Origin of the sequence: Pseudomonas sp. Z4-20 (assembly GCF_051131955.1) — a bacterium.
GTDB lineage: Bacteria > Pseudomonadota > Gammaproteobacteria > Pseudomonadales > Pseudomonadaceae > Aquipseudomonas > Aquipseudomonas marvdashtae.
On the sequence record NZ_CP071641.1, the window covers coordinates 5,605,972 to 5,663,642 of the forward strand.

45 protein-coding genes (2 of these 45 only partly in view) are annotated in these 57,671 nt (G+C 59.6%); 28 read left to right on the forward strand and 17 right to left on the reverse strand.

What is annotated here, in order from left to right; all coding sequences use genetic code 11:
- On the reverse strand, positions 1-751 hold the 5' portion of the coding sequence (locus J3P82_RS25485; protein WP_434559568.1) for a LysR substrate-binding domain-containing protein. 161 nt of this gene lie to the left of the window's left edge; only the first 751 of its 912 coding nucleotides appear in the window; its start codon is at positions 749-751; its stop codon lies off the left edge, out of view.
- 181 nt (positions 752-932) lie between these two features.
- Here J3P82_RS25485 and aspA point away from each other — a divergent pair, with 181 nt between their 5' ends.
- From aspA to J3P82_RS25535, 10 genes are all read left to right on the forward strand, one after another.
- Complete coding sequence (aspA, locus tag J3P82_RS25490; RefSeq protein WP_434559570.1) at positions 933-2,357, forward strand: aspartate ammonia-lyase; 1,425 nt, start codon at positions 933-935, stop codon at positions 2,355-2,357.
- Positions 2,358-2,845: 488 nt separating this feature from the next.
- Complete coding sequence (locus J3P82_RS25495; protein ID WP_434559572.1) at positions 2,846-4,297, forward strand: alanine/glycine:cation symporter family protein; 1,452 nt, start codon at positions 2,846-2,848, stop codon at positions 4,295-4,297.
- Between the two features lie 131 nt (positions 4,298-4,428).
- Positions 4,429-5,433, forward strand: coding sequence for an asparaginase (locus J3P82_RS25500; RefSeq protein WP_434559574.1), 1,005 nt, complete (start codon positions 4,429-4,431; stop codon positions 5,431-5,433).
- Between the two features lie 80 nt (positions 5,434-5,513).
- Entirely contained in the window at positions 5,514-6,506 is a 993-nt protein-coding gene (locus J3P82_RS25505; RefSeq protein WP_434559576.1) for an AraC family transcriptional regulator, read from the forward strand.
- A gap of 318 nt (positions 6,507-6,824) precedes the next feature.
- The gene (locus J3P82_RS25510) at positions 6,825-7,760 is read left to right on the forward strand and encodes an IS110 family transposase (protein ID WP_434557345.1); all 936 of its coding nucleotides are present in this window, start codon (positions 6,825-6,827) and stop codon (positions 7,758-7,760) included.
- A gap of 400 nt (positions 7,761-8,160) precedes the next feature.
- Positions 8,161-8,523, forward strand: a complete 363-nt coding sequence (locus J3P82_RS25515; RefSeq protein ID WP_434559578.1) for a DUF6124 family protein — start codon at positions 8,161-8,163, stop codon at positions 8,521-8,523.
- 311 nt (positions 8,524-8,834) lie between these two features.
- A complete protein-coding gene (locus J3P82_RS25520) occupies positions 8,835-9,866 on the forward strand; it encodes a histone deacetylase family protein (RefSeq protein ID WP_434559580.1) in 1,032 nt (343 codons plus the stop codon).
- An 11-nt stretch (positions 9,867-9,877) separates the two neighbouring features.
- The gene (locus tag J3P82_RS25525; protein ID WP_434559582.1) at positions 9,878-10,978 is read left to right on the forward strand and encodes a polyamine ABC transporter substrate-binding protein; all 1,101 of its coding nucleotides are present in this window, start codon (positions 9,878-9,880) and stop codon (positions 10,976-10,978) included.
- A 140-nt stretch (positions 10,979-11,118) separates the two neighbouring features.
- Positions 11,119-11,799, forward strand: coding sequence for a hypothetical protein (locus J3P82_RS25530; protein ID WP_434559584.1), 681 nt, complete (start codon positions 11,119-11,121; stop codon positions 11,797-11,799).
- Positions 11,793-15,728 carry a dermonecrotic toxin domain-containing protein gene (locus tag J3P82_RS25535; RefSeq protein WP_434559586.1) on the forward strand — a complete coding sequence of 1,312 codons (3,936 nt, stop codon included), beginning with the start codon at positions 11,793-11,795 and terminating at the stop codon, positions 15,726-15,728. The genes J3P82_RS25530 and J3P82_RS25535 overlap by 7 nt, the downstream gene beginning before the upstream one ends.
- A gap of 35 nt (positions 15,729-15,763) precedes the next feature.
- Here the strand turns inward: J3P82_RS25535 and J3P82_RS25540 are convergent, their stop codons facing one another.
- Positions 15,764-17,311, reverse strand: coding sequence for a PLP-dependent aminotransferase family protein (locus tag J3P82_RS25540; protein ID WP_434559588.1), 1,548 nt, complete (start codon positions 17,309-17,311; stop codon positions 15,764-15,766).
- A gap of 100 nt (positions 17,312-17,411) precedes the next feature.
- Between J3P82_RS25540 and J3P82_RS25545 the strand changes: the two genes are divergently transcribed.
- From J3P82_RS25545 to J3P82_RS25555, 3 genes are read left to right on the forward strand one after another with little or no spacing between them, the layout of a single operon-like run.
- Positions 17,412-18,053, forward strand: coding sequence for an FMN-binding negative transcriptional regulator (locus tag J3P82_RS25545; RefSeq protein ID WP_434559590.1), 642 nt, complete (start codon positions 17,412-17,414; stop codon positions 18,051-18,053).
- A 2-nt stretch (positions 18,054-18,055) separates the two neighbouring features.
- On the forward strand, positions 18,056-18,502 hold the full coding sequence (locus J3P82_RS25550; RefSeq protein ID WP_434559592.1) for a GNAT family N-acetyltransferase: 447 nt from the start codon (positions 18,056-18,058) through the stop codon (positions 18,500-18,502).
- A 10-nt stretch (positions 18,503-18,512) separates the two neighbouring features.
- Positions 18,513-19,184 carry a GNAT family N-acetyltransferase gene (locus J3P82_RS25555; RefSeq protein WP_434559594.1) on the forward strand — a complete coding sequence of 224 codons (672 nt, stop codon included), beginning with the start codon at positions 18,513-18,515 and terminating at the stop codon, positions 19,182-19,184.
- Positions 19,185-19,280: 96 nt separating this feature from the next.
- On the opposite strand, the gene J3P82_RS25560 is transcribed toward J3P82_RS25555, so the two are convergent.
- From J3P82_RS25560 to J3P82_RS25580, 5 genes are all read right to left on the reverse strand, one after another.
- Positions 19,281-19,661, reverse strand: a complete 381-nt coding sequence (locus J3P82_RS25560) for a hypothetical protein (RefSeq protein ID WP_434559596.1) — start codon at positions 19,659-19,661, stop codon at positions 19,281-19,283.
- Positions 19,628-22,678: an OTU domain-containing protein gene (locus J3P82_RS25565; protein ID WP_434559598.1), complete on the reverse strand. Its 3,051-nt coding sequence runs from the start codon at positions 22,676-22,678 to the stop codon at positions 19,628-19,630. Before J3P82_RS25565 ends, J3P82_RS25560 begins: the two co-directional genes overlap by 34 nt.
- Positions 22,564-24,249 (reverse strand): hypothetical protein, encoded by a 1,686-nt coding sequence (locus J3P82_RS25570; protein ID WP_434559600.1) that lies wholly within the window; start codon positions 24,247-24,249, stop codon positions 22,564-22,566. The genes J3P82_RS25565 and J3P82_RS25570 overlap by 115 nt, the downstream gene beginning before the upstream one ends.
- A gap of 183 nt (positions 24,250-24,432) precedes the next feature.
- Positions 24,433-29,385: a dermonecrotic toxin domain-containing protein gene (locus J3P82_RS25575; RefSeq protein WP_434559602.1), complete on the reverse strand. Its 4,953-nt coding sequence runs from the start codon at positions 29,383-29,385 to the stop codon at positions 24,433-24,435.
- A 150-nt stretch (positions 29,386-29,535) separates the two neighbouring features.
- The gene (locus J3P82_RS25580; protein WP_434559604.1) at positions 29,536-30,435 is read right to left on the reverse strand and encodes a homocysteine S-methyltransferase family protein; all 900 of its coding nucleotides are present in this window, start codon (positions 30,433-30,435) and stop codon (positions 29,536-29,538) included.
- Between the two features lie 114 nt (positions 30,436-30,549).
- Here J3P82_RS25580 and J3P82_RS25585 point away from each other — a divergent pair, with 114 nt between their 5' ends.
- The 3 genes from J3P82_RS25585 to J3P82_RS25595 all read left to right on the forward strand — a co-directional run bounded on the left by J3P82_RS25585 (position 30,550) and on the right by J3P82_RS25595 (position 34,433).
- On the forward strand, positions 30,550-31,371 hold the full coding sequence (locus tag J3P82_RS25585) for an ABC transporter substrate-binding protein (RefSeq protein WP_434559606.1): 822 nt from the start codon (positions 30,550-30,552) through the stop codon (positions 31,369-31,371).
- On the forward strand, positions 31,368-32,201 hold the full coding sequence (locus tag J3P82_RS25590) for an amino acid ABC transporter permease (protein WP_434559608.1): 834 nt from the start codon (positions 31,368-31,370) through the stop codon (positions 32,199-32,201). Before J3P82_RS25585 ends, J3P82_RS25590 begins: the two co-directional genes overlap by 4 nt.
- A gap of 207 nt (positions 32,202-32,408) precedes the next feature.
- Complete coding sequence (locus tag J3P82_RS25595) at positions 32,409-34,433, forward strand: autotransporter outer membrane beta-barrel domain-containing protein (RefSeq protein WP_434559610.1); 2,025 nt, start codon at positions 32,409-32,411, stop codon at positions 34,431-34,433.
- A 63-nt stretch (positions 34,434-34,496) separates the two neighbouring features.
- On the opposite strand, the gene oadA is transcribed toward J3P82_RS25595, so the two are convergent.
- Together oadA and J3P82_RS25605 are read right to left on the reverse strand one after the other, a co-directional pair.
- Complete coding sequence (gene oadA / locus J3P82_RS25600; protein ID WP_434559612.1) at positions 34,497-36,305, reverse strand: sodium-extruding oxaloacetate decarboxylase subunit alpha; 1,809 nt, start codon at positions 36,303-36,305, stop codon at positions 34,497-34,499.
- Positions 36,306-36,407: 102 nt separating this feature from the next.
- Positions 36,408-37,823 carry an acetyl-CoA carboxylase biotin carboxylase subunit gene (locus tag J3P82_RS25605; RefSeq protein ID WP_434559614.1) on the reverse strand — a complete coding sequence of 472 codons (1,416 nt, stop codon included), beginning with the start codon at positions 37,821-37,823 and terminating at the stop codon, positions 36,408-36,410.
- A 188-nt stretch (positions 37,824-38,011) separates the two neighbouring features.
- Between J3P82_RS25605 and J3P82_RS25610 the strand changes: the two genes are divergently transcribed.
- Positions 38,012-38,974 carry a LysR family transcriptional regulator gene (locus tag J3P82_RS25610; protein ID WP_434559616.1) on the forward strand — a complete coding sequence of 321 codons (963 nt, stop codon included), beginning with the start codon at positions 38,012-38,014 and terminating at the stop codon, positions 38,972-38,974.
- Here J3P82_RS25610 and J3P82_RS25615 read toward each other — a convergent pair.
- The 3 genes from J3P82_RS25615 to J3P82_RS25625 all read right to left on the reverse strand — a co-directional run bounded on the left by J3P82_RS25615 (position 38,916) and on the right by J3P82_RS25625 (position 43,228).
- Entirely contained in the window at positions 38,916-39,125 is a 210-nt protein-coding gene (locus J3P82_RS25615; RefSeq protein WP_434559618.1) for a PA3496 family putative envelope integrity protein, read from the reverse strand. The genes J3P82_RS25610 and J3P82_RS25615 overlap by 59 nt on opposite strands.
- A 123-nt stretch (positions 39,126-39,248) precedes the next feature.
- Positions 39,249-40,115: a transcriptional regulator HexR gene (gene hexR, locus J3P82_RS25620; protein ID WP_003187110.1), complete on the reverse strand. Its 867-nt coding sequence runs from the start codon at positions 40,113-40,115 to the stop codon at positions 39,249-39,251.
- A gap of 239 nt (positions 40,116-40,354) precedes the next feature.
- Positions 40,355-43,228: a putative bifunctional diguanylate cyclase/phosphodiesterase gene (locus J3P82_RS25625; protein ID WP_434559620.1), complete on the reverse strand. Its 2,874-nt coding sequence runs from the start codon at positions 43,226-43,228 to the stop codon at positions 40,355-40,357.
- Between the two features lie 260 nt (positions 43,229-43,488).
- Here J3P82_RS25625 and uvrD point away from each other — a divergent pair, with 260 nt between their 5' ends.
- The 3 genes from uvrD to J3P82_RS25640 all read left to right on the forward strand — a co-directional run bounded on the left by uvrD (position 43,489) and on the right by J3P82_RS25640 (position 47,336).
- Positions 43,489-45,672: a DNA helicase II gene (gene uvrD, locus J3P82_RS25630; protein WP_186633212.1), complete on the forward strand. Its 2,184-nt coding sequence runs from the start codon at positions 43,489-43,491 to the stop codon at positions 45,670-45,672.
- 240 nt (positions 45,673-45,912) lie between these two features.
- The gene (locus J3P82_RS25635; RefSeq protein ID WP_186633215.1) at positions 45,913-46,788 is read left to right on the forward strand and encodes a Tim44 domain-containing protein; all 876 of its coding nucleotides are present in this window, start codon (positions 45,913-45,915) and stop codon (positions 46,786-46,788) included.
- A 140-nt stretch (positions 46,789-46,928) separates the two neighbouring features.
- The gene (locus J3P82_RS25640) at positions 46,929-47,336 is read left to right on the forward strand and encodes an SMI1/KNR4 family protein (protein ID WP_003187120.1); all 408 of its coding nucleotides are present in this window, start codon (positions 46,929-46,931) and stop codon (positions 47,334-47,336) included.
- Between the two features lie 22 nt (positions 47,337-47,358).
- Here J3P82_RS25640 and J3P82_RS25645 read toward each other — a convergent pair whose 3' ends face one another.
- Positions 47,359-49,122, reverse strand: a complete 1,764-nt coding sequence (locus J3P82_RS25645) for a cation:proton antiporter (protein ID WP_434559622.1) — start codon at positions 49,120-49,122, stop codon at positions 47,359-47,361.
- 257 nt (positions 49,123-49,379) lie between these two features.
- Here J3P82_RS25645 and J3P82_RS25650 point away from each other — a divergent pair, with 257 nt between their 5' ends.
- Positions 49,380-49,865: an acyl-CoA thioesterase gene (locus J3P82_RS25650; RefSeq protein WP_186611335.1), complete on the forward strand. Its 486-nt coding sequence runs from the start codon at positions 49,380-49,382 to the stop codon at positions 49,863-49,865.
- A 57-nt stretch (positions 49,866-49,922) separates the two neighbouring features.
- Here J3P82_RS25650 and pdxY read toward each other — a convergent pair whose 3' ends face one another.
- Positions 49,923-50,795: a pyridoxal kinase PdxY gene (gene pdxY / locus J3P82_RS25655; protein WP_434559624.1), complete on the reverse strand. Its 873-nt coding sequence runs from the start codon at positions 50,793-50,795 to the stop codon at positions 49,923-49,925.
- 118 nt (positions 50,796-50,913) lie between these two features.
- On the opposite strand from pdxY, the gene J3P82_RS25660 reads away from it, so the two are divergent.
- Complete coding sequence (locus tag J3P82_RS25660; protein WP_186633224.1) at positions 50,914-51,336, forward strand: DUF3301 domain-containing protein; 423 nt, start codon at positions 50,914-50,916, stop codon at positions 51,334-51,336.
- 12 nt (positions 51,337-51,348) lie between these two features.
- On the opposite strand, the gene J3P82_RS25665 is transcribed toward J3P82_RS25660, so the two are convergent.
- On the reverse strand, positions 51,349-52,314 hold the full coding sequence (locus tag J3P82_RS25665; protein WP_434559626.1) for a CobW family GTP-binding protein: 966 nt from the start codon (positions 52,312-52,314) through the stop codon (positions 51,349-51,351).
- A gap of 29 nt (positions 52,315-52,343) precedes the next feature.
- Here J3P82_RS25665 and J3P82_RS25670 point away from each other — a divergent pair, with 29 nt between their 5' ends.
- Complete coding sequence (locus J3P82_RS25670; RefSeq protein ID WP_186611331.1) at positions 52,344-52,697, forward strand: NADH:ubiquinone oxidoreductase; 354 nt, start codon at positions 52,344-52,346, stop codon at positions 52,695-52,697.
- Here J3P82_RS25670 and J3P82_RS25675 read toward each other — a convergent pair.
- Together J3P82_RS25675 and zigA are read right to left on the reverse strand one after the other, a co-directional pair.
- Positions 52,694-53,335, reverse strand: a complete 642-nt coding sequence (locus J3P82_RS25675) for a DUF1826 domain-containing protein (RefSeq protein ID WP_434559628.1) — start codon at positions 53,333-53,335, stop codon at positions 52,694-52,696. The two genes, J3P82_RS25670 and J3P82_RS25675, sit on opposite strands and share 4 nt — an antisense overlap.
- On the reverse strand, positions 53,335-54,543 hold the full coding sequence (gene zigA, locus J3P82_RS25680) for a zinc metallochaperone GTPase ZigA (protein WP_434559630.1): 1,209 nt from the start codon (positions 54,541-54,543) through the stop codon (positions 53,335-53,337). Before zigA ends, J3P82_RS25675 begins: the two co-directional genes overlap by 1 nt.
- Positions 54,544-54,694: 151 nt before the next feature.
- Between zigA and J3P82_RS25685 the strand changes: the two genes are divergently transcribed.
- The 5 genes from J3P82_RS25685 to J3P82_RS25705 all read left to right on the forward strand — a co-directional run.
- On the forward strand, positions 54,695-55,090 hold the full coding sequence (locus J3P82_RS25685; RefSeq protein WP_434559632.1) for a glutamine synthetase: 396 nt from the start codon (positions 54,695-54,697) through the stop codon (positions 55,088-55,090).
- A gap of 115 nt (positions 55,091-55,205) precedes the next feature.
- The gene (gene folE2, locus J3P82_RS25690) at positions 55,206-56,102 is read left to right on the forward strand and encodes a GTP cyclohydrolase FolE2 (protein WP_434559634.1); all 897 of its coding nucleotides are present in this window, start codon (positions 55,206-55,208) and stop codon (positions 56,100-56,102) included.
- Entirely contained in the window at positions 56,099-56,767 is a 669-nt protein-coding gene (locus J3P82_RS25695; protein WP_434559636.1) for a metal ABC transporter ATP-binding protein, read from the forward strand. The genes folE2 and J3P82_RS25695 overlap by 4 nt, the downstream gene beginning before the upstream one ends.
- The gene (locus J3P82_RS25700; RefSeq protein WP_434559638.1) at positions 56,767-57,633 is read left to right on the forward strand and encodes a metal ABC transporter permease; all 867 of its coding nucleotides are present in this window, start codon (positions 56,767-56,769) and stop codon (positions 57,631-57,633) included. Before J3P82_RS25695 ends, J3P82_RS25700 begins: the two co-directional genes overlap by 1 nt.
- Before the next feature lie 11 nt (positions 57,634-57,644).
- Positions 57,645-57,671 carry the beginning of a metal ABC transporter substrate-binding protein gene (locus J3P82_RS25705; RefSeq protein WP_434559640.1) on the forward strand. Its footprint extends 849 nt past the window's final position, so only the first 27 of its 876 coding nucleotides appear in the window; its start codon is at positions 57,645-57,647; its stop codon lies beyond the right edge, outside the window.

The following is a 57,671-nucleotide window of genomic DNA, read 5'->3' on the forward strand; positions in this document are numbered from 1 at the left end:
CGCTGAGTCGAGGCACCCAGGCGATCCCCAGCCCTTCCAGGGCCATGCTTTTCAAGCTGTCGGCCATGGCCGTCTCATAGACCGTGGTGAAGCGCAGCGCACGCTGGCGCAACAACTGGTTCACCGAACGTCCCAGGAAAGCCCCGGCACTGTAGGCCAGCAAGGGCACGCTGGCCTCGCCCTCCAGATCGAACAACGGCTTGCGGTCGGCATCGGCCGCGCAGACCGGGAGCATCTCGGTCTGGCCCAGGTGCAAGGATGGAAAGATCTCCGGGTCCATTTGCATTGCCGAGTCCGGGTCATAGAAGGCCAACATCAGGTCGCAGCCACCTTCACGCAAGGCATGCACCGCATCACCCACGTTGGTCGCGACCAGTCGCGTGGCGATGTTCATGCCTTCGTTGCGCAGCTGGGCAATCCAGCGCGGGAAAAAACCCAGCGCCAGGGAATGGGCCGCCGCCACCTGGATGACCTCACCCTGCCCGCCCTCCAGATGATGCAGATGCCGCAACACTTCGCCCAATTGCTCGACCACCGTGCGCGCCGTCACCAGGAACAGCTGTCCCGCCGCGGTCAGTTCGATCGGCGTACGGGAGCGGTTGACCAGCGTCAACCCCAGCGCCGCCTCCAGGCTGCGGATCCGCCGACTGAAAGCCGGTTGCGTGACAAAGCGGCGCTCGGCCGCCTGGGAAAAACTGCGGGTCGCGGCCAGGGCACTGAAGTCCTCAAGCCATTTGCTTTCAAGATTCATCTTCGTCCTCCGAAGGACGCACCAAAACAGGTCACACGTTCGCCGAGTCGTCGGCGTCACACGCGCATTATGCCGAATATGCATAGGGCAGTGTTTAACAGCATTGGCCCAAATTTTCCTGAAAGCCTAGGATTCACAGCGTTCCGGCACAGACCGGGTCCTTATTGAGATGATTTCCATCATGTCCTCCGCTGCATCATTCCGCACAGAAAAAGACCTGCTTGGCGTACTCGAAGTACCGGCGCAAGCGTATTACGGCATCCAGACCCTGCGAGCGATCAACAACTTTCGTCTCTCCGGTGTCCCGATCTCGCATTACCCCAAGCTGGTGGTCGGTCTGGCGATGGTCAAGCAAGCCGCCGCTGACGCCAACCGTGAGCTGGGCCAACTCAGCGAAGCCAAGCACGCCGCGATCAGCGAAGCCTGCGCACGGTTGATCCGCGGGGATTTCCACGAAGAGTTCGTGGTGGACATGATTCAGGGCGGCGCTGGCACATCGACAAACATGAATGCCAACGAAGTCATCGCCAACATCGCGCTGGAGGCCATGGGTCACCAGAAAGGCCAGTACCAGTACCTGCATCCCAACAACGACGTGAACATGGCGCAGTCCACCAACGACGCCTACCCGACCGCGATCCGCCTGGGTCTGCTGCTGGGGCATGACGCGCTGCTGGCCAGCCTCGACAGCCTGATTCAGGCGTTCGCCGCCAAGGGCCAGGAATTCAGCCACGTCCTGAAAATGGGCCGCACACAATTGCAAGACGCCGTGCCGATGACCCTCGGCCAGGAATTCCGCGCCTTCGCCACGACCCTTGGCGAAGACCTGGCGCGCCTGAAAACCCTGGCGCCTGAACTGCTCACCGAAGTGAACCTGGGCGGCACCGCCATCGGCACCGGCATCAATGCCGACCCGCGTTATCAGGCCCTGGCCGTACAACGCCTGGCGACCATCAGCGGCCAGCCGCTCGTGCCGGCCGCGGACCTGATCGAAGCCACCTCTGACATGGGCGCCTTCGTGCTCTTCTCCGGCATGCTCAAGCGCACCGCAGTCAAGCTGTCGAAGATTTGCAACGACTTGCGCCTGCTGTCCAGCGGCCCGCGCACTGGCATCAATGAAATCAACCTGCCGGCCCGCCAGCCAGGCAGCTCGATCATGCCCGGCAAGGTCAACCCGGTGATCCCTGAAGCGGTCAATCAGGTCGCGTTTCAGATCATTGGCAACGACCTGGCGCTGACCATGGCGGCCGAAGGCGGCCAGCTGCAACTGAACGTGATGGAGCCGCTGATCGCTTTCAAGATCTTTGACTCGATCCGCTTGCTGCAACGGGCCATGGACATGCTGCGCGAGCACTGCATCGTCGGCATCACCGCCAACGAAGCGCGCTGCCGTGAACTGGTCGAGCACTCGATCGGCCTGGTCACCGCCCTGAATCCGTACATCGGCTATGAAAACGCCACTCGCATCGCCCGTGTCGCCCTGGAAAGCGGCCGCGGCGTGCTGGAACTAGTGCGCGAAGAAGGTTTGCTCGACGACGCCATGCTCGACGACATCCTGCGCCCGGAAAACATGATTGCTCCGCGTCTGGTCCCGCTGAAAGCTTGATCGACGCGACCACTGCTCACCAGGTCGAGGGACTAGACACCTCTCACCTTTTGAGGGCTTGGGGACTCGTTCCCCAAGCCCTTTTTTTTAACAAATGACTGCAAGCAAGACAGAACCTGTAGGACCGAGCCAGCTCGCGATAAACGACGACACGCTGCCGTTGTAACCCGCGTCGCCCGCCGTCGCGAGCTGGCTCGGTCCCGCAAGAACCTGACCGATAGGCCAGGAGCAACAAAGGTCCGTTTCGTCGTACGCACCACAACTGTGCAGACGGGCGTCGCACTGATAGGTATAGTGCCGCCCCTCTTCGCATGAGTGGTCGTCGTCAACGAGGCCTCAACAACATGCGAAAACCGAACTAATAACAAACCCGCGAAGTGGACCGGGACGAAACATCGCCTGACCTGTCGAGCCGCCTGCGGACCGATGTAACACGATGTTTCCAAATGGCCAGCATTTGCTTAAACAAAAAACAGCGAGGAATACTCATGCTCGAAGTCATCAACGACTTCCTCTCAGGGAAAGTGCTGATCGTGCTCATTGTCGGGCTCGGTGGCTACTTCACGATCCGCTCGCGTTTCGTCCAGTTCCGTCATTTCTTTCATATGTTCGCGGTGTTCCGTGACAGCCTGAAAAGCAGCACTGACCAGCTCAGCTCCTTCCAGGCCTTGATGCTCAGCCTGGCCGGCCGTGTCGGCGCGGGCAACATCGCCGGTGTCGGCATCGCCGTGACCCTCGGTGGTCCCGGTGCGGTGTTCTGGATGTGGGTGACCGCGCTGGTCGGCATGTCCAGCAGCTTCTTTGAATGCTCCCTCGGCCAGCTCTACAAGCGCTGCGACTCCGAAGGCCAGTTCCGTGGCGGCCCGTCCTATTACATCCAGCACGGCCTGCAGAAACGCTGGCTGGGCATGATCATGGCGTTCCTGCTGCTGATCACCTTCGGCTTCGCCTTCAACGGCCTGCAAGCCCACGCCGTCACGCACTCCCTGAACAACGCCTTCGGCTTCGATACCACCTATACCGGCCTGGGCCTGGCGGTGCTGTTGGGCCTGGTGTTCATCGGCGGAATCAAGCGCATCGCCAAGGTTGCCGACCTGCTGGTACCGGTCAAGACCCTGGCATACATCGCCGTGACGCTCTACGTGATAGTGCTGCAATTCGAACATGTACCAGGCATGCTGGCGACGATCGTCAGGAGCGCCTTCGGTCTGGACCAGGCCTTTGGCGGCCTGATCGGCAGCGCCATCGTCATGGGCGTCAAGCGTGGCGTGTTCGCCAACGAAGCCGGCCTGGGCAGCGCGCCTAACGTGGCGGCCGTGGCGTCGGTGGAGCACCCGGTCGCGCAAGGCGTGGTCCAGGCGTTCAGCGTTTTCCTGGACACGTTCGTGATCTGCACCTGCACCGCGCTGCTGATCCTGCTGTCGGGTTTCTACACCCCAGGCTTCGAAGGCGACGGCATTGCCCTGACCCAGAACTCCCTGGCGGCCGTGGTCGGCGACTGGGGCCGGATATTCATCTCCGTGGCCCTGTCGTTGTTCGTGTTCACCTCGATCCTCTACAACTATTACTTGGGCGAAAACAACCTGCGCTTCATGCTCGGTGAAAACCGCAAGGCGCTGATGGCCTATCGCGCCTTGGTCCTGGGGCTGATTTTCTGGGGCGCCATCGAGAACCTCGGCACCGTGTTCGCCTTCGCCGATATCACCATGACGCTGCTGGCGTTCGTGAACCTGATCGCGTTGTTCCTGCTGTTCAAGGTCGGCATGCGCATCCTGCGCGACTACGACGACCAGCGTTCGGCCGGCATCAAGGTTCCAGTTTTCGATTCCAGCAAGTTCCCGGACCTGGACCTGGACCGCAACGCCTGGCCAGCGACCCCGTCGGCACCGGTTGCCGAATCTGGAAACGCTCCGGCAAGCCTGGCTGCAGCGCAACGCTGATCAACAGTCTGTTTGAAAAAAACCGGGCGCATCCCCTGCGCCTGGCGTGACACAGCACAAGGTCGGCGTCATGCTCGGCCTTATGTTGCGGCAGCGAGTGAAGCTGCTGTTTTCGTCCTCGGAGAACACCCATGAATGCCTCGACCTATCCCGCCGCCCAGCACGTCATGGTGCTCTACACCGGCGGTACCATCGGCATGCAGGCCAGCGCCAACGGCCTGGCCCCGGCATCCGGTTTCGAAGCGCGGATGCGCGACTACCTGCACAGCCAGCCCGAACTGGTTATCCCGCAATGGCGCTTCCGGGAGATGTCGCCGCTGATCGACAGCGCCAACATGACCCCGGGCTACTGGCAGCAACTGCGCGAAGCGGTGGTCGATGCCGTCGACGTACAGGGCTGCGACAGTGTCCTGATCCTGCACGGCACCGACACCCTGGCCTACAGCGCCGCCGCCATGAGCTTCCAGTTGTTGGGCTTGCACGCGCGGGTTTGCTTCACCGGTTCGATGTTGCCCGCCGGCGTGAACGACAGCGACGCCTGGGAAAACCTCAGCGGTGCGCTGGTCGCCCTCGGCCAAGGCCTGGCGCCGGGCGTACACCTTTACTTCCACGGTGAACTGCTGGTGCCGACCCGCTGCGCCAAGGTGCGCAGCTTTGGTCGCCATCCGTTCAAGCGCCTGGAGCGCCAGGGTGGCGGCATCGAGGCCACGTCGCTGCCGGCGCAGTTGAATTACAACCAGCCGAAACAGTTGGCAAATGTCGTGGTGCTGCCATTGTTCCCTGGCATTGCCGCCGAGGTTATCGATGGCTTGCTGGGCAGCGGCATCCAGGGCCTGGTGTTGGAATGCTACGGCAGCGGCACCGGTCCGAGCGACAACCCGGCCTTCCTCGCCAGCCTGGAACGGGCGCGGGACAACGGCGTGGTGGTCGTGGCGGTCACTCAATGCCATGAAGGCGGCGTCGAGCTGGACGTGTACGAAGCCGGCAGCCGCTTGCGTGGCGTCGGCGTTCTGTCCGGCGGCGGCATGACCCGCGAGGCGGCGTTCGGCAAGTTGCACGCGTTGATCGGCGCGGGTTTGCCGGTGGATGAGGTTCGGCGGTTGGTTGAGCTGGATCTGTGTGGTGAGCTGGTCTGATTCAAATCTGCAACGCATGACAAAAACCGTTCGGCATACAACTTGCTCCGTTTCCAGTCCCCAAAGGCTGGAAACGGACCATGCTTCATTCCCACCTCACTACCCTCAACGCTGTCTCTTTGGTGCTCAACGCCTTCAAGAACGAAGGCTTGCCCAGTGACGCATTGTTGGCCGGCAGCGGCATCAGCGCGGCGGACCTGAGCCGGGCCGACACCCGCATCACTACCAACCAGGAGATGCAGGTCTGCGCCAGCGCCGTGGCCCTCAAGCGCGACATTGGCCTGGAACTGGGCCGCAACATGCACGTTTCGTCCTACGGCATGCTCGGATACGCCCTGCTCACCAGTGCCACCTTAGGTGACGCTTTGCGCCTGGCGCTGCGTTATCCGGCGCTATTGGGAACACTCTTCGAACTGGCCCTGGAAGACGACGGCCAGCACATCTGGCTCAGCGCCAGCGACTATCGAGAGAACCCGGCCCTGGCGGTGTTCAACGCCGAGTTCTGCATGGTCTCGCTGAAGGTGATCTGCAACGACCTGCTCGGCCACCCGCTGCCCTTGCGCGCGGCGCGGTTCCAGCATTCGGCACCGGATTATCAAGAACGCTACGGCGCGCTGTTCGAATGCCCGGTGCGCTTTGACTGCATCGACAACGCCTTCGCTTTCGACCGCCACTGGCTGGAACAGCCCCTGCCTTTGGCCGACCCGATCACCCATCACGCCATGGTCGAACGCTGTCGCCGGCAGAACACCGAATTCACCGGACGCCAGGCCTGGCTGGGCCGGATCCGCCAACTGCTTGCCGCGCAACTGGACGCCGCGCCGGGTCTCGAAGGCTTGGCCGAACACATGAACTGCTCGGCGCGCACGCTGCGCAGGCACCTCAAAGACCTGGGTTGTAGCTATCAGGAACTGCTCGATGAACTGCGTTTCGAGCGGGCCAAGCAGATGCTCTGCGAGGATCAACTGCCAATCTACCGGATCGCCGAACTGCTCGGCTTCAGCGAAACCGCCAGTTTTCGCCATGCGTTCGTGCGCTGGAGCGGCGTGGCGCCGAGTCAGTTTAGGCCGTGATCCGCGTTGGTTTCAACACGATCCCCGTGGCGAGGGAGCTTGCTCCCGCTCGGTTGCGCAGCGACCGCAAAGTTTTAGGGCCGCTTCGCAGCCCAGCGGGAGCAAGCTTGTGTCTTTAACTGAGGTAATGTCAGAGATGAGAGGGGTGAATGGCAGCTGATGAGCAGCGGTGCCTTTTGAGCACGTGAGGGAGCCAAGCTGCCATCCACTCTTTTCACTCTGGTTCCAAGCTCGAACAGTTGACTGAGTCCGACCTCGAACAACAAGCGTGAGCCAGACCAGAGTGACCTCTCGCCCCTAAGCCTAGAGGTTTTACTCATGACTGCCTACGCCGGAATTGATGTGTCCAAAGCCACTTTGCAAATCGCGCTATTTCCCCAGGCAGGCGAACTGAGTGTGCCTAACACCGCCGAAGGGCTCGCCAAACTGGCTGGCTGGCTTGCTGAGAGACAGGTTGTGCGTGTTCTAGTTGAAGCGACAGGCGGCTATGAAAAGCTGTCGGTGCGGCTGCTAGCCAAGACCGGTTTTAAGGTTCAGCGAATCAACCCGGTTCGCGCTCGCCAGTTTGCGCAGGCTATGGGCAAGCGCGCTAAAACCGATCCCATTGACGCGCGAATGCTGGCGACGTTTGCTTCGGCCTTGGAGGAAAAAAACTTCATTTTCCCCGATGAGGCCCGCGACAAGCTTACCGAGTTGGTTAATCAGCGTGATGTCTTCATCCAGCAACGGGACGATAACCGGCGCCGTATTCAACAAGCGCAAGAGGCAGACGTGTTGGATGCTTATAGGGAACTCAATGCCAAACTCAAAGAGATGATCGCCGCCGCGGATAAGCGTATAGCCGCGCAAAGCCGGCAAATCGATGCCGAACTAATGGAGCGTTTGCGCTCGATCAAAGGGGTTGGCCCGGTGACCATCAGCAGCTTGTTCTGCTACCTGCCAGAATTGGGAGACCTGAGCCGTGGACAGGTCGCAGCGTTGGCTGGTGTAGCCCCCTATAACAACGACAGCGGGGCCAAGCGAGGTGTTAGGCGCATCTATGGAGGGAGATCAAGGCTACGTCGAGCGGTGTACATGAGCACTTTGGTTATGGTCCGCCACAACGATGATTTCAAAAACCGTTATGCCCGCCTTCGGGCAGCGGGAAAATGCTCAAAGGTAGCGTTGGTTGCGTGTATGCGTGTGTTGTTGATCAGGCTGAATGCCATGGTTCGGGATGGAAAACCATGGCAAGACCAACCTGCCAGCCGTTAGTCGGAGGAGAAGTTAAAGACAGTTGGCTCCCTCGCCACGGGTTGAGAGGCGCGTCTGACAGATTCTTCAGCCCTCGAACGCCGAACCACGCATCCTTGCGCCTTTGCCTACAACTACGCCAGAATCCGCCGGCTTGTGCGCCTTGCCCCCGAGCCCCTATCGTCTCCTTGTCGCTGACATCAGCGAACGGGCTTGGCGGCCCGGTTGACGAAAGGCGCACCAAACCCTTCAGCAGTCATTGCGGTGCTTCTGGCATCGGCATTCTTTATGACGGGTTGCGCAAGGATCCCCTCGGGGATACCGGGTGCCTTTCGTTCCGGTCCGCCAACCTTGTGTAATCCGTCACCCCTTCTGCTTGGCGGCAGACGGTGACGGTTCCTCATACGAAAGGAGCTTCACCATGTTCAAAATCACCCCGAACCCACCGGAAGCTGATCCAAACTCTCCCTATCTGGACGGCCTCAACGCCAAGAGGCTCGACGAAGCCGCCAAGCGCGCGCTGGACTATTACCTGGCGCCCAAACCGGACAAGCCCGAAGAAACCCCACAACCCGGCCAGCTATTCACCGTTGTAAAAGACATGGACAACGAATGCCTGCTGGCCAACCTCAGCGAAACCCTGGCTTCAGCTGATGCGATGGTCAACAAACTTGCTTTCGACCTGGAAGGCTCACACCGGCACTTCCTTCTTGGCATCCAGCAACTGATCGAGCTGAGCTCGCTGCTGGCGAATCGAGTGTTGGATAACGTCGATCCACGATAGCCGCCACACCGCAACCCACTGTGGTGAGGGAGCTTGCTCCCGCTGGGCCGGGCTGGCGCTCCAGCGCGTAGCGGCTCCAAAAGCGACGACTGCTTCGCAGCCGAGCGGGAGCAAGCTCCCTCGCCACGGGTTCCAGGGTGGCCCTGAACCTCACTCATGCCCTAAACCCGCTCATACCCGCGCCAATAAGGGGCGATTTACGGTCAAATCTTTTGGCCATTTCGATCCCCTTTTGGCCTCTCCTGCCGTTCTCCGAAACGCCGCGCGCCGCAAGACTGTGTTTCAGCGAATCAGCCCTGCGGAGAACAAAAATGCTGACGATCTACTCGGACGATCACCACCTGCACCATGGACGCTGCGAGTTGATGGATGGGCAATTGATGCCCTGCTTCGAAATGCCCTCCCGGGCCGACCATGTGCTGGACCGGGTCAAGACCCAAGGCCTGGGTCCGGTCAGAGCACCTGAGGATTTTGGCCTGGGGCCAATCCAGCGCATCCACACCCCGGCGTATCTGGAATTCTTCAAAGGCGCCTGGGACCGCTGGACCGAATTCAAACGCGACGGTGATCTGCTGCCCTATACCTGGCCGGCCCGTACCCTGCGCCCCGTCATCCCGACCAGCCTGCACGGCCAGCTCGGTTATTACAGTTTCGACGGCGGTGCACCAATTACCGCCGGGACCTGGCAAGCCGCCTACAGCGCCGCGCAAGTTGCCCTCACCGCCCAGGCCGAGATCCAGCGGGGTGCGCGCAGCGCCTTTGCGTTGTGCCGCCCACCGGGGCATCACGCCGCCAGCGACTTGATGGGCGGTTATTGCTACCTCAACAACGCTGCCATCGCTGCCCAGGCATTCCTTGACCAAGGCCGCAAAAAAGTCGCGATCCTCGATGTCGACTACCACCACGGCAATGGCACGCAATCAATCTTCTACGAGCGCAGCGACGTACTGTTTGCCTCGATCCACGGCCACCCGGAAGCCGAATTTCCGTTCTTCCTCGGCTATGCCGATGAGCGCGGCGAAGCCGCCGGCGAGGGTTTCAACTTTAACTATCCTTTGCCCGCAGGCTCCGGCTGGGACACGTGGAGCAACGCCCTTGAGCAATCCTGCGGCGAACTCCAACGCTACGACGCGGATGTCATCGTCGTCTCCCTGGGCGTGGACACTTTCAAGGACGACCCGATTTCGCAATTCAAGCTCGACAGCCCGGACTACCTGGCGATGGGCAAGCGCATCGCAGCGCTAAGCAAGCCAACCCTGTTCGTGATGGAAGGCGGCTACGCGGTGGCAGAAATCGGCATCAACGCCGTGAACGTTCTCGAAGGTTTCCAAAGCGCCCAATGAGGAATAACAGTATGAACAGACTCAAGCGTTTGATGGCTCCAGCCCTGTGCGCCGCGCTGCTGAGCGGCGTGGCGCAGGCCGAGGAGCGCACCCTGCGTGTCTATAACTGGTTCGACTACATCACGCCCAAGGCGCTGGATGATTTCAAGGCGCAGAACCCCCAAGTAAAACTGGTCTATGACATCTTCGATACCAACGAGGCCTTGGAGGCCAAGCTGTTGACCGGTAACGCTGGCTACGACGTGGTGGTGCCGTCCAACGTGTTCCTGGCCAAGCAGATTGAAGCCGGGGTGTTCCAGCCGCTGGATCGCAGCAAGTTGCCGAACTGGCACCACCTCGATCCCAAGCTGATGAAACTGATCGAAGCCAACGACCCGGGAAACAAGTTCGCCGTGCCCTACATGTACGGCACCATCCTGATCGGTTTCAACCCGGACAAGATCAAGGCTGCCTTGGGCGACAACGCGCCGGTGGACAGTTGGGACCTGATCTTCAAGGAAGAGAACATCAGCAAGCTCAAGCAGTGCGGCGTGGCGCTGCTCGATTCGCCGTCGGAGATCCTGCCCCTGGCCTTGCAGCACCTGGGCCTGGACCCCAACAGCAAGCAGCCGGCGAACTACGCCAAGGCCGAAGCGCTGATGATGAAGGTGCGCCCATACATCACCTATTTCCACTCGTCCAAGTACATGGCCGACATCGCCAATGGCGACATCTGCGTGGCGGTGGGCTATTCCGGCAGCTTTTCCCAGGCCGCCAACCGCGCCAAGGAAGCCAAGAACGGCGTGACCGTGGACATGCGCCTGCCCAAGGAAGGCGCGCCGATCTGGTTCGACATGCTCGCCCTCCCCAAAGGCGCGAAAAACCCGGACGATGCCTACACCTTCATCAACTACTTGTTGCAACCGCAGGTGATCGCGCCGGTGAGCGATTTTGTCGGTTACCCGAACCCGAACAAGGACGCCACCGAGATGGTCGACCCGGCGATCCGCGGCAACCCCAACCTTTATCCGACCGAAGCGGCCATGGCCACGCTGTACACGCTGCAACCCCTGCCCAGGGACGCCGAACGGGCGCGGACCCGGGCCTGGACGCGGATCAAGTCCGGCCAGTGATCCCAGGCACAGTTTCATTGCGTGTCGCACGGCGGCCTATACATAGTTACCACCTAGCCTGTCCCGCCAATCCCTAGCATCGAGAAACCCGAAGCCTTTTGGCTTCGGGTTTCCATGGATTGCGAGACAGGACTATTGAGATGACAGAGCGCGCTACAACCCCGGATCCGTCACCCGACGCCCCTCTACGGGACGCCATATTCAATCAGTTGCTTACGGGCCCCTCGTACCCAGAAGTGGCCGCCGAGCTTCTTCGGGATGCGCTGGTGAAGCTTTATCCCACGCTGGACATCGATCCACACACGACCGTCGTCGCCGTGCCGACCTGGCAGATTGTCGGGGATGACATCGTCGAGCTGCCCATTCGCTATGAGACCCTGGCCGCCATCATCGCCGCGCGCGTGGTCAAGGACGATTCGTCGCTGTTTATCGAAGGGCTGCATTACCTGACCCGGCTGCCCATCACCTTCCCCGAAGTGCACCTGCCGGTACGCATCGACCAGATTGGTCGGGTGATCAACGAACTGGTCCCCACCATATTGCCGGCCTACCAGGAAAAACAACTGGCCTACTGGAATGCTTCGCAGGGCGCTTCCGGTCCGCGCTGGCATGAGCTTTCGCGATCGCTACGCAAGCTATGGGACGTCAGCCGGATCGACGGCTGGACCACGGAAGAATGCAAGATGGCCAGACAGCTTTACTTGCATCCTGACGTACTAACTCGCAAAGGCCCTTATGACAGCCACGCCTACCTGGTCGACATTGAGGATGTCGACGGCGAAACAGTGCGGCGGCTGGAGGACAACTCGATCGCGTGTTGATCGGCCTGATCGACAATGAGGAAGTGATCCTTGCTCACTCCTTGCTCAACGGTTACCAGAAGTTCGAGTCGAGGGAGGCGTTGGGTCAGTCACTGCCGCCATACTTGGGACCCATGTCCAGCGGTAAAAAAATCCGTTGGCGGCTCTATGAGCCCGACGGGGACATCTTTGACAACAAGGCCTGCGGCGTCATCGCCATGCAGGTGAAGATCCTGGGTTCCGCCCATCTCCAGGGCGTTACGCCAGCCGACGCGGAGCCGCAACCTGGCACCGAGCGCTTGCAAGCCAAAAAGAGTTTTGGCGAAGCCTGGTTCGAACGACAAGTGCCCCCCTGGCTACAGGCCGCCTCGATATCGGACCAGACGTTGTTCGCCCAGTGCCTGAGAAACCTGTCCGCCCTGAGCAACGCCCATGCCGGCAAGACCTACCTGGACGACATTCCGTCCATCAAGGACTATGCATCGAGCGCCCTGAAAAAGCTGATGCAAGCCGAGCATGACGACGCTTCCACGCTGGATCCGCACAAGATCCAGATCGAGATACGCAGCCCAGTGCTCTGGGGCAGTTTCGTCGTACCCGGGCAAATCGACACCACCACGTTCAGCCTCGTTGAGCTTGCCCTGCAAAACCTGATTGCCCTTCCCCTGGGCAATAAATCCATCCGCTCGACCGACGACTCTGCGTTGCCCAAATGGATGACGGTCGAATACGTCGAGGGGTTGATCAGCCAAATCGACGTGGGTCGTGTCTATCCTGAACTGGTCAAGCAAAAGCTCCTCGACGACCCTGCTGAATCGGCCCGCCGCGAGCAGTTGTACATCGCGCAATTGCGCATTCAGCTGCCGATGCTGGCGCTGGAAAACAAACTCCGGGGCCAGGGCAACCTGAATGAACTGGGTGTGCGTTATGTCATGGCGCTGATGGACGCCGAACAAACCGAGCCGAATGTCGACGGGCAACGGGTCGTGATGCGCAAGCTGGCTTTCGTGCCGGAACTGCAGCTGACCCGCTCAGAAGACGTCGTGACCAATATGTTCGTGATCGGCCCGAAAGATCCGAGCGCCGGCCCATGCCTGCTTTATCGGCCCCTGCTTGAGCCACAGCTGAGCCAATTCCCGTCGTTCAGCAACCTGCTGTATGCCATCCGGCAAACGCCCTCGCTGCGCCAATCGGTGCTGGCCTGGCTGCCCGACGGCGTGCGCGAAACCTATAGCCGATACGTTTTTTCCGGGCCACTGCCTTCGCCCTGGACTGTCGTGGAGTTTGCGGTGGACCCACTGACCTCTTTCGCCTACAGCGGCCCCGTCAGCCTGGTCGAAGATCCCTTGGATTCGGACTTCATGCCGCTGTTGTTCAAGGCCAACGCCAACGCCTTGGTCGAACTCGCCGACCGCCAATCGGTTTCCAACAGCGAAAGCCGCTGGGAGACGTTCAAGCAGACGGGTTGGTTGATTTTCAACCTGGCGCTGCCCTACCTGGGCTCCACGGTGGGGAACGCGGTCTGGCTCTGGCAGATCCTGGATGACGTTGAAAAGCTGACCGAACGTGACGAGGCGTCCGACAGCCAGGCCAAATGGCAGACCTTCGTCGATCTGCTGTTGAACATGGCGTTGGCCACCCTAAACGTCGCCATCGAGCAAACCCGCAAAACCGGACGCGGCCGCCGGACCGAGGCACCGGAGGAGGTGCTTGCCCAGCCCAGGCCGCCCAAACCTGAACTCATCATCGAGAAGCTCGCGTCCGTGACCCACGCGGCGCTGGCAGTTGAGCGCTATGAGACCGTCCATACCAGCGGCGCCTTGATGAGCAAGTCATGGGAAAGCGGGAAACTGCTGGAAACCTTCAGCATCGAGGCCCCCAAAAACCTGGGGCAACCCAAGCTCGACGGCCCAACCAGAGGCTTATATGAGCAAAATGGCACGTGGTACGCGAAGGTCGCGCAGACATGGTTCAACGTCAATGTGACAGGGGACCAGGCGGTCATCATCGACGCCAAGCAGCCCTCGCGCATGGGACCTGCGCTGTGGCTCGATACGGGCGGCCAATGGCACATCGAGACTCGCTTGCAGCTACGCGGCGCCGGCTCCAAAGGCGCCCGGCAACAAGTCGTCTCCCAGGCCAGACGTCGCAGCATCCAGCTGATGGCCGAGCTGAACCAGTTCGAAGAGCGAAAAACCCAGGATCAAAAACAGCTGACCATGGAGGCACAAGCATTCGATAAAGCAACGGGCACGGCGAGGGAGGCCCGGCGCGACGAATACGTCAATACGCTGAAGACCCAGCGAGAACGTTATGAAGAAGCGTTGAAAATACTCACTGAATGGCCGGTGTTCCAATCCCGGGCCGACAGCCCGCGAACCCGACTCGGCTACCTGAATGCCCAGGTCAATTTCACCTTCGTCGAAATGGAGGCGCTGGGAGAACGCTTCGCCCCGGCCATGATAGCCGCGATGGACATGATTACGTCCGGCGTGGAAGTGCTTGAACAGCAGCACGTCGATGCCGCCGAAAACATGATCAAGACCAGCGACGACATGATCGAACGGCTGGACTACATGGAGACGCGATTTGCCGAGCTCAAGCAACTGGGGCGCGAAGGTTTTGGCTTCGTCCGCCAGCATCGGCGCAAGATGCCGGTGTTCAACAGCAACGACCTACGGCTGATCCAACTGGACATGTACCGCCACCTTTGTCTTTCACTCGAAAGCGTCAGCACGATGCCCGAAGGCTGGGCGGAAATTAACCAAGTGGTCGACAATGCCACGGTTGCGTTCCAAAGCCTGATCGACGCCGTCGACGAGCGCAGCGTGATCCGGCTGGACGAACAGATCAACGCGTTCGGCAGCCTGACCGAGCAGTTCACCGCGATCGCCGAGCACTTGGACTACCTGGGCACCGAATACGCAGGCAGCGCCAGCCCCGGACAAATCAATCGCATGCGCGCCCGGATCATCGGGCTCAAGAAGCGAACACTGGGTCATTTGGCCCGCGCCCTCGATGAAAGAAGCAACCGGCGCACTATCGGCAGCCCTTATGAGGAGCGTCCAAGGCCCAGGAAACGCTTTATCAGGGCACGCTACTGGGGCCTGATCAGTGGCGAGCCTCGTCTATCGAACCTGAGGGAAGAAACCGATTGGGTCGACGTGAAAAACCCATTCTCGGATGCGACCATCGCCTCGTTCCACCGCAAGGAAACCGGCGAATGGGTGCCTCACGTAATGCCCAGCCGCCCCCTCACCGTCCCTGTCCTGGCCACCAGCATCAGCAAAGGCCAGGCGCTGATCGACGGACTGCCGGCGTTCAAGGCGCAGCTGGAAAAAGACCTGAAGCGCCCCCACCGAACGCCAGCCGGAATCGGCATGATCATCAATGCTCATGCAGGTCGAATGGAGAAAGTCGGCAATGCGATCGATAAGGCACTTGAACAGGCGGAAGGTGTTTCCACCAACGAAACGACTGAAACCCCGGCCGACGTGCGACGCGCGGCTGAATCGTTGCGCAAGCAACTCACGCTCGAATCCCAGGCCCTCTACGCGCTGGAGTTCCAGACCGTGCTGAACATCATCAAGCAAAGCCCGCCAACCATGGAAGGCATCATTTGGCTGAAGGACCGCAACCAGATCACCATCACCAAGCAGCTCAACCGGCAACGCAGGAAAACGCCGCCTTATGGCTACCTCGACCGGTACCAGATCAAGGATCGCAAGACCAATAAGACACTCTGGTTCGCGGACTTCCGCTATTCGACGGATTGGGTGCCTGCCCGCACCTTCCTTTCGGCGCGGTTGAAAACCTTGGAGCAAATCGACCAGGTGGTCACCGATGCCTCGACCCGGGAGTTGGATCAGCGTCAACTGATCGCGCTTTATCGCAGCGAAATCGCTGTGGACCAGGCCCAGCAGGTATTTTTTCCCAAGGAAAAAACCTAGGCATCGGACCGGGGCATCGATCAATGCCCCCCGCCTCAGCCTTTCCAGACTTTCGCCAGGCTCGCCAGGGCGATGGCGATCGCCGCTGGCGGGACGGCGGCAAAGCCCAGCACAAGCCCGGCACTGATCGTCGACGGTGCCGTGCCGGGCAGCCAATAACTGCTCAATCCGTTGATTTCCACGCCGACGCTGGTCGCTTGTGCGACCAGCTCACGCTCACGCTCGGGGCTGTCCACCGGCACCGTGACGTGCAACCCCGCCACGACCGAAGGCAGCGGGCCGACGCCCGGCACAGCCTTGGGCCATCCCGTCAACAGCGCATCACGCCGGGCCAGGGCAGCCCGTCGCATGCGCCGGATGTGCCGCTGGAAATGCCCGGCGGCCATGAATTCGGCCATCACCGCCTGGGTGCTGACTTCGGAATGACGCACGTCCACGGCCCGCCGTCGCGCAAAAGCATCCACCAGGCCGGGTGGCAGCACCAGGTAGCCCAGGCGCAACGCCGGGAACGCGACTTTGCCGAACGTCCCGACGTACAGCACACGGCCCTGGCGATCCAGCGCCGCCAATGGTGCCAGCGGCGCGCCGCTGTAGCGGTATTCGCCGTCGTAATCATCCTCGACGATCCAGCCGTCATTGCGTTCGGCCCAGGCCAGCAGCTCCAGTCGCCGCGCCAGGCTCATGACCACCCCCATCGGGTACTGATGGGACGGCGTGACGTAAGCGAGCCGACAACCCTCAAGTCTGCCGAGCGCGCTGCAGTCGAGGCCTTCGCTGTCGACGGGCACGCCACGCACATCGGCACCGGCGACGGCAAACGCGTGCCCGGCGGCGCGATAGCCCGGGTTTTCAATCGCCACCCTGTCGCCAGGGTCCACCAGCAGCTGTGCACAAAGGCTAATGCCCTGCTGCGCGCCGCTGGTGATCACAATTTGCTCAGCGGTGCACTGCAACCCACGGGAGCTGCGCAGGTAAGCGGCGATCAGACTGCGCAATCGTGCATCGCCCTGGGAATCGCCATAACACAGCTGCTGCAGATCCGGTTTGCGCCAGAAAGCCGCGTTCAGCTTGGCCCATACGTCGAATGGGAATAGATCGAACGCCGGAACGCCGACCCGAAACGCTTTGGGCGGCCCGCTGGGAGGCTGGGCCAAATGATGCTTTTCGAGCCGCTCCAGCGCACCGCTGTGGATAACTTTGCTGGATGGAATCACAGGTAAATCGAGCCATTCTGTGGATAACCCTGTGGGTAAGCCTGTTGAAAACCCTGTGGACAATTTTGTGGATATGTTTTTCAGCGGCAAGACCGAGGAAGAGAGTTTCGCCACATAAGTGCCGTCGCCAACCCGTCCCTCGATGAAACCCTCGGCATAGAGCTGGTCGTAGGCCCGCACGACGCTGTTACGGGAAATCGACAAGGCCGTTGCCAGGTCCCGGCTGGCCGGCAGCCGCGTACCGCTGGCCAGCCGCCCGTCCAACACGCGGGCGCGCAAGGCCTGGTAAAGCTGGCGGCTAAGCCCCTGGCCGCGATCGAGCTCGATGCCAGCGGGGTTGAAGGACAGTGGCGGCACGGCGTTGTGCATGACATCCCTCGTGAATGGACCTATCGAATTGGCCTGAAGTGGCTCTTACAACAGACCAATAGCCTGCCTAGGATGCTCGCATTCGCCAAGGAAAATCATCATGTACAATCCCAAAGCCTTTGCCGTCGAAGACCTGCCCCAACTGCACCAAATCATCGGCGATTGCCGCCTGGCCGTATTGGTCACCCACGGCGAACACGGCTTGCAGGCCAGCCATCTGCCGCTGTTGCTGGACACGCAGCAGGGGCCGAACGGCAGCCTTTACGGGCACATGGCCCGGGCCAATCGACAATGGCGCGATTTGGAAGCCGGGGCCCAAGCCCTGGTGATATTCGTCGGTGCCGATGCCTACGTCAGCCCAGGGTTGTACCCGAGCAAGGTCGAACACGGCAAAGTCGTGCCGACTTGGAACTACGTGGCCGTCCACGCGTACGGCAGCGCCGAGGTATTCAGCGACGCCCAGCGCCTGCGCAACCTGGTGGGCGCCCTCACCGACCGCCACGAAAGCGGCCGCGAGCAGCCGTGGAAGATCGATGACGCACCGGCCGACTACATCGACAGCATGCTCAAGGCCATCATCGGCTTCGCCCTGCCCATCCAGCGCCTGGAGGGTAAACGCAAAATAAGCCAGAACCGCAGCCCCGAGGACGCCGCCGGGGTGCGCAACGGGCTTGCCGCCAGCCCCGATGCGCAGGACCGCGCCCTCGCCGACCTGATGCCTGAAAAATCGTCCAAGGAGTGAACATGAGCCAACTCGACATCCGCCGCGTCAGCGCCGACGATCACGCCGCCTGGCTGCCGCTGTGGCAAGCCTACCTGCGGTTCTACAACACGGAACTGCCGGACGCGGTCAGCCAAAGCACTTGGCAGCGCTTGCTCGATGAGCGTGAACCGACCCATGCTGCCCTGGCCTGGAAGGGCCACACGGCGGTGGGCCTGGTGCACTTTATCTATCACCGGTCGAACTGGAGCATCGAGAACTCCTGCTACCTGCAAGACCTGTTGGTGACGGAACAGAACCGGGGCAGCGGTGTGGGTCGCCAGCTCATCGAGTTTGTCTACGCCACCGCCAAGGCCGATGGTTGCTGCAAGGTGCACTGGTTGACTCACGAAACCAACGAGACCGCGATCCAGCTCTACGAGCGCATCGCCGAACGCCCAGGCTACATTCAATTTCGCAAAGCCCTGTAAGGAGCACAGCATGTCGACTTCACTCGCCGATTGGAAAGGTGTCCCTGCGCCCTCTGCGCAGTGGCTCGAAGGGCGTTTCATCCGCCTGGAGAAACTCGACCCGGCCCGGCATGCCGACGGTCTGTGGCAAGCCCTTGAAGGCCCAGGCGCCGACCCGAAACTCTGGGATTACTTGCCCTACGGTCCGTTCAAGGAACGCGGCGCGTTCGATGCCTGGCTGAACAACCACGCCGCCAACGCCGACCCGTATTTCTTCAGCGTGATCGACCGCGCCAGCGGCGACGTGCAGGGCATCCTCAGCCTGATGTCCATCGTCCCGGCCCAAGGTCGCATCGAGATTGGCCACGTGACGTTCGGCGCGCCGATGCAGCGCTCGCCCAAGAGCACCGAGGCGGTCTATCTGCTGGCCAAGGAGAGTTTTGCCTTGGGTTACCGTCGCCTCGAATGGAAATGCAACGCCGCCAATGCCCGCTCCAAATATGCCGCCGAGCGACTGGGCTTCACCTTTGAGGGAGTGTTTCGCCAGCACATGGTGGTCAAGGGACAGAACCGCGACACCGCGTGGTATTCGATGCTGGATTCGGAATGGCCAGACATCGGCGCCGGCTTCGAGCGCTGGCTGAGCGAGGAAAACCAGCGCGAGGGTGGCCAAGTGCGAAGCCTGGCGCAGTGCAGAGCGTGATTTGATCCAGTAGCCACACGAGCTGACTCGTCGCCCTGTTTGCCAGGGCAACGAGACTGCTCGCCAGGGTCATGATTCAACCGTCAGCCGGATCACTCAGTTCGACTGCGGTTTTTTCGCCACGAAATGCTTGAGCGAATCCGCGGTAACCCCTGCCCTTGCGTATTGCCACGCCCACTCCGGTATCGCCATATGGCTTTCCAAGTGCAACGCAAAATCCAGGCGACTACGGCCCAGGCGTCCCACGGGGAAATCGAAGTGATGCAGATATACCTGGGCCTGGCTTTGGCCAATGGCAAATACGTCCCGGATAATCTGGTTCGCACGAGCTTCTTCCGGCCCCAGGCTGGCTCGCAAGGCTGTCACCAGGCCTTCCGGGGAGCTGAACACCTCTGGGTGTTGAAGCGCTTCTTGGATATTGGCATCGCTGAAGTGGGGGCCGGTCAATTCGGCCCAGACGCGCCAACGATATTGCACCGGAAGATTCTGGACGGCGGGCAGCAAACCGGGCGTATCCAATAGAAGCGCAACCCGACTATCGGAAACCGGCTGTCCCAGATGGCTGAACAATCTGGCGATGGAGGGTATATCGGTTTCTTCCGCGACACCCCACGCCCCCCTACATGGCTCAGGAATCCGGTGAGCTCCTTGCGCCGCGTCACAATACTTCGCAGGTTCCGATTATCGAAAAGGCCCATCCAATCGACATCGATGTGCTCATCCCCTAGCAGCTCGTCATAACGGGTACTGACGTACTCGGCAATGAGAGTAAGCCGCTCATCCGATATCGCCGGATTACGTATCAGGTTGGCCACGAAATTAACCCGTAACATGCCTCCCAGGTTCAAGGCGACGACCGGGGAGCTCAGCAGGATTTCGGCTCGCCTTCGCAACTCGGGGAAACGTGTAAGCGCTTTTTCAAGCAACTCGACGATGCCCTCGACCGCTTGATTGTATTTGAACCAGTCAAACAGCTCCGCGTTTTCCCGAACGTCTATTCCCAAGTCACTCCTGAGCTCATGCTGTAAATCGTACAGTTCGTCGCTGTTCACCAGATAAGCGCCATCGAGCAAATCTTCCAATTCATCCTCGTCGAGGTTGCCATGGATGGCCTCATCGAACCGGACGTACGGCTCTTGGCTCAAGGGGTTGTTGTATCTCAACTGTCGCGTGGTAAGACCGTACTCCAGCAAAATATGATTGAGGTCCTGAGACAACATAAAAGACCGGCTTTCGAGCAATTCAGCGATCAGATGAGGCTCAGCAGTACCCAGCAGGATGCCTTCCAGATACTTTTGCACAAGCTGCCTTTCCAGCGGGGCCAGGGGCGCAGTCTTTGGCCTTAACAATCCCCTCGACCGAGGCGCCAGGAAACTCCCGATCATTTGCAGTATCTCTGCTGGCAAAACGGCGCCCGTTGTTTGATTCGAGACCAAATTGCTGGCGTAAGTATTCAGGTAGTTCAGGGCAGGTTCGAACACACGCAGGGTATTGGGACCGCCATGAATGATCCGAGTGAGATCGAGCAGCGCCTTCTCGTCCAGGATAAGGTCCAACACACGGGCATTATCGAACAGCGCTTGGTGGGTCATGGAAGGCTGCGACACCAAGTAATGACTTAGCTCCGGGTGGTGATCGATGTAATCCGCGGCTTCGTTACGCAATTGCTGTATTGAATAACGCGGCTGCGCCTGCCCCTCGTTCAGCCCTTGGGCAATGGCATTGAAGAAGCAATCACCGTCGGCGGGAATATCCACCGGGCGATCCTCCAGCACCAACTGGTAATGGTTGCTGCCCATTCGCCTCAGGAGGACGCCGGCGTCCGTTTCATTTGGATGGGCCCTCATCGGATAGATGACTTCGGTTTCGCCCGGCGTAAAGCGTACCGACCAATGACGCCCCGGGGTGATTTCATCAATGATGACCAGGCTGCGGTTTTGCGGCCAACTTGGCAGGCGGGTAATGATGGCCGGCACCAGGTCCATGATCTGGTTATCCCAACTGCCTGGCGTGCGTATCGAGCGGGCCACATCGAGAGACTCCAGCGCTGGCAGCTTGGGCTTGGAAGGACCGGGCTGTGGCGATTTCCCCCCGGGGCGCTTGCCTCCCCCATGGCCGAATCCCACGGCGCGCCATTCACCATCGGGCATGCGCGCAACGGTACTTCTCATCACGCCACTGGAGCGAATGTTTAGCCCGGTTACGGGATCGACCAGAGTCGCCTCCGTGGCCATCCGCCTCGTCTGGTCATGCACCCGGAACACCGTCCCGTCGGGTTGGCGGATGTACACCGCGCCGCTGCCTTGGGGACGATAGAATCCCTGGGAGTCTGCCGAAAACCCTCGTGTCAACGCGGTGTCCGTCACGGCATAACGGCGATAAAGCGCTTGCTCCAATGGCAATCCTAGAAGGACCCCACCCTTGCTCGGCCGCGCCGTCAACGCGAGGAATGAAGCCTGGCCCCGAGAAGGCACTACCATTGCCCGGGCCGCGCGCCGCGTTCCATGGCGCGCCACTTCGTGTACGAATGCCAGGGTGCCCAGGTCCATGGGCACCGCACCGGTCCTGAGCACTAACGCGCCGGTTTGTACGGCACGCTTGAGCAACTGGACACCGGGCACCAACAGCATACCGGCCAAGTCCAGCACCACCTCGATCGCCACCATCATCATCCTGACGGCTATTTGCTGCCGGACCTCCCGATTGCTGTTGGAACGATGGTCCGCATAAGCACTGTGAAAATTGACATGGGCTCGGTGGAGCGCCTCAAGAAAATCGTCCTCGATCAAAACGCCGCGAACCAGCGGTCTGACGCGCTGGCCCAGGGTCCGTTTGATTTCCTCGGGGTCAGCCGTGGAAATTCGCGAGCGAAAGTAGTCCTGCCATTGCGCCTGTTGCAGGAGCGCGGTAATGCCGTCGCTCAGGTCGTCGAGCTCGTGGATGTCGTCACCCTGGGGACTGTCCGGAAAATAAACACCTACCGTGCCGTTGATTTCGGGCCCATCCTGATCAGAAAAAAACATCACACCATCAACACTGACCGCATTCCCCATCGTGCCATGCCGCTCCCCAGCGCCCGTGCTTCCACCCAACAGGAGGCCATGCACCTGCACCTTTCGACCGGAAACGAGCGCCCGACTGGCCGCCGCCGGCGATTGCAGAACAGCGTTCAACCAGAGCGCAACCTGCTTTTGACGTTTGGGCGGACTGAAAGCCTTATCCACCACAGTGGCCCGGAAGACCTCATCTTCCTTGAGCCCAGCCTCATAGGCCTTGAATTTCAGATTGGCCAGATAGGCTGTCCGCCAAGCCGCCTTGTACTGGGTTTTATTCATGGCTTCGCGCAAATAGTGCTCATAACGGCCACCGGCATCGATGCTCACGGCCATCCTGGCAAGCTCGCCCCCCGCCAAGGTGATGAAGTAGCCGTTGGCGGGATGCCGGATCCGTTGGCCCTGTTGATCGGCCAGATACACCGGCAGCACTTCCCGCATGGCGTTGGGAAACTGACTCGGCGCAGGTTATCCAGCATTAATTGGGTCAGAGGCGACGTGCGACTCTGCCTGGGATTGGCACGGCTGCCGAACGATAGCGTGACCAGGGTCTCGTCCGGATCCGGATCTATGCCCGGATGCACGGTTTGCCGCAGGTACTGTTTGATTTTCTGACGAGTGAATTGCCATAACGTCTGAACGCCGTCGCCCACGTCATGGAGCGCTTGAAAAACATCCTCTTCGAGACGGCGGTACCGGGCCTTTTGCGACAGTGTCGCGGTTTTATAGCTCGCGGGGCGGTTGTCTTCGATCAGGCACTGCTGGCGGGCCAGCAAGGGACCGGCCAACGACAACATCGGCAAACCCAGTGCGTTTTCTGTGTTCTGCGCAAAAGCCCTCAAGCCAAGCGTCTCGTTTTCCGGGGCATCGAATACTGCTTCGAGCGCGGCGCCCTGAGCCTTGAGCAAATCGTCAGCCGCCACTTCAAAGACATGGTTGGACAGCTCGGAGGAAATATCGCGGATCGTGCGCGGTAGCCCTTGATGGACGGGGCATACCGCGCCGACAAGGTCCTGGAAGGACTGGAATCGTTGCAGGCCCGCTTCCATCGAATACAGGAACAACCCTTGTCGCTCAGGGTATTTGATCACCATTGCAGCGGGCCACTTTTGCGCAGCCGCTGAGCCCATGTCGAGCATGACGGCATAAGCCTGGGGAACAGGCGTTTGCAGCAGACGGTTTCGATCTGCCTTGCTCGGGTGAGTGTTGATGATGCCCAGCAGACGATCGTCCTCGACCTGCTGGGCCCGGGCACCTTGGGTCATGGGCGCATCTGGATTTCGATCGGCTTTGTACAGATCGACCAAGTGCAGGAGCCGCTGGGAGAGCAGATGGGCGAACTTTGTTCGGGTGGTCGACGGGGTCGTTGTATCGAGCGAGTCATCGTCCACTGGCTGATCGTGAAACAGCGCCAATTCTTCCCGGAACTGACGCCCCACAGCATCGCTCGTTGGGGGGCTGGCGATATAGAGCACCGACTCCATGGCGCTGAGGATTTGCCGGTCCACCGAATCGGTAAAAATGCTGGACGCTTCATCCACCACGTCCGGCCGGGTGAAAAAACCGACGCCACCTTCCGTGTAGATGGGCGGCGAATCGGCGGACAGACACTCCCACATGACGTCGATGAAACGCTCTGAAGTCGTCAGCGAACGCCGACCTTCGGGGTCGGTGGTGAAGTGATTCACATACCAACCTTCCGGGTCGATCTGCCCAAGCAACGGGGCTCGCAACTTGCGTGTTGGAATCTTTGCCTTGAGGGTGCTGACCAGCAAGTTGCCGATCACTGTATCGAAGGTCGGCAGGCCCGCGAACAAGCGGGCCATGCGCGCTTGGTTGGCGTCGAGCAGCGCCAGCTGCCTGAGCTGTTCCTTGCCTTGGGCGCTGAGCGTTCGGCCCTGTGCGTCTGCCTCGGCGATGGCCCGCTGCACGGTAGACGTTATGTCGACGGGAAGTTGATCGCCATGGGAGGGCGACGAGTTGATGGATTCAATTTCTGGAAAAACAGGCATCTGACTGTCCAAGCGGTTGGAAAGTGCAGAAGCTATCGCCCTATTTGATCAGCCATGACATACATATATATAGCGTCCCTGCCAAGCCCGGAAAAAACCGTAAGCCACGTTGTACGGGCTACCAAAGACGCCATTTAAAGCGGAAGCGCCGGCACGCTGTGTGCCGGCGCGCATGTTCATCGGTTAATTGATTTTATCTTCGCTTGGTTTTGCCGCTTTCATGATTCCGAACGATTTCAGCGAGTCCGGCGTCACGCCTTCCCTGGCATATTGCCAAGCCCAGTCCGGTATCTGCAGATGACTTTCCAGGTGCAATGCGAAGTCCAGACGGCTATGCCCAAGACGCTGGCTGGGGAACTCAAAATTGTACAGATACTGTTGTGCTCGCCGTTGGCCGAAACCGAAAAGGCCTTGGATAATCCGATTCGCACGGGCCTCCTCCTGTCCAAGGCTGGCTTGCAGTGCCAATGCAAAATCCAACTCCGAACGTAACGCGTCAGGCCGTTCGAGCGCCAAGCGAATATGGGTATCGCTAAAGTGCGGCCCCACCAGATCCCCCCAGACTTGCCTGGCTTGATCGAGTGGAAACCGCTGCAGGGAGTTCCACAAGTCCGGGGTGTTGAACAGAAGTCTGATCCTGATGTTTGAAGGCATCTGTTTAGAAACGCTAAAAATGTCCTCCTCGTCATCTGCCCCCAGCAAAAACGTCCGGAACGCCCTCAACTCCTCCTGATGAGTGATGAAGCTCTGCACATTCTGATCATCGAATGGCTGCATCCAGCTGATGTCGAGGTCATGATCGAATAACAACTCCCGATAGCGGGTGCTGGCGTACGCGGCAATCAATCGAAGGCGCTCGTCAGACAGCGCCGGATTGCGCAACCAACTCGCAAACAAGCTCACCCTCAGCTGGTCGCCCAGCGTCCACTCGATCACCGACGATCTCAGCAGAATTCGAGCCCGTCTTTGTAGCTCTGGAAAACGCCCAAGCGCCCCGCGATAGAGGCTTCTCGTACGGTCCGCGTTATTGTCGTCTATGTAGGCACTCAGCAGCTGCTCTTCGTCCTCGAGCACGTAACCGGTGGCCTGCTTGAGTCTTTGCGCCAGCGCCTCCAACTCTTCGCTGGACACCAGGGAAACGCCGAGTTCGTCGAGCTGATCCTCGTCGAGTTGACCATGGGTTGCCGGATCGAACATGGCAAAGAAATCTTCGGAGTGCGGATGATTCCATGACAATTCTTGGGCGGTGACGCCGTACTCGAGCATGATATGAAACTGATCGGCACCTAATATAAGGTGATCGTGTTCAAGCACTGCGGTGAGATAGCCACTCTCAACGGGCGCCAACAGAATGCTCTCCAAGGTGTTTTGCAAGGATTGCTGTTCTTCCAATGAGAGAGGGCCATACCAACGGCGTAACCGGCCAGGGGAATGGGGGGATAGCTCGCGGCCAATGAGCTGGAATATTTCTGCTGGTAACCGGGCATTTTCCGCTCGATACAATGTTTCACGCCCCACTCTGCTGACAATCAGGTCCAAGTAGTTAAGAGCGGGCTGGAATAATCCATGCGGGTTAGGGGCTCCATGGATGATCCGTGTCAGTTCGGTGAACGCATCGATGTCCAGCATATTTTTCAGTGCGGGGGCGTTATGAAACAGCGCCAGCTGCACGCCTGGGCCTTCTCGGGCCGGCAGGTATTGCCTCAATTCTGGATGTTGATCGATATAGTCAGCGGCCTCGTTACGCAGCCCCTGTACTGAAAACGTACCCTGCGCCTGCCCCTCGTTCAGGCCTTGGGCAACGGCATTGAAGAAGCAATCGCCATCGGCAGGGATATCTACGACACGATCGTTCAGGATCAAGCGGTAATGATTACTACCGACTCGACTCAGGACGACGTCATTGGCCGACGCATCAGGGTGAAGACGCAAAGGATAGATGCGCTCATTCTGCCCCGGGGTAAAACGCACCGACCAATAATTTTCCGCTGATGTTTCATCCCGGATCAGCAGACTTCGGTTTTGCGGCCAACGCTCAAGGCGAGTCATGATGGCTGGGACCAGGTCCATGATTTCATTGTCCCAACTGCCTGGCGTGCGTATTGAGTCGGACATTCGCGACAAGGCGGGCACTTTAGGCTTTGAAGACCCTGGTTGAGGGGGGGTGTCACCCGAGCGCTTTCCTCCTCCACGGCCAAATCCCACGGCTCGCCACTCGCCATCGGGCATTCGTGCCACCGTACTTCTCATCACTCCGCTTGAACGGATACTCAAGCCGGTCACCGGGTCGACCAGCGTGGCTTCGATAGCGTTCAACCGAGTGTGATCGTGTACGCGGAACACCGTCCCATCGGCTTGCCGAACATACACGGGACGAGTCACGCTGCCGGTGACACTATCGGTGACGGTAGGGCGATAAAAGCCGTGAGTATCCGCCGAAACCCCTTGAAGCAAAGACGCATCACTCACGGCATAACGGCGATAAAGCGTCTCTTCCAAGGGCAACCCCGCAAAGACATCGCCCTGGGCCTGACGGGCGGCCATGTTCAAGGAAAACCCCTGCCCTTCTAGAGCGAGAATTACTTCACGGACAGAACGTCGGCCTCTGCGTGAAACGAGATTGTGCACCCGGATCAAAGTTTTCAGATCCATTGGAATCCCAGTCCTGAACGCCCGGTAACCAATGTCCACCGCACTCTTGAGCAATCGAAAGCCCGGCGTAAAAAGCAGACCGACCACGTCCATGATGGCTTCTACCGCCATCATGCCGAGCCTGAGCGCAGTTTGACGTTGGATATCGCGGTTGCTGGTAGAGCGATGATCCGCGTAGGCCTTGTGAAAGTTGACGTGTGCCTGATGAAAGGTTTTCAGAAAATCCCCCGTCATCAACACCACCCGAATGAGAGGACGGCGACGGTGCTGCCCCAGCAGATCTTTGATCTCTTCTTCGTCGACACTGCTGATGCGTGAACGAAAGTACTTCTGCCACGCCGCTTGTTGAAGAAGAGCTGTAATGCCATCGCTCAAATCAGAGAACTCATGAAGGTCATTGCCCTCGGGACCGTCAGGGAGATAGACGCCGACGGTTCCCTTGATCACCGGTCCTTCCTGATCCGAAAAAATCAGCGCGCCGTCGATGCTGGCCGCGTTGCCCATCGTCCCGTCCTGCCCACCGATGCCCACGCTTCCGCCCAGCAGAAGACCAAAGACATGCACCCGTCGCTCGCAGACCAGACCACGTCCAGCTGCCGTCGGCGATTTCAAAATGGCATTCAACCAGAGCGCGAGTAGCTTTCTGGATTTCGGTGGCTTGAGGCTCTTATCAAGCACCTCGACCTTGAATACTTCGCTCCCCTTGAGCGTCGCCTCGTAGCGCTTGAACTTCAAGTTGGCCAGGTACGCTGTCTGCCAAGCCGATTTATAAGCAGGCTTATTCAGCTCGTTTTGAAGCTGGATTTCGTAGTTTCCGCCGATATCGAGCGTTGTTGCCATCTTGGCAAGCTCGTCTCCCTTCAACGTGATCGGAGAGCCAGCGACTGGGTGCGAAATGCGTTGGCTATCTCGGTCGACCAGATACACCGGCAATAGCTCCCTCATCGCGTTCGGGTAGTGAAGCGGGCGGACATTATCGAGCATCAGCTGAGTCAAACTGGTAACACGCGAATTCCTTGGATCCGGGCTTGTTCCTGAGAAAAGCGTAATCGTTGTCTTGTCTGGGTCTGGTTTGATATCCAGGTGCACGGTTTGATGAAGGTAATCCTTGATTTTCTCGCGGGCGAACTGCTCCAGCCCCTGGACCCCGCCAGCCAATCGAGAGGCCGCGTCCATGACCCGTTCTTCAAGACGACGATAGTGGGCTTGTTCCAAGGGCGTTGCGGTTTTATAGAAATTGGGGCGTTTGTTCTCGATTGTTGTTGCCGCACGGAAAAGCAACGGACCGAGGAGCGACAGCATGGGCAAAAGCAGTGCGGCTTCCAGTTTGTTGGCAAAGGCCCTGACCGCGATCATTTTGTTTTCAGGCGCACCCAGTGCGGCTTCAAGCGCGGCGCGTTGCAGGTGCAGCAAGTCCTCTGCCGCAACATCAAAGACGTGCCCGGACAGTTCAGAAGAAATATTCCGGATCGTGCGCTGATGTTCCTTGTAGACCGGTTGGACTTTATTGACCAATTCCTTAAAAGAGGAAAATCGCTGCAATCCGCTTTCCAGGGAGTAGAGAAACAACGCCTCTCGGTCCGCTCGTTTGATGACCATCGCAGCGGGCCACTTTTGAAGTGCGTTGGCTTCCCCATCGAGCATGACGCAATAGACCTGCGGAATTGGATCTCGCATCAATCGACTTCTGTCCAGCTTCGAAGGATGAGTCGTGATGATGTCCAGCAGGCGGTCTTCGTCCGCATCCCGAGCGCTGGCATTGCCGCGGGTTTGACCGTCTGCATCCCGATCAACCTTATATAAATCGAAAAGGTGCAGGAATCGTTGCGAAAGCAAATGCGCAAAGGCGGTTTCCACCGTCAACGACGTGGTCGTACCGAGCGAGCCCCCCTCGTATTTTTGACTTCGAAACAGCGCAAGCTCCTGGCGAAACTGCTGCTTGATTCGGTCGTTGGTTGTCGGGTTTTCGATATAAAGCGCCGTTTCCATGGCCTTTGATATCTGCGTATCCACAGGGTCGACAAATATGCTGTCACGTTCGTCAACGCTGTCCGGGCGGATAAAAAAACCCAAGGACTTCCCCGTGTAGTTGGGCGGCAAACCGGTCGATAAGCCACCCCACATAACCTCGCTGAAACTCTTCGAGGCGGTCAACGAACGTGCACCGTCCGACTCAGTGGAGTAATGATTCACGTACCCGTGATCTGGGTCGATTTGCTCAAGCAACAAAGCACGAAACTTGTTTTCGGGAATCTTCGCCTTGATCGTATTGACCATCAGATTCTTGAGCGCTGTGTCGAATGTCGGAAGGCCGGCAAACAACCGCGTCAGTTCTGCCTGGTTTATGTCCAGCAGGCCTAACAGCGTTGCCTGCGCCTTCTCCTGGGGGGGGCTCGATAAGTCGGAGGTCTGGCCGAGGGCGGGTAATTGAGAAACATGAGGGAGCGACAAAGTGTCGGGTCCATTTCCTGAGGAAATAGGCATCTGACTGTCCATTGTGGTTGGAAAGCGAAGAACCTATCGCGCTGGCCAACCACAAATGACATACATATATATAGGCGACGCGAACCTATCCGCAAAACCGTAAGTTTAAATGTAAGAAGGTCCGCAGCCGTGGCGCCAACGCCAGGCGGATTAACCCAACCGTTGCGCCAGCACCGCGATATGCTCGGGCCCGATGCCGCAGCAACCGCCCAGATGACTCGCCCCGCGCTGGCGCCAGTCAGCCGCCCACCGTAGATATCCTGGCGGATCGAGGTCTTCGCGCAGCGGGTCCAAGCCGTCGTTGGCGGTCGCTTCCTTCGGTTGCGGCGGGAAAGCGTTGGCGTAGGCACCGATGGCGATCTTCACCCCCAAGCGTTCGAAGGTGTCCCGCGCCGCATCGATGGCGGCGCCGATCACTTCCGGTTGGCTGCAGTTGAACAGCAGCACTTCGACACCCAGTTCCGCCGCCACCGCTGCGGCGTCTGCCACCGGCTCGCCAGAACGCAGGCGTGGCACTTCATCGGTGTCTTCATCTTTCAAGGTGAACGACAGCCAGAACGGCTTGCCGTCTTTCGGCAGACCGGCGTGAATCGCCCGCGCTTCGACCGTGGAGCTTTGGGTCTCGGCCAGCCATAAGTCGACATGGGGCGCCAGGCCGTTCACCAGGGGCGTCAACAGTTCATTGGCACGAGAAGCATCGAACAGGTCCGGCCGGTAGGAACCGAACAGCGGCGGCAGCGACCCGGCCACCCGAACCGCTTTGCCGCAAGCCTGTACCGCCCGTTGCGCCAACTCACCCGCCAGCGCGGCCAAGGCCTGGCCTTCGGCGGCGAAACGCGCCTCGCCAATGTGGAACGGCACCACGGCGTAGCTGTTGCTCGTGATGACGTTGGCGCCGCTGGCAATGTAGGCCGCGTGCACGGCTTCTACCGCCTCGGGCGCTTCGCTCAAGGCCAGCGCCGACCACTCGGGCTGTCGGAACGGCGCGCCCCGGCGTTGCAGTTCGCGGCCCATGCCGCCATCGAGAATGACTGTCGTTGCTGCGGCCATATGCGATTCACTCATAAGCTTATGAAAAATACTCACTACCGGAGTCGTTCTTATAACTATTTAATACGCACCAATCTGAGAACTACAACTTATTTTTCTAACAGGGCACGTCACATGAAATTACAACCGTTGCTGGCCCTGGGCCTGACTCTTCTGGGCGCCTCTTCGCAAGCGTTCGCCGGCGCCACGCTGGATCGCATCGAACAGAAGAAGGAGATGGTCGGTGTAATGATGGAAAGCTATCCACCCTTCTCGTTCCTCAACGATCAAAACCAACTCGATGGTTTTGACGTGGACGTCGCCAAGGCAGTCGCTGAAAAACTGGGCGTGAAGCTGCGCCTGGAAACGCCTTCATGGGACGTGATCGCGGCCGGTCACTGGAGCGGGCGCTATGACATCTGCATCTGCTCCATGACGCCGAGCAAGGCGCGCGCCGAAGTGTTCGATTTCCCGGTGCAGTACTACGCCTCGCCAGCGGTGATCGTGGTCAACGCCAAGGACGATCGTATCCACGGCGCCAAGGACCTGAGCGGCAAGAAAGTCGGCCTCACCAGCGCCTCCAGCTACGAGAGCTACCTGAACAAGAACCTGGTCATCGAAGGCGCTGAAGATACCCAACTGAGCTATCCGTTCGAGGACGTGCAGATCGCCCCGTACGACACCGACAACGTAGCGTTCCAAGACTTGGGCCTCGGCGCCGGGGTGCGACTGGATGCAGTGCTGACCAACCTGGTGACCGCGCAGCCGCGCCTGACCGAAGACAAGCGTTTCAAACTGGCGGGCGAGGCGCTGTATTCCGAGCCCAACTCGGTCGCTATCGAAAAGGGTGACGCCGAGTGGAACAGCAAGGTGCGTGAAGTCTTCGCTCAGTTGAAACAGGACGGCACCTTGAGCAAACTCTCGCAGAAATGGATCGGCGCCGATATCAGCCAATGACTTCTTTTCCACCCCCTCAGCCACCGCCACCGGTGGCTGAGTCACGCCTGAAAAGGATCTTCGGTTTTCGCACCCGGTTGTACCTGACCTGGGCGGCGATGTTGGTGCTGTTCGCGAGTTTCTTCCTGAGCTTCGACCTGAAGTTCTCGATCATCCTCGACAAACTGCCGAACCTGCTGGGCGTGCACCTGGCGCCCAATGGCTTTTTGCAGGGCGCGGTGCTGACGTTGTTCCTATGCGTATGCTCGATCTTCGCTTCCTCTCTGCTGGGTTTCATCACCGCCCTGGCGCGGCTGTCCAGCAGCGCGGTGGCGTTCGGCATCGCCAGTTTCTACGCCTCGTTCTTTCGCGGCACGCCACTGCTGATCCAGATCCTGCTGATCTACCTGGGCCTGCCCCAACTGGGCGTCGTGCCCGGCGCCATCGCTGCCGGGATCATCGCCCTGTCGCTGAACTACGGCGCCTACCTGAGCGAAATCTTTCGCGCCGGCATCCTCGGCGTGCCCCACGGCCAACGCGAAGCCTCGCTGGCGCTGGGCATGGGCGAAACCGTGATCTTCTGGCGCGTCACCCTGCCCCAGGCCATGCGCACCATCATCCCGCCGACGACCAACCAATTCATCTCCATGCTCAAGGACTCCTCGCTGATCTCGGTGATGGGGGTTTGGGAGGTGATGTTTTTGGCGCAATCCTACGGTCGATCGAGCTATCGCTATATCGAAATGCTGACTACGGCGGCGATCATCTACTGGTTGATGTCCATTGCGCTGGAGCTGATTCAGGCGCGGATGGAGCGGCATTATGGGAAGGCTTATCTCAAGCGCAGTTGATCGGCGGCACGTCGTCAAACGGAACGATCCGAGAACGGTGTAGGGCAAAGCCTGCGATCACGAGTGCCAATGCAGCGATGCGGTGATCGCGGCACGGACAGCCTACGAGCTTCATCGCCATGTCTCGCCAGCGGCGACGAGTTGGCTGGCATCGTCTCTCAGGGGGAATTTTTAAAGTGCGGACTCATTTCATAAGAGCCGCATTCGATGCCTACCCAACACCTATTCCTGCCTCAGCACCTCGCTTTGGCAATCGCGCTGGCAGTCGGTTTCGCCGATGTCTCGATGGCTCAGCAACCTGCTGAAATCTTCACCACTGCCGAGTTGCAGGAGCGCCTGAAGGCCGTCGCAGAAGCGCCAGATACCAAACAGCACACTATCGATAAACCTCGCAAAACCGGCTTGAAACTGACCAAGGCCAATGACGTTGTCAACGTCAGCGCCAATGGCATGTTCGGCGGGATTGTTGATGGCGGCGGTGGAACCAACATCCTGCAATTAGGCGATGCAACGTCTTCCCAATTGCCGGAGACCCGCAACTTCCAGGCTTTGCACGTCACCCATGGCGAGTGGGAGCACACCACAAGCTTCGCTGGCTGGGGCGTGATCGAGTCGAAAACGAAATTGATCAACACCGGCCATCTCACCGGACAGATCGGGGTCCTCGGTGATTTTGACAACAAGGGGGACGTTGCAAATAACGTGACTGTCGAACCGGGCGCTCGCATGGTGAACTCCGGAACCGTAACTGGCCGGGTAGATGTTCAACAGGATGCAACGTTCAGCGGTCCGGGCTCAGTGGGCTTGCTGAACGTAAAAGGTCGGTTGGAGGTTGGCCATGAAATAGGTGCCCCCTCCGCCAAGGATTTAACGTTTTCCCCAACCGCTGTATTGATCTATGGCGTAGACGCTGAGGGCCACAGCTCAACGATCAAGGTTGAAAACGCCGCAACCTTGAACAACGCGACGCTGAAGATTGTCGGTGTACCCGGCGAGTACGTCGGGGCGAAAGAGCACACCGTCATCAAAGCGGGACAGATCATCGGTGCATTTGGGCCGGTAATCAGCGAGCTGCCATACATGACGGCAACAATGCACTCCACCGCGACGCAGGTCAGCCTGAGCTACGCGCGCACCGGCCTTCCAATCAACGTGGCGGCCACCTCTGATCCCGCTCGATCGGTTGCGGACAGCATCAACGAGCCGCAACCGGCCAGCCCCGCCCCGCAACCCAATACCGCCGTCAACGCCCTGCTCGGCAGCAACCTGATCACCGCCGCCAGTGCCCTCGACCAGTTGAGTGGCTACGACACCGCCGACCTGGGCAACGCCACCCTGAGCAGCGTCGCACCGATCAGCTCGGGAATGCTCTCGGCGATGGGCCGCAATAACCCCATGGGTAAGCATGACAACGGTCAAGTCTGGGTCCAGGCCATCGGCAACAGCGGCAGCCTCGCCAAGGAACTGGGTAGCTTTGCCCTTGAACATTCGACAAAGGGCCTGATGCTGGGAACCGATTGGGCTGTCACGCCCGATTGGCGGCTGGGCATCATCGGCAGCAAGACCCAGACACGGCTGGAAAGTTATCGATTCGAAGGAGCGCTCGACAGTTGGCTCGCAGGCGCGTACGCCTTGCGTCAGGACGGGCCGCTGGCGCTGCGCCTGGGCGCTGTCTATGGCAGTCATGACGGCAGCACCAAGCGCCATGTCGCGTTCAATGGATTCAGGGACCGCCTCAAGGGTCGTTACGACGCCACGACGCAACAGGTCTTTGGACAGGTCGGCTACAACCTGGACGTCGGACAATTCGATATAGAGCCCTACGTCCAAGTGGGCTACCAACGCTATCAACGCGACGCCTACTCGGAAAAAGGTGGCGACGCCGCGTTGCAGTACAACGGTCAAACCCAGGAACACTACAACAGCGACCTGGGCCTGCGCCTCGCCCGTCCTTTTGTGTTCGACCAAGGCATACGGTTGACACCGCACCTGGATGTTGCCTGGAAACACCTATACGGCGATATCGGGGGCAGCTCCCATCAACAGCTGGCTAACGGCGGCAGGACTTATATGATCGAAGGGGTCGAGTTGGACCGTGACAGCCTGCTGCTGCAAGCGGGGCTGGACCTGGCCGTTTCGCCCCGGCATACCTTGGGATTGAGTTACAGCGGCGAAACCGGCCAGGACAACCGCAACGGAACGCTGATGGGACAATGGCGAATGATGTTCTGACGGGCCAAAAAAAGGGGAGCACATGCCCCCCCGAGGTTAAAACGTTGTATCGAGGCTGTTCAGTCAGCCTTCGATCTCGACCAGGATCTCGCCCGGGTTGACCCGGTCGCCCTTGGCCACGTGAATGGCGGTGACCTTGCCGGCGATAGCCGCCTGCACTTCGGTCTCCATTTTCATCGCTTCGGTAATCAGCACCGCTTGGCCGGCCTTGACCATGTCGCCCTCCTTGACCAGCACATCGACGATGTTGCCCGGCATGGTGGTGCTGACATGGCCTGGCGCAGTGGCTTGCTTGCGCTTGCTGCTGCCGCCGCTGACAAACTCATTGAGCGGTTCGAACACGACTTCTTCCGGCATGCCATCAATGGACAGGTAGAAGTGACGCTTGCCTTCGGCCTTGACGCCCACACCGGTGATGTCGACGCGGTAGGTTTCACCGTGAACATCGATGACGAATTCGGTTGGCACGCCTTCGCCGCCCGCAGAACTCACGCTGCCCGCCTCGGGAATCGGCAGCAGCACTTCAGGGGTCAGGGTGCCGGCGTCGCGTTCTTCGAGGAACTTGCGACCGATGTCCGGAAACATCGCATAGGTCAGCACGTCTTCCTCGGATTTGGCCAAGGCGCCGATTTCTCCACGCAGCCGGGTCATTTCCGGCTTGAGCAGGTCGGCCGGACGGACGTCGATCACGTCTTCACTGCCGATGGCCTGGCGACGCAGCTTCTCGTTCACCGCACCCGGAGCCTTGCCGTAGCCACCCTGCAGATAGAGTTTCACTTCGTTGGTGATGGTCTTGTAGCGCTCACCGGCCAACACGTTGAAGAACGCTTGAGTGCCGACGATCTGCGAGGTAGGAGTCACCAGCGGCGGGAAGCCGAGGTCTTCGCGCACGCGCGGGATCTCCGCCAGCACTTCGTTCATCCGGTTCAGTGCGCCCTGCTCCTTCAACTGGTTGGCAAGGTTGGAAATCATCCCACCCGGAACCTGGTTGACCTGGACGCGGGTGTCGACGGCAGTGAACTGGCTTTCGAACTGGTGGTACTTCTTGCGCACGGCGTAGAAGTACAGGCCGATTTCCTGCAACAACTCCAGGTCCAGCCCGGTGTCGAATTCACTGCCTTTAAGGGCCGCGACCATCGACTCGGTGCCCGGATGGCTGGTGCCCCAGGCGAAGCTGGAGATCGCGGTGTCAATGTGATCGGCACCGTTTTCAATGGCCTTGAGTTGGCACATCGCGGCCAGGCCAGCGGTGTCGTGGGAGTGGATGAACACCGGCAATGATTGCTCGGCCTTTAGCGCTTTCACCAGTTCGCCAGTGGCGTACGGGGTCAGCAGGCCGGCCATGTCCTTGATCGCCACCGAGTCGCAACCCATGGCTTCCATCTGCTTGGCCTGGGCTACGAACGCCTCGATGGTATGCACAGGGCTGGTGGTGTAGGCGATGGTGCCCTGGGCGTGCTTGCCGGCGGCCTTCACCGCTTCGATGGCGACGCGCAGGTTACGCACATCGTTCATCGCATCGAAAATACGGAACACGTCAATGCCGTTGACGGCGGCCTTGGCCACGAACGCCTTGACCACGTCATCGCTGTAATGGCGGTAGCCCAGCAGGTTCTGGCCGCGCAGCAGCATTTGCAGGCGAGTGTTGGGCAGCGCCGCGCGCAGTTGGCGCAGGCGCTCCCACGGGTCTTCCTTCAGGAAGCGCACACAGGCGTCGAAGGTGGCACCGCCCCAGACTTCCAGCGACCAATAGCCGACTTTGTCGAGCTTGTCGCAGATCGGCAGCATGTCTTCGGTGCGCATGCGCGTGGCGAGCAGCGATTGGTGGGCGTCGCGCAGGATTGTGTCGGTTACAAAGATTTTCTTGGGCATTTCACGATCTCCTCGTAGCGACAAGCGGCAAGCTACAAGCGGCAAGTAAGAGCGAATCGGCTTTTACTTGCAGCTTGCAGCTTGGGGCTTGCAGCTGCTTATTCATAAGCCTGCGTGTGCGGCAATGGCGGCGGCGATGGCCAGGGCCAGCTCTTCGGGTTTGCGCTTGATCGAGTAGTTGGTCAGTTCAGGATGGCTTTCAACGAAGCTGGTATTGAACTGGCCGCTGCGGAATTCCGGATTGCGCAGGATCTCCTGGTAATACGCGGCGGTGGTCTTGACCCCCTGCAGGCGCATGTCATCCAGGGCTCGCAGGCCGCGGTCCATCGCTTCTTCCCAGGTCAACGCCCAGACCACCAGTTTCAGGCACATCGAATCGTAGAACGGCGGGATGGTGTAGCCGGTGTAGATCGCCGTGTCGGTGCGCACACCCGGCCCACCAGGGGCGTAGTAGCGGGTGATCTTGCCGAAGCTGGGGAGGAAGTTGTTTTTCGGGTCCTCGGCGTTGATGCGGAACTGCAACGCAAAACCCCGGTGCAGGATGTCTTCCTGCTTGACCGACAACGGCAGACCGGAGGCGATGCGGATCTGTTCGCGAACGATGTCGATACCGGTGATTTCTTCGGTGATGGTGTGTTCCACCTGCACCCGGGTGTTCATCTCCATGAAGTAAACCTCGCCTTCGGCGAGCAAAAACTCCACGGTGCCGGCATTCTCATAGCCCACGGCCTTGGCCGCGCGTACCGACAGGTCGCCGATGTAAGCGCGCTGCTCGGGGGTCAGCTGCGGGCTCGGGGCGATTTCGATCAGCTTCTGGTTGCGGCGCTGGATCGAGCAGTCGCGTTCGAACAGGTGCACCACATTGCCGAAACTGTCGCCCAGGATCTGCGCTTCGATATGCTTGGGATTGACGATGCATTTTTCCAGGAACAGTTCCGCCGAACCAAATGCCTTGGTGGCTTCGGAAATCACTCGCGGGAAGGCCTGCTCGAGTTCTTCGCGACTATTGCAGCGACGGATACCGCGACCGCCGCCACCAGACGTAGCCTTGAGCATGACCGGGTAACCAATCCGATCACCTTCGGTCAGGGCCTCTTCGATGCCCGCCACGTTGCCTTCGGTGCCCGGCGTGACCGGCACACCGGCCTTGATCATGCTGCGGCGCGCTTCGGTCTTGTCGCCCATGCGGCGAATGACTTCCGCCGACGGGCCAATGAATTTGATGCCGCGCTCGGCGCAGATGTCCGCCAGTTCGGCGTTTTCCGAAAGGAAACCGTAGCCGGGATGCAACGCATCACAACCGGTTTCCACCGCCAGGTTCACCAGTTTGCGTGGGTTGAGATAACCGGCCAGCGGATCGGCGCCAATGCTGTGGGCCTCGTCCGCACGCTTGACATGCAAGGCGTGGCGGTCGGCGTCGGAATAGACCGCGACCGAGCGGATGCCCATCTCGGCGCAAGCGCGGACGATGCGGACGGCAATCTCACCACGATTGGCGATCAGGATCTTTGTTATCAATTGGAGGTTCCCTTGAGCCGGTGATACCCACGGCCTGAGGTTCAGGCCGATGCGTGACCAGATGTAACAATTGGTCGCAGCTCCACACTAGTCCCGACTGGGGATTAACAAAAATGAATATTTGTTGGGAGGTGCATAAGCAAAGACTTATAGTTCCGGCATCCGTCTCGGCCCAAGGTACTTCAGATATGCGTAAGTCGTTGATGCGTATGACGTTGCGTCAATTGCAGATTTTCAACGAGGTGTGCGACCTAAGGTCCTACAGCCGTGCAGCTGATGAAATGTCTCTCACACAGCCGGCCGTTAGCCTACAAATTCGATCCTTGGAGGAGCTGATCGGCCAGCCCTTGTTTGAGTACGTTGGCAAAAAGCTCTACATGACCGAAGCCGCCGAGGCCCTGCAACGTGCCAGCCGGGACATCTTTGGACGCTTGGAAAACCTCGACATGCAGCTCTCGGACATGCAGGGTTCGCTGCAAGGCCAACTGAAGCTTGCGGTGGAATCCAGCGCCAAGTACTTCGTCCCTCACCTGTTCGCCGCGTTCAAGCGCCAACACCCTGAGGTGAATTTGAATCTGACGGTGGTCAATCGCGGCCAGGTCATTCGACGGCTCTCGGACAACCGTGACGACCTGGTGATCATGTCCATGGTGCCTCAGGACATGGGGCTGGAATTCTTGCCATTTCTCAACAATCCAATCGTCGCCGTGGCGCCGCCCGACCATCCGCTGTGCCATATGGGTCCGCTGCGTTTGCAGGACCTGGAACCTTACACGCTGCTGTTACGCGAACCGGGGTCCGGCACGCGGCTGGCCTGCGAGGAATACTTCAAGGAGAAACGGGTGCATTTCACCCAGACGCTGGAAGTCGCGTCGGCCGAGGCCCAGCGCGAATGCGTGGTAGCCGGGCTGGGCGTGGCGCTGTTGACGCGCCACGCCGTAAGCCGGGAGCTATCGTCCGGCGCGCTCATCGAATTACCGGTGGAGGAATTGCCGCTGTACCGCAGCTGGTGCCTGGTGCAGGCCAAGGCGAAGCGCTTGTCACCGGTCGCGCATGCCTTCCTGGCGTTCGTACGCGGCGAGCGCGCTCAGATCATCGCCCTGGTTGAACGTTTCGACGGGAAGCCGCCGGTGTTGCCTGCCAGTAATTGAACTCTACCGCGTCAGGAAATTCGCTGATCTGGGCCAGAAGCTGGCGCTGTTCATAGCGGTCTTCGATGGCACGACGGAACGCCATGCGGCGCTGATCTTCCTGCTGACGACGGGTTTTGACGGCGCTGCGGTCTTCGTAGGACTGGGTCATGTCGAGACTCCCAAGACGTATACGGGAGCTTCAAGATGACGGCGCGGGATGACGATTTGGCGGCGCGACGGTTACAGAACGATGAATTTGGGCAGATGCCCCCCAAGGCCCCAAGATCTGCGCTCAGTCGTCCAGCGCCTTCACCGACTTGGGCGACAGCCGCAGGCTGCGAAGGCTGCGCTTCACGCTCTTGAGGTGGTTGACCAGGCTCGGGCCACGGGCCATGGCGACGCCCATCGCCAGCACGTCGATCACCACCAGATGGGCGATGCGCGAGGTCAATGGTGTATAGATTTCGGTGTCTTCATGCACATCGATCGCCAGGTTCACCGTCGACAGCTCAGCCAATGGAGTCTGGCTCGGGCATAGGGTGATCAACGAGGCGCCGCTTTCGCGCACCAGGTTTGCGGTGATCAACAGGTCCTTGGACCGCCCCGACTGGGAAATGCAGATTGCCACATCGGTGGGTTTCAACGTGACCGCTGACATCGCCTGCATGTGCGGGTCGGAATACGCCGCTGCGGTGAGCAACAAACGGAAGAATTTGTGCTGTGCATCGGCGGCCACCGCACCGGAAGCGCCAAAACCGTAGAACTCGACACGCTGGGCCTGGGACATGGCCGTCACGGCTTTTTGCAACGCCACCGGGTCGAGCTTCTCGCGAACCTCCATCAGCGTGTGCAGGGTCGTGTCGAAGATCTTCAGGCTGTAGTCCGCGACTGAGTCGTCCTCATGGATGGCAAACTGGCCGAAGCTCGCCCCAGCCGCCAGGCTCTGCGCCAACTTGAGTTTGAGATCCTGGAAACCCGAACAACCGATGGCTCGGCAAAAACGCACGATGGTCGGCTCGCTGATACCGACGCTGTGGGCAAGATCAGCCATGGAACTGTGCATCACGGCCGCCGGATCAAGCAGTACGTGATCGGCGACTTTCAGCTCCGACTTGCGCAGCAGGTGGCGTGATTGGGCGATGTGTTGCAACAGGTTCAAGGGGCTGGACTCTTGTTATGGGCGGATGCCGGGATGTAGCAAGCTTGTAGTTATACTACAAGAATTGGCGCTTTGCCCGTCCAAAACGTAACTGGATTGCCTCGCGGCCCCTTTGTTTTGGCAGAGGATCGCCCGATGTAGCAGCCTGTGCCGGGACGCAAACAGTTTGCGCAACCGATCCCACCCTCCAAGGAATTTCGCTGCCGGTAGTCACCGACAAGTCCAATCGAGGATCAGGTTCATTCCGCCAAGTGTTGCATCCGCAATAACCCGGCCAGCCCCTCGGCTTCCACGGGGCGGCTGATCAGATACCCCTGCACCTCATCGCAACGCTCGTCCCTGAGAAAATCGAGCTGCTCCTGCCGCTCGACGCCTTCGGCCACTACCTTAAGCGACAGTCCATGGGCCATTGCAATGATCGCTCGGGTAATGGACGTGTCGACGCTGCCCTCGCCCAGCCCGCGAATGAATGCCTGGTCGATCTTCACGTAGTCCACCGGGATACGCTTGAGATAACTCAGGGATGAGTAGCCAGTACCAAAATCGTCAATCGCCAGCTTGACCCCAAGGTCGCGCAGCTGCTGGAACGTGGCAATGATGTGTTCGACGCTGTCGAGCAGCTGGCTCTCGGTCAACTCCAACTCCAGGTACTGGGGCGCCAAGCCGGTTTCTTCCAGCACTTGCCGCACCAGGCTGACAAGCTTTCCCTGGCGCAATTGGTGCACCGACAGATTGACCGACATCCTGATCGGCTCAAGCCCTTGGCGCTGCCATTCGCATGCCTGCCAACAGGCCTGGCGCAACACGAACTCACCAATCGACCCGATTAGACCGGTCTCTTCAGCCAAGCCAATGAAATCCCCCGGCGGGACTCGACCCATGGTGGGATGGTCCCAGCGCACCAACGCCTCGGCGCCGTTCAAGCGACCGGTCGCCAGGCACAGCTTGGGCTGATAGAAGACCTTCAGCTGTTTTTCTTCGAGAGCCTTGCGCAACTGGTTTTCCAGTTGCAGCCGCTCCAGCGTGCTGGCCTGCAAACTGTCGGTGTAAAACTGAAAGTTATTACCCCCCAGATGCTTGGCATGTTGCATGGCTATGTTTGCCTGGCTGACCAGTGTGGAAACTTCCCGCGCAGTGTCAGGCAACAGGCTGATGCCGATGGATGCGCTGATCACCAGCTCGTGGCCTTCCACGGTCAGCGGCACGCGCAGCTTGGCCGCCAGCCGGGTCGCCACCCGGGCGAGACTCGAAAGGTTGCCATAGGCGTCGAACAGTACCGCGAACTCGTCGCCGGACAACCGGGCGATGGTTTCGGCTTCGGGCAATGCATTGATCAAGCGCCGGGCCATTTTCTGCAGTAATTGATCGGCGATGTCATGACCAAGGCTGTCGTTGAGCAGTTTGAAACGGTCCAGGTTGATGTGCAGCAACGCCAGGCTCCGCCGCCCGCCCTGGCGCACTCGCTGGTGGGCTTCGTTCAGGCGCTCGCGGAACAGCGAGCGGTTCGCCAACCCGGTCAGCTCATCGTAATGGGTGAGATAACGCATCCGCTCTTCGGACTCGCGCCGAGCCGAAAGATCAGCGAAGAAGCCCACTATATGGCTGACATTTCCCCGAGGGTCTCGCACAACATTCAATTGCAGCCACTGCGGGTAGAGCTCGCCGTTGGCGCGCGCCTCCACCAGCTCGCCTTGCCAAGTGCCATGCTGCTTCAAGGCCTGGCGGATGATCGGATAGTGCCGGCGCGCGTCGCGACTGCACGGCAAATCAACCACATTGCAACCCAGCATGTCGGCGATATTGAAGCCCGTCACCCGCGTGAATGCCTGATTGGCCGCAAGCAATGCGTAGTTGGGGTCGAAAATCACAATACCTTCGCTGGCGGCTTCGAACACCGTGGCCGCCAGTTGCAGCTGTTGTTCCAGCTCTTTGCTGGCGCTGATGTTTCGCCGGGTGCCGACCATGCGCAGCACCCGGCCACTCGCGCTGCGCTCAACCGCCCGGCCGCGATCTTCGATCCAGACCCAATGACCGTCCCCATGGCGCACTCGGTATTCGATCTGGTAATCCTCGCTGCGCCCTTTGAGATGCTCGATCAGGGCGCGCTTGAGCGCCGGGAGATCCTGAGGATGCAGGCGCGGAGTGAGATGACTGAGCATGGCAGTGATGTATTCGGGCTCCAGGCCAAACAGCTCCTTGAGTTGGGTGTGATGGACTTCATCGGTCTGCAGGTTCCAATCCCACAACCCCAGCTCGCTGGCCTTTAGGGCCAGCGCCAGACGCGCTTCACTTTTACTCAGGGCTCGGCTGGCCACCTCCAGCTCAAGACTGCGCTGCTCGACCCGCGCCTCCAGCCCAATCTGCGCCGTACGCAGCTGGGCCTCGGCAGAACGGCGTTGTTCGACTTCCCTGCCCAATGCCTCGTTAAGCTGCGCACTACGGGCTTGCGTCTGCTGCAGGTGCTCGATCAGCGCCTGGTTCTGGAATCGCCGCAACATTCCATTTCGTATCACTCGGTTGACCTGCCAGGCCACCACGCTGAGCGACACCAGCACAATCAGCCCGAGCCAACCCCATCCGCGCTGATGCTCATCACCGCCCCAGAAAAGATAACCGATGGCCGGTATCAGACAGGGCAGCGTAAAGGATAGGAATGCCGGAAGACTCACGGCATAAGCGACGCTGGCCGAAAGGGTGGCTGCGCCAATCAGCCCAAACACCCACGCCTGTTGCTGAAAGCTGTCAGCCGGCACCAGGGCGATGCCAGCAGCCGCCAACGTCAGGCCGGTCATGGCCGAGCCCAACAAAAACATACGCAACCAGACCGGGTGCGCTTGGCGGCTGGGTATCGCTGAATCGAAAGCGGCCACCTGAATCACCCGCAGCGCCACCAGTGACAGCAGCCAGACCAGCCACACACTCACCAGGAAATAACGCGACGGCTCCCACAACAGCCCGGCGCAGACCAGCCCGTTGATCAGCATGAAGAGGGTGGGCAGCAGCGAGCCCTGATACAACAACCTTGTGCGTTCGACCGCCATTTCCGTGGCGTACTGCTTGCAGATGATCCGTGGCTCCACACAAGGGCCCGCCAGATCGGAATTGAAGGTCATAGGTGATGTTCTTGTTCTTATTCAAGGATGCATGGTGCATCCGAAACGAGCCCCGAGCATACACAAGCCAAAGAGCATCCCACACTGCTCTCGCTCATAAAAATGCTGAAAAAACTGCCATTTCATTGAGTGCCAGTCGCGTCAAGCCCGACCCGCAAAGGCTTGTAAGCGCTGACCAGCCGGTCATCAACAAACGGTCTTTTATCGGCTGATGCGAAGCTCGGTTTGCCCGGGGTGACGCCGCACCCTAGAATGCTTCGATGCGCGATGATCTCTCCCTTCTGTTGAACTCCCTAAACGATGCCCAACGCCAGGCAGTTGCTGCCTCCGTGGGCCGTCAATTGGTCCTGGCCGGTGCCGGCTCCGGCAAGACCCGAGTGCTGGTGCACCGTATCGCCTGGTTGATCCAGGTCGAGAACGCCTCGCCCCATTCGATCCTGTCAGTGACTTTCACCAACAAGGCCGCTGCCGAGATGCGTCATCGCATCGAACAGTTGATGGGCCTCAATCCGGCCGGCATGTGGGTCGGTACGTTCCACGGCCTGGCGCACCGCCTGTTGCGTGCCCATTGGCAGGAGGCCGGCCTGAGCCAGACCTTCCAGATCCTCGACAGCGACGATCAGCAGCGGTTGGTCAAGCGCGTCATCCGCGAACTGGGCCTGGACGAACAACGCTGGCCCGCCCGTCAGGCCCAGTGGTTCATCAACGGCCAGAAAGACGAAGGCCTGCGCCCGCAACACATCCAGGCCAGTGGCGACTTGTTCCTGGCGACCATGCGCAGCATCTACGAAGCCTACGAAGCAGCATGCCAACGTGCCGGGGTCATCGACTTTTCGGAGCTGCTGCTGCGGGCGCTGGACCTGTGGCGCGACCATCCGGGCCTGTTGGCGCACTATCAGAAACGCTTCCGGCATGTCCTGGTGGACGAATTCCAGGACACCAACGCCGTTCAGTACGCGTGGCTGCGCCTGCTCGCCAAGGGCGGCGACAGCCTGATGGTCGTAGGCGACGACGACCAGTCGATCTACGGCTGGCGCGGCGCCAAAATCGAAAATATCCATCAGTATTCGGCGGACTTTCCGGACGCCGAAGTCATCCGCCTGGAACAGAACTACCGCTCCACCGCCGGCATCCTCAAGGCCGCCAACGCCCTCATCGCCAACAACACCGGCCGCCTGGGCAAAGAACTCTGGACTGACGGCAGCGAAGGCGAGGCGATCAATCTCTACGCCGCATTCAATGAACACGATGAAGCCCGCTATGTAGTGGAAACCATCGAAAGCGCCTTGAAGACCGGCCTGGCCCGCAGCGATATCGCCATCTTGTATCGCTCCAACGCGCAGTCGCGGGTCTTGGAAGAAGCCTTGTTGCGCGAGCGGATCCCTTACCGGATCTACGGCGGCCAACGTTTCTTCGAGCGCGCGGAGATCAAGAACGCCATGGCCTACCTGCGCCTGATCGAAGGGCGCGGCAACGATGCCGCCCTGGAGCGGGTGATCAATGTGCCGACGCGGGGCATTGGCGAGAAAACCGTCGAAGCGATTCGCGACCATGCCCGCCACAGCCACGTGTCGATGTGGGAAGCCATGCGCCAGTTGGTCGACAATAAAGGCGTAACCGGCCGCGCAGCCGGGGCGCTGAAGGCGTTTATTGATCTGATAGAAGACCTGGCTGCCAAATGCGCCGAGATGCCCCTGCACTTGATGACCCAGACCGTCATCGAGCAGTCTGGCCTAATCGCTTACCACGAAGCAGAAAAGGGCGAAAAAGGCCAGGCCCGGGTGGAAAACCTTGAGGAATTGGTCAGCGCTGCGCGCAACTTCGAAACCACGGACGAGGATGGGGACCTGTCCCCCTTGTCGGCGTTCCTGGGGCATGCATCCCTGGAGGCCGGCGACACCCAGGCCGATGAGCACGAGGACAGCATTCAGTTGATGACCCTCCACAGCGCCAAGGGCTTGGAGTTCCCGTACGTATTCCTGGTGGGCATGGAGGAAGGCCTGTTTCCACATAAGATGAGTCTGGAAGAACCGGGCCGCCTGGAAGAAGAACGGCGCCTGGCCTACGTCGGCATTACCCGGGCCATGCAGAACCTGGTGCTGACCTATGCTGAAACCCGTCGTTTATATGGCAGCGAGACCTACAACAAGGTGTCTCGTTTCGTACGCGAAGTGCCAAAGGGTCTCATCCAGGAAGTGCGGCTTTCCAACAGCGTCAGCCGTCCGTTCGGCGGCAGCCAGCAGCAAGGCACCAGCAGCCTGTTTGGCGGCAGCGATATACCGGAAACCGGCTTCAGCCTCGGCCAGGCTGTGCGCCATTCGGTATTTGGCGACGGCGTGATCCTCAATTTCGAAGGCGCTGGAGCCCAGGCCCGGGTCCAGGTCAACTTCAGCGAAGGCAGCAAATGGCTGATGCTGGGGTACGCCAAGCTCGAGGCCATTTGAAGTGCGTGGAAACCTGTGGGAAGCGAGCTGACACGCGGCCCATAGGTTATTTTAGGACGCCGAAGCATTTCTGATAGAACTTGTCCCCCTTTCCTACAGCCCAAATCGAACAAGCCTCTTGCGCAAGCGAACCTGAACCTCGGCTGTCATGCAAAAGCCCGAAACACTCTGCCGCTAGCCAGCAACAGTTCACCTGTGCAACATGGGCCGCGTGCTACTCACAAATGGGAATGCCTTTATATGAAACGTTTTCTTAGCATCGCCATGGCGCTGTGCATCGGCCTGACGATGGCAATCGACGCCAATGCCGCCAAGCGTTTTGGCGGTGGTAAAAGTTCGGGCGCGGCCCCGACTCACCAGACCAGCCAGATGGCGCCGTCCTCTGCGGCCGGGTCCACTGCTGCCACCGCAGGCGCGGCCGGTGCCGCAGGCGCTGCCACCAAGGCCAGCGGCGCATCGCGCTGGCTCGGCCCCCTGGCCGGTATCGCCGCCGGCGGCCTGCTCGCCTCCATGTTCATGGGCGACGGCTTCCAAGGCATGCAAATCTTCGACATCCTGATCATGGCGGTCATCGCCTTCCTGGTCTTCCGCTTCATTGCCGCTCGTCGTCGCAAGCAGCAAGAGCAACTGGCTCCAGCCGGCCATGCGCCAATGCAGCGTGAGGTGTTCAACCAGCCGCCTGCCAGCGGTTCGATTTTCGGTGGTTCGGCAGCGCCTGTGGCCGCTCGTCCGGTCATCAATGCGCCGGCCTGGTTCAACGAAGAACGTTTCATCGAAGCGGCGCGTAGCCACTTCATGTCCCTGCAGCAACATTGGGACGCGAACGAAATGGACAAAATTGCCGAGTTCGTGACCCCGCAGCTGCTGGAGTTCCTTAAGCGCGAACGCGCCGAGCTGGGTGATGGCTTCCAGTCCACCTATATCGACAATCTGCAGGTGCAACTGGATGGCGTCGACGATCGCGCCGACAAGACCATCGCCACCCTGACCTTCAGTGGTTTGTCGAAGGATTCTCGCTTCGACAAAGGCGAAGCGTTCAGCGAAAGCTGGAACATGGAACGTGCCCAGGGCGATGACCAGCCCTGGATGGTGGCCGGTATCCGCCAGAACGGTTGAACCTTTGCCCGTTTTGCATGTTGAAATAAAAGAACCCCGGCTCAGGCCGGGGTTCTCTATTTCGCGGTTGCATCTATAGCGAGCTACTGTATAAACCGCTCCATATAAAACCGCGCCATCGAGAAAGAGGATCCCCGGACGTGGAAGAAATCATCGAACAATTGCGTGAAGCCAACGAGCCCGTACCGGTCCCGCTGGAGCTGCCCGACGAAGATTTGCTGGTAGAGATCGAAGAGCAGTTGTTCATCGATATACCGTTCGTGTTCAGGGAGTTTTTGCTGACGGTCAGCGACGTTGTATACGGCAGCCTGGAACCGGTGACCGTTACCGACCCGCAATCCCACACCTACTTGCCGGATGTAGCGGCAAATGCCTGGGATGCTGGCGTGGACCGCAGCCTGATTCCGATCTGCCAGGACGGCGACGATTACTATTGCGTCGAAGAGGACGGCACAGTGGTGCTGTGGCAGGCCGAAGAAGAACTGATCGCCGAGGAAACCTGGGAATCAGTCTGGCACTGGGCGCGGGACGTCTGGCTGGAAAGCTGATCCGCCAGACGCCTGCCGTCGGTCAATGCCCGGACGATTCCTTGTGATTTTCCAAGGTTTCCAGCAACGCCACCTGCATACGCGTGTGAAGGCGCACGAACCAGCGCCAGAGCAACGCCGCCACGGCAATCGCCACCACGGCGATCAATACCAGCAACTTGTTGGTCGGTAGAATACTGGCCGACAAGGCTGCCAAGAGCAGGAAAATCACCAGTAGCGAAAGAATGGGGATCACTTCGGCAATCACCCGACGGACGCGGTGAGTGTGACGGCCGGCCATTTCCGGCTTCACACCCAGCTCTGCCAGCAGCATCGACAACGCCTTGAGCTTGCGATATGCAGCAATCAGGAACGGCAGTGACAACAGCAGTGCCCCGCCCCAGATCAATGCTTTCTGCCAGCTTGGATCGCTGATCCATGCTTGCAGATACGTCGACATCCACTCGGCGAAATAGCCGCCAGAAACAAAAATCGCGATCACCAACGCCAGATTGACGCCCACCTGCAACAAAATCCGCCTGATCATAGCCGCCACCAGCGCGCCCTCGCCTTGGGGTTGGATGCTGCTCAACCATTCGCCATACATGCCTAGCACCCGTGTTAGCCGTTGCGGCATCACCGTCGCCAGTTTCACAGATAAGGGGTCCGCAGCACGGATCAGGTAAGGGGTGGACAGCGTGGTCAGCACCGAGACGGCGACGGCTACCGGGTACAGGAAATCGCTGGTGACCTGCAATGTCATCCCCAGCGAGGCGATGATGAAAGAAAACTCGCCAATTTGCGAAAGCCCCATCCCAACGCGCAGCGAGGTACGTCCATCGTTACCGGCGATAAAGGCACCCAGGCCACAAGACAACATCTTGCCCAACACCACCGCTACGGTGATTACCGCGATGGGCCAAGCATATTGCAGCAGGATCGCGGGATCGAGCATCAAGCCGATGGCGACGAAAAAAATGGCGCTGAACAAGTCACGCACCGGCTCCACCAGTCGCTCGATCTTCAGCAGCTGCCGGGATTCGGCCATGATCGCACCGATCAGAAACGCTCCCAATACCATGCTGTACTCGAGCTTTACCACCAGCAGACAGAAGCCGAAGCACAAGCCCAACACGGTGATGAGCAGCATCTCGTTGCTGTCGAATTTCGCCACATAGGCCAAGAGCCTCGGCACCAGCAAAATGCCGATCACCAGGGCGACGATCATGAACAGCGACAACTTGCCGACCGTCGAAAAAACTTCGCCGGAGCTGACCGTGCCGCTGACGGCGATGCTCGACAGCAAGGCGATGATGCCGATGCCGAGGATATCCTCGACAATCAGGACGCCGAATATGAGCTGCGCGAAGCGCTCGTTTTTCATCTTCAGGTCATTGAGGGCCTTGACGATGATCGTCGTCGAGGAGATTGCGAGAATAGCGCCGAGAAACAGCGAATCCATGGCGCTCCAGTCGAACCAGCGACCTATCTCGTAGCCGATCCAGATCATCAACACGATCTCGAGGAACGCAGCGATGAATGCCGTGGCCCCCACCTTGAACAACTTGCGAAGGCTGAACTCCAGGCCCAGGCAAAACATCAGGAAGATCACCCCAAGCTCGGCCAGGGTCTTTATTGTGTCTTCGTCATGGATGAACCCGAACGGCGGTGTGTGCGGGCCGATGATGAAGCCTGCGACGATGTAGCCCAGCACCACCGGTTGTTTGAAACGATGAAAGAGTACGGTCACCAGCCCCGCAGCCATCATGATGATCGCCAGATCCTGGATAAAACTGATGGCATGCATAGACGAGGCTCCCTGTTCAAAATGACTCATCGTTGGTGGATAAGTCCGTTTCCTTTGTAGGAAATGCCCTTGCGAGGGGCTTTTGAAGGGTAACACCGCGACTTCTGGCAGAAAGACGGTGCAATATATCGAAACAGATCCACCGAAGCGTGACGGCAACTGCGGGCGCAACGTCCCGATATCGGTGGTTTTGGAATGATCCGCCAGCGTCCGCAGAGGCGCACTCCCGATTGGCTGCCTTGAACCGTGAGAATGTTATGGAACCCGGAAACGCCCAGCTGTCGATGACGGTGTTGATGACCCCCGATATGGCCAACTTTTCTGGCAATGTCCATGGCGGCACCTTGCTCAAATACCTCGACGAAGTCGCCTACGCCTGTGCCAGCCGTTACGCGGGGAGATATGTGGTGACGCTGTCGGTCGACCAGGTCATTTTTCGCGAGCCCATTCACGTTGGCGAGCTGGTGACGTTCCTGGCGTCGGTAAACTACACCGGCAACACGTCGATGGAAGTGGGCATCAAGGTCGTGACCGAAAACATCCGTGAACGCTCGGTCCGCCATACCAACAGCTGCTTTTTCACCATGGTTGCGGTGGATGACCAGCGCAAGCCCGCGCCCGTTCCTCCCTTGCAACCGCAAAATGGCGAGGAAAAACGCCGTTACGAACAAGCCCAGCAAAGGCGTCAGATCCGCCAGGAGCTGGAGCGGCGTTATCAGGAAATCAAGGCAGACGGGCCTTGATAGGGCTGTCAAAAATCAATGTGGGAGCGAACTGGCTCCCACATTGATTTTTCTCGGTCATTGGCTGATCGTCGCGGCTTCGAAGCGCACGCGCGGATGGGCGATTCGATCCTGGGCGCGAACCAACTGCAGCTCGTAGCTTGCACACGCCTGGGTTTCCAGCAGCACTTCGTGTACCGCCGCAGCGGTGAACTCGAAAGCCGCTACCAGGCTGTCTCCCAACAATAGCCGCGCCAGGAACAATCCCGAGGTCAGGTCACCCACCCCCACGGGTTGACGGGGAAACGCCAGCAATGGTCGGCGCAGATGCCAGCTGCCATCAGCTGTCACCAGCAGCATTTCGAAGCTGTCGTCTGGCTTGCCGAAGTAAGCCAAGTGCTTAACCAGCACGACCTTCGGTCCACGGGCCAACAGCGCGCGAGCCATAGCCAGGCAATCAAGTAAGGATTGCGCCTTGCGCCCGGAAAAGCTGTCCAGCTCCAACTGGTTCGGACACATGATGTCCGCCACGGCGGCCGCCTCTTCCAGCAGGAATTCGCTCACCTCGGGCGCCACGATGCAGCCCTTGTCCGGATGTCCCATGACAGGGTCACACAGGTACAGCGCCTTGGGATTGCATGCCTTGATCCGCGCTACGCCCGCCAGAATGGCTTGCCCCTGGGCGGCGCTGCCCAGATAACCAGACAGCACCGCGTCGCAATTGCCCAACTCGCCAATCGCAGCGATGCCCTCTACCAGAAGCGGTATCTGGGCCGGCGCAAGCACTTCTCCGGCCCACTGTCCGTACTGGGTGTGATTGGAAAACTGTACGGTGTTGAGCGGCCAGACATTTACCCCAACCCGCTGCATCGCAAATACGGCAGCGCTGTTGCCGGCGTGACCAAATATCACATGGGACTGGATGGCAAGCAGATGAGGCGTACGTTTCATGCGGCTGGTTCCGTAAAACGAATGAAATTCAAGCCGCGCAGTATGCGACTAAACACAGCCTGTACGACAGACCGGCGAGACAGTTAAGCTGACGGCAACTTGTTGGAGCACCTCGTTCATGCTGACCCTTGGAAACATTTTCGTGCTGATGCTGCTGGCTACCGGCGGCGCTTGGCTGTGGCACAACCATGGCTTGCGCGAACGGGCCTTGGCGAGGGTCATGCAACATTGCGCCAACCTCAAGATCGAGTTGTTGGATGGCAACGTGGCGCTACGAAAGATCGGCTTCGTAAAGGACGCCAGCGGGCGACGACGGCTGGCACGGATCTATAATTTCGAGTTCACGGTGACGGGTGAGACCCGTCATTCGGGCACCATCACGCAGTTCGGGGCGCACAGTGCTCACATCGAACTCGCACCCTACCCCATGCCGTTCGAAGAGACGCCGCCACCGCCGATCGAGTCGGTCCAGACCCGCCCCAGGGCTGAAGTCATCGAGCTGAGCCAGTGGCGCCAGGAGCACAACAAGTGGAAGCCCTGAAATAAGCAGGAATCATGGAAGGCGACAACTCGCCAAGCCTGCTTGAAGCGCTTCCGAGTCTTGCGGCTCGGAGAAAATCAGTTCAATTCGCGAATCCTGCCGCCACTCGCTTGCTTGCCACTCCAACGTCCCGCCTTCCAACGCATTGGCTGAAACCCAACCGCCATCGCTGTGGATGACCATTTTCGCCCGCTCCCAAAGGGCGCCTTGTAGCCATCGAGACACCGCCGCCACGTTGAATCGTTGGCTCGGATGCCAGCGCCATCCGATGCTCCATCCCTCGCCCTGTTGCTGATAAAGGCAAATCGGCGACGTTGGGTCACTCCAAATGGACGGCATTAGCCCGAGGCTTTTGGGCAGCGCCAAGTTACCCACGACACCGTTGCCGCGAGTGCCAAGGCCAGGCAATCGATCGACAGGCAACGCAGCCTGGTGCGTCCAGTACAACCCAACCTCCGGCAGCTGCGCAGAGATGCGCTGGCGATCGGTTTCGGTCAGGCCTTCGGATTTGTTCAATACCAATAAACCGGCATCAGCCAAGACCTGTCGTTGCGCATCAGGCAATGGCTTGCCATCAGCCAACGCCCGGGCGTCTAACACCAGCACGCAAGGCTGGACAGCCAGTACACCCAGCCAGGGCGCGTGGTTCAGCTGCCGCAATAATTGCGCAGGATGACCCAGCCCGGAAGGTTCGATGAACAGACGGTGTGGGCGCGACTTGCGCAACAAACGGCCAAGGCCAATCTGAAACGGCGCGCCATTGACGCAACACAAACAGCCCCCGGCCACTTCGCCCAGTGCGATACCATCGGCAGCCTGGCTCAGCAGCGCGGCGTCCAGGCCGATCTGACCGAACTCATTGATCAACACCGCCCAGCGTTCATCAGCCGGGCGCTGGGCCAGCAGTTGCCTGATCAAGCTGGTCTTGCCTGCCCCCAAGGGCCCGGCAATGACATGGGTGGGAATGTTCTGCAACATGATCGATAGTTTTTCGACGGAGGTTAACGATGCGAATGATTGGCTGGTTGTTGCTGGCCCTGACTTCGAACCAGGCCATGGCCCAGGCTTGCGTGGTGCACAGCCAGGCTGAGCGGCTCGATGTAAAAGTCTGCCAACAAAACCGCAATATCCCGCAGAAGCTGTTCGCCGACGGTTTCTGCCAGCCAAGCCTGGCCGGGCAGAAAGTCGACGTGCAGTACGTCGAACATTGCCCCGGCGGCGCCTTTGGCATCTGCAGCAACGCCCAGGTCGCCAATATGCCTTATCGCCAGGACATTCACTATTACGGCGTGGCCACCGATGCGGCTTACCTGAAACCCTTTTGTGAGAGCAAAAGCCAAGGAACCTGGCTCAAGCCTTAGGCCAGCCAATCCAGCGAGAGGATCAGCCGACGGTCGCCCGGCATCGGTTGCGGTGAGCGGTGGACCAGTCCGAAACCTTCATTGCCGTGCCATTTTTCGCCTTTGAGCAGGGCCACTTCGCCGCTGCACATCTGCTGGATCACCTCCGGGTCGCCAGGCTCCGCGCCAGGCTGGCCCAATCGTCGACGGTCCAGGCCGCCCTCCATCAGCCACTGGCTACCGACACCGGCATACGTGGTGATCAGTCGTACCGGCACATGGTCGACGTGAAAACGCGGGCACATCGCCGAATCCAACGTTCGCAGGCGCACGCCTACGCGTCGGGCGCCCAGCAGGCACGAAAATGCGCTGACCAGCCAGGCCACGTCCGCGACGAACCCTTCATATCCCTGCAGATCGCTGAAACCTGCAGCAAGACCGCGCAGCGCCGGCTGGGTGTCTTCATCCGGCATGTCGAGGACCATCGACTCGGCTACGGATTGGTTCATCGAAACCAGCATGGCCGCGAAGTCACTAATATGCGCCGGGAGCTGACGCTGCCAGACCGCCAGGTTGATGTCATCCTCCAGAATCTGCGCCAAGGTCAGCGGGGTATGCCCGTGGACCTGCCGCACCTGTTTCAGTCTAGGTGCCAGCATCACGCCGCAGCCTCGTCGTGCCAGGGACCGAACGGGTCCGGCAAGTGACGCCAACCTTCAACGCCCAGGTTCATTTCCGCATCGGTGAGCAGGCAGGCATCCAGTTCGGCGGCGAGCAAGGCAAAATCCATATCCTGGCCGATGAACACCAACTCCTGGCGGCAATCGCCGGTGGTCGCCAGCCAATTTTTCATGATGGCGGCGGTGTCCTCCTCGTCCTGCGGCCATTGGCCTTTGGGCACAAATCGCCACCAGCGTCCGGCGAAGCCGTGGCGCATCAGACCGCCGGCTTGCGACCAACTGCCGGCCTCCTCGTGTTTGCTCGCCAGCCAGAAAAAACCCTTGGAGCGCAGGAGCGTGCCGTTGGTCCATGGACGATCGATAAAGCTGAAGAACCGTTGAGGATGGAATGGACGGCGGGCGCGGTAGGCCGTCGACGCGATGCCGTATTCCTGGGTTTCGGGCACATGCTCGCCGCGTAGCTCTCGCAGCCAACCGGGCGCCTGGGCAGCGAGCTCAAAGTCGAAGCGGCCGGTGTCGAGGATTGTTTCCAGCGGTACCTGGCCCATGACCATCGGAACAATCTGCGCTTGGCTGTTGAGACGCTTCAAAATTTCCGTCAGTTCTTTCCGTTCGTGGCGGCTGATCAGATCAATCTTGCTGATCAGGATCACGTCGGCAAACTCGACCTGCTCAATCAGCAAATCAGTGATCGAGCGCTCATCTTCTTCCCCGAGGGTTTCGCCCCTTGTCGAAAGGTTCTCGGCGGCCTGGTAATCCTTCAGGAAATTCACACCGTCGACCACGGTGACCATGGTGTCGAGCCTCGCCACATCGGCCAGGCTACGACCTTCTTCATCACGAAAGGTAAACGTCTCGGCCACGGGCATCGGCTCCGAAATACCGGTGGACTCAATCAGCAAATAATCGAAGCGCCCTTCCCTGGCCAGCTTGCCGACTTCTACCAACAAGTCCTCACGCAGCGTGCAGCATATACAACCATTGCTCATCTCCACCAATCGTTCTTCGGCTCGATTGAGGGTGACATCTCGCTGGACTTCGCTGCCATCGACATTGATCTCGCTCATATCGTTAACGATCACCGCAACGCGAAGATTGTCACGATTGCGCAAGACGTAGTTGAGCAGGGTACTTTTACCGGCACCGAGAAATCCGGAGAGCACGGTCACTGGGAGGTGTTTGGGCATCAGGTATATCCTCATCAGGGTGGCCGCTGGCGACGTCGTTGTGGCGTGTCACGGCTCGTTTTCAGGCTTTAGCTCGGCCAAGGCCTGTTTTGTTGATGTTATACTATAACCTCAAAAGCGACCTTTCCAACTGCCCGCTGAGAATCAATTCATGCACAACCTCTTTCGGTTCCTGGTCGCGGGGTGTTTGTTGTTGCTGGTCGCCCCAGGCGTATCCGCGCAAAATCCTTTGTTGGCGAAATGCACCCGCAGCGCCAATGTGCTTGCCTGTGTGGATGCACAAGGCAACGCCTATAGCGTCTCAACGGCTGGAAACACTATTTATCTGCGCGGGTTCGAGGTATCTGGCCGCCGCTCTTGGGCCCAGACGAACAGCCGTTACGGACAGCTAACTTTTTTCACCGGATTGGCTTCAGATGGCGAAGCCTGGGTTGGATACAGTCGTCGCGTAGGCTGGACAACGATCAATCGTTTCTCGAGTTCCGGGGGCAGCGCCGGGAGATTTGTGTGCGGGCGAATGACGGGCTGCCAGGATTCGGCGCGCTGATGTTTCACGTGGAACGACCGGCCGCAGCTGGATGAAACTCTGTTCATAAAAAAGGAGTCGTGGCCTTTATTGTTATAGTATAACATTAAAAACGAGCCCCACACGGACCTTAAAAATGAACGCGTTAACTCTGCCGGATATAGCGGCGCAGGCCTCTCGCCAAGCTTTGCCTTTGGAGTGGGTAGGGATGTGCGGCATCGCAGTGCCGGTATTGGTGAACGGCCAGAGATTGAGCGCAACGGCCGACGCCGGCGTCAGTCTCGATGACGGCGAGGCGCGTGGCATCCATATGTCACGCTTGTATCTGGCATTGCAGATGCTAGAAGAGGCCCCGCTCTCTCCGGCCCTTTTACGCCAAATCCTGGAGCAATTTCTTGTTAGCCATGATGGCCTGTCCCGTAGCGCTTCCCTGACTTTGCATACTGACTTGTTATTAAAGCGCCCCGCGCTAGTCAGCCCGCTGGCGGGCTGGAAGCGTTATCCAATAGCCATCGAAGCTCACCTGAAAAACTTAGTGTTCCACGTGGAACTTGAAATTCGGATTCCTTATTCATCGACGTGCCCTTGCTCTGCAGCGCTGGCGCGGCAGTTGATCCAGCAACAATTCGTCAACGATTTCGCCAACAAAGCCCTAGAGCATGCGCAAGTGCTCGCTTGGCTAGGCTCAACGAAAGGCATCGTTGCCACCCCTCATAGCCAACGCAGCGTGGCCACCCTTGCCGTGCGGCTGAATACCGACGTCGCCGAGCTTCCGTTATTGCCGATTATCGATGAGGCCGAAAAAGCCCTCGGCACCGCCGTGCAAACAGCCGTCAAACGCGCCGATGAACAAGCCTTCGCCCTCGCCAATGGCCAGAACCTGATGTTTTGTGAAGACGCTGCGCGTCGATTGAACAGAGCGCTAAGAAGCGTGCCTTCAGTCACTTCATTCGACGTGCGAGTGGTTCATGCCGAAAGCCTGCACGCCCATGATGCTGTTGCAAAAAGCCACTGGGGCGAGGAGCAATCATGATTCTTTGCCAAGACTTGCGTTGGGGCGCGCCCGGACAGCCCATGACACCGCCGCTACATATGGAACGACCGGAGGGTAGCCTGACGGCCATTATTGGCGCGAATGGCGCTGGGAAAAGCAGCCTTTTGAAAGTCCTCGCCGGGCTGCAAAGGCCCCTGTCGGGAAGAGCCGTACTGCAAGTTCCTCGGCGCGGCGGCGTGTCATTCCTGCCCCAACAACAATATCTGGATCGGCAGTTCCCCATCAGTCTTCAGGAATTGGTGGCCGCTGGCTCCTGGGGCTCAAGACAAGCTCCAGCCACACGAAATCAGCGACTCAAGGCTGTCCTGGACGATTGGGCGTTGAGCGGCCTCGAGCGGCGGTCGCTGATGGCGCTCTCCGGAGGCGAGCTGCAACGTGCCCTGCTCGCCCGCTTGAGCCTGGCCGAAGCGCCGCTTCTACTACTCGACGAACCCCACGCGGCCCTCGACGAACAGGGCCAGACGTTGCTGTGGAAACACATTCATCAATGGCATCGCGAGGGGCGCACCTTGGTGGTGGTCTGCCACGACTTGACCGCCGTCCACCGACACATCCCTCACACCTTGCTGATCAGACCCACCGGATGCGTGTTGGGTCGCAGCGCCGACCTCATCGCCCAGCCCACTTACACACAGGTGGCTTGATGCTCGCCGCCGCTCAACTCTGGCTACCCTTCCAGGAATTCGTTTTTATGCGTCGAGCCTTGCTTGGCGGCTTGGTGTTGGCGTGCAGCACGGCGCCATTGGGCGTCTTCTTGATCCTGCGGCGAATGAGCTTGATTGGCGATGCGGTGGCTCACGGCATCTTGCCCGGCGCTGCCCTAGGCTTCTGGTTCGCAGGTTTGAGCTTGCCAGCCTTGACCTTGGGCGGCTTGGGCGCTGGCCTGAGCATGGCCGGATTGGCTGCCTGGATCACCCGCCGTACTGGCCTGCGGGAAGATGCCAGCCTGGCGGCGATCTATCCAATCTCTTTGGCCGCGGGTGTGTTGATTCTCGGCATGGCCGGTAAACGCCTGGACTTGCTGCACTTGTTGTTCGGCTCAGCACTGGCCGTGGACGGCCCGACGCTCACCGGCATGCTCTGGGTTTCGGCAGGCAGCCTGGCGACAATGGCGCTGATTTATCGTCCCCTTTTGCTCGACACCCTCGACCCGCTGTTCTTGCAAACCGTCAGTCGCCTGGGGCCGTTGGCCCATGGCGTATTCCTGACCCTCGTGGTGCTTAATCTGGTGATCGGCTTCCAGGCTATCGGCGCACTGATGGTCGTCGGCCTGATGATGTTACCCGCGGCCGCATCGCGATTCTGGAGTCGGCGCTTGCCAATCCTGATAGGGGTCGCGGCGCTGCTCGGTTGCCTGTCCGTGTGGCTGGGCCTGCTGTTGTCGTTCTACCTGTCGCTCCCCAGCGGGCCAGCCATCGTCTTGGTGGCGGGCGCGTCCTATCTGCTGTCCGTGATTTTTGGTCCGGTGCACGGTTTACTGCGCCGCCCGCCCCTGCTTACATCCCAATGAGGTGTTTCCCGATGCGCGTCCTGTTTCTGATATTCAGC

What these genes read in the sequence shown, in the direction of transcription:
- aspA (WP_434559570.1), top strand. Translation starts at nt 933, where the DNA reads ATGTCCTCCGCTGCATCATTCCGCACAGAAAAAGACCTGCTTGGCGTA.
- J3P82_RS25495 (WP_434559572.1), top strand. Translation starts at nt 2,846, where the DNA reads ATGCTCGAAGTCATCAACGACTTCCTCTCAGGGAAAGTGCTGATCGTG.
- J3P82_RS25500 (WP_434559574.1), top strand. Translation starts at nt 4,429, where the DNA reads ATGAATGCCTCGACCTATCCCGCCGCCCAGCACGTCATGGTGCTCTAC.
- J3P82_RS25505 (WP_434559576.1), top strand. Translation starts at nt 5,514, where the DNA reads ATGCTTCATTCCCACCTCACTACCCTCAACGCTGTCTCTTTGGTGCTC.
- J3P82_RS25510 (WP_434557345.1), top strand. Translation starts at nt 6,825, where the DNA reads ATGACTGCCTACGCCGGAATTGATGTGTCCAAAGCCACTTTGCAAATC.
- J3P82_RS25515 (WP_434559578.1), top strand. Translation starts at nt 8,161, where the DNA reads ATGTTCAAAATCACCCCGAACCCACCGGAAGCTGATCCAAACTCTCCC.
- J3P82_RS25520 (WP_434559580.1), top strand. Translation starts at nt 8,835, where the DNA reads ATGCTGACGATCTACTCGGACGATCACCACCTGCACCATGGACGCTGC.
- J3P82_RS25525 (WP_434559582.1), top strand. Translation starts at nt 9,878, where the DNA reads ATGAACAGACTCAAGCGTTTGATGGCTCCAGCCCTGTGCGCCGCGCTG.
- J3P82_RS25530 (WP_434559584.1), top strand. Translation starts at nt 11,119, where the DNA reads ATGACAGAGCGCGCTACAACCCCGGATCCGTCACCCGACGCCCCTCTA.
- J3P82_RS25540 (WP_434559588.1), bottom strand. Translation starts at nt 17,311, where the DNA reads ATGCACAACGCCGTGCCGCCACTGTCCTTCAACCCCGCTGGCATCGAG.
- J3P82_RS25545 (WP_434559590.1), top strand. Translation starts at nt 17,412, where the DNA reads ATGTACAATCCCAAAGCCTTTGCCGTCGAAGACCTGCCCCAACTGCAC.
- J3P82_RS25550 (WP_434559592.1), top strand. Translation starts at nt 18,056, where the DNA reads ATGAGCCAACTCGACATCCGCCGCGTCAGCGCCGACGATCACGCCGCC.
- J3P82_RS25555 (WP_434559594.1), top strand. Translation starts at nt 18,513, where the DNA reads ATGTCGACTTCACTCGCCGATTGGAAAGGTGTCCCTGCGCCCTCTGCG.
- J3P82_RS25565 (WP_434559598.1), bottom strand. Translation starts at nt 22,678, where the DNA reads ATGCGGGAAGTGCTGCCGGTGTATCTGGCCGATCAACAGGGCCAACGG.
- J3P82_RS25570 (WP_434559600.1), bottom strand. Translation starts at nt 24,249, where the DNA reads ATGCCTGTTTTTCCAGAAATTGAATCCATCAACTCGTCGCCCTCCCAT.
- J3P82_RS25575 (WP_434559602.1), bottom strand. Translation starts at nt 29,385, where the DNA reads ATGCCTATTTCCTCAGGAAATGGACCCGACACTTTGTCGCTCCCTCAT.
- J3P82_RS25580 (WP_434559604.1), bottom strand. Translation starts at nt 30,435, where the DNA reads ATGGCCGCAGCAACGACAGTCATTCTCGATGGCGGCATGGGCCGCGAA.
- J3P82_RS25585 (WP_434559606.1), top strand. Translation starts at nt 30,550, where the DNA reads ATGAAATTACAACCGTTGCTGGCCCTGGGCCTGACTCTTCTGGGCGCC.
- J3P82_RS25590 (WP_434559608.1), top strand. Translation starts at nt 31,368, where the DNA reads ATGACTTCTTTTCCACCCCCTCAGCCACCGCCACCGGTGGCTGAGTCA.
- J3P82_RS25595 (WP_434559610.1), top strand. Translation starts at nt 32,409, where the DNA reads ATGCCTACCCAACACCTATTCCTGCCTCAGCACCTCGCTTTGGCAATC.
- oadA (WP_434559612.1), bottom strand. Translation starts at nt 36,305, where the DNA reads ATGCCCAAGAAAATCTTTGTAACCGACACAATCCTGCGCGACGCCCAC.
- J3P82_RS25610 (WP_434559616.1), top strand. Translation starts at nt 38,012, where the DNA reads ATGCGTAAGTCGTTGATGCGTATGACGTTGCGTCAATTGCAGATTTTC.
- J3P82_RS25615 (WP_434559618.1), bottom strand. Translation starts at nt 39,125, where the DNA reads ATGACCCAGTCCTACGAAGACCGCAGCGCCGTCAAAACCCGTCGTCAG.
- J3P82_RS25625 (WP_434559620.1), bottom strand. Translation starts at nt 43,228, where the DNA reads ATGACCTTCAATTCCGATCTGGCGGGCCCTTGTGTGGAGCCACGGATC.
- uvrD (WP_186633212.1), top strand. Translation starts at nt 43,489, where the DNA reads ATGCGCGATGATCTCTCCCTTCTGTTGAACTCCCTAAACGATGCCCAA.
- J3P82_RS25635 (WP_186633215.1), top strand. Translation starts at nt 45,913, where the DNA reads ATGAAACGTTTTCTTAGCATCGCCATGGCGCTGTGCATCGGCCTGACG.
- J3P82_RS25645 (WP_434559622.1), bottom strand. Translation starts at nt 49,122, where the DNA reads ATGCATGCCATCAGTTTTATCCAGGATCTGGCGATCATCATGATGGCT.
- J3P82_RS25650 (WP_186611335.1), top strand. Translation starts at nt 49,380, where the DNA reads ATGGAACCCGGAAACGCCCAGCTGTCGATGACGGTGTTGATGACCCCC.
- pdxY (WP_434559624.1), bottom strand. Translation starts at nt 50,795, where the DNA reads ATGAAACGTACGCCTCATCTGCTTGCCATCCAGTCCCATGTGATATTT.
- J3P82_RS25660 (WP_186633224.1), top strand. Translation starts at nt 50,914, where the DNA reads ATGCTGACCCTTGGAAACATTTTCGTGCTGATGCTGCTGGCTACCGGC.
- J3P82_RS25665 (WP_434559626.1), bottom strand. Translation starts at nt 52,314, where the DNA reads ATGTTGCAGAACATTCCCACCCATGTCATTGCCGGGCCCTTGGGGGCA.
- J3P82_RS25670 (WP_186611331.1), top strand. Translation starts at nt 52,344, where the DNA reads ATGCGAATGATTGGCTGGTTGTTGCTGGCCCTGACTTCGAACCAGGCC.
- J3P82_RS25675 (WP_434559628.1), bottom strand. Translation starts at nt 53,335, where the DNA reads ATGCTGGCACCTAGACTGAAACAGGTGCGGCAGGTCCACGGGCATACC.
- zigA (WP_434559630.1), bottom strand. Translation starts at nt 54,543, where the DNA reads ATGCCCAAACACCTCCCAGTGACCGTGCTCTCCGGATTTCTCGGTGCC.
- J3P82_RS25685 (WP_434559632.1), top strand. Translation starts at nt 54,695, where the DNA reads ATGCACAACCTCTTTCGGTTCCTGGTCGCGGGGTGTTTGTTGTTGCTG.
- folE2 (WP_434559634.1), top strand. Translation starts at nt 55,206, where the DNA reads ATGAACGCGTTAACTCTGCCGGATATAGCGGCGCAGGCCTCTCGCCAA.
- J3P82_RS25695 (WP_434559636.1), top strand. Translation starts at nt 56,099, where the DNA reads ATGATTCTTTGCCAAGACTTGCGTTGGGGCGCGCCCGGACAGCCCATG.
- J3P82_RS25700 (WP_434559638.1), top strand. Translation starts at nt 56,767, where the DNA reads ATGCTCGCCGCCGCTCAACTCTGGCTACCCTTCCAGGAATTCGTTTTT.